A 57671-nucleotide genomic window follows, 5' to 3' on the forward strand; every position below is an offset into this window, starting at 1 on the left:
CGATCAGTGCCTTGTTCATGGCGGGCGTCTTCCCCGGCCTCTTGCTGGGATTCTCGCTGATCGTTCTTTGCCTGGCCATCGCCTATCGGGAGAAACATCCGCAGGGTCAAATAGTGCCCGCCAGGGATGCGATCCGGATTACAATCGATGCCGCCTGGGGGCTGATTACGCTGGTCATTATCCTCGGCGGCATTCTGGGCGGCATCTTCACCGCAATCGAAGCTGGAGCCGTCGCCTGCATCTGGGCGTTCTTCGTGACCATGTTCGTCTATCGCGACTATCGCTGGCGCGACCTGCCCGTGCTCCTGCACCGCACGCTGCGCACGGTGGCGATGGTCTTGACCCTGATCGCCTGCGCGTCCAGCGTCGGCTACATCATGGCGCTGACCCAGATGCCGGCCAAGATGACAGCGTTCTTTCTGTCGATCTCTGACAACAAATACGTCATCCTGCTTTTGATCAACGTTCTGCTTCTAGTGCTCGGCACGCTCGTCGATATGGCGCCGTCGATCTTGATCGCAACACCTATCCTGCTGCCGGTGATGAAGAATTTCGGCGTCGATCCGGTCCACTTCGGCATGATCATGCTGCTCAATCTCGGCATCGGCCTGTGCCATCCACCGGTCGGCTCGATCCTCTTTGTCGGCTGCGCGGTCGGCAAGGTCACGATCGAACAGGTCATGCGCAAGATCTGGCCGTTCTACGCCGTGATGTTCTTTGTCCTGATGTGCGTGACCTATCTGCCGGAAATCTCGCTGTGGCTCCCTCGGCAGCTCCACGTTCTGCACTGAGCGCGACACGCATCTTGCGGAACTGCGGCAAACGCGTCAGCATTGCCACCAGAAGCGCGCTCGCGCCAGCTCCGTCAAGAAAGGGCACAAGCCGTGAGGATCGTCGACCTGAGCCGAGAACTCTATCACCGCACCCCGAGCTATCCCGGCCACCCGCCAATCATGCACGGAACATGGAAGACCCATGAAGAAGCCTTCGTGGAATCCAGAAACGTCTACGGATTGGCATCGATGTTCATTTCGATGCCTGATCACGGGGGTACCCACATCGACGCTCCCCGGCATTTCGGCCCGAGCGGAATACCGATCAATGAATATCCGCTCGAGAAGTGTATTGTTCCCGGCATCTGTCTTGATCTTCGCCACATTGCGCCACGCGCCGAAATCACCCCTTCCGATCTCGAAGCCGCGGTGAAGACGGCCGGCGCACCGGTGCCGAAGGGCGGCACCGTCCTGCTTTGCACCGGCCACCACGCGCGGACGTTTCCGCGCAAGGAGTACTCCACCGACAATTCCGGAGTGAATGTCGCGGCGACCGAATGGCTCGCACGACAGGGCATCGTACATTTCGGCATCGATTCGATGCGCCCGGGCCCCGACAGTGATGTGAACCTGCTTGTTCACAAGATCTGCCTCGACCTCGACATCACCCATATCGAGAGCCTGTGCAATCTAGAGGCATTGCTAGGCCAGGGGCAGTTTACCTTCATCGGCCTGCCGATGAAGTGGCGCGAGGGAACCGCGTCGCCGATCCGGGCGGTCGCAGTATTCGGCTTGTAACGTCGCGATGTGTCGGGAGGAACCTGATGACAGGCAGGCGGTCGGCCTATCCCTCACGCCGCGCAGTCCTGAGCGCTGGGGGCGCGCTCGCCGCTGCGGTCGCGACTGCTGGCTTGGCATCGCAAGCTGACGCAGCGGACTATCCGGAACGTCCGGTCAAGATCATCGTGCCTTTCGCTCCGGGCGGACCGACCGACATCATGGCCCGCATTCTCGGCACCCACCTCGGAGAAGCCCTGAAGGGCACCATCGTGATCGAGAACCGCCCCGGCGGCGGCGGCAATATCGGGATTGGCATCGCGGCCCATGCCGAGCCGGATGGCCATACGCTGCTGATCACGTCGAGCGCCTATGTCGTCAATCCCGGCCTGTACGCCAAAATCCCCTACGACCCTTTCAAGGACTTTGCAGCAATTGCCGAGCTTGGCACCTCACCCAATGTGATCCTGGTCAATGCAAAGCTGGGAATCAATTCGGTCGCCGACCTGATCGCACGCGCAAAGGCCCATCCGGACGAGTTGAACTATGCCAGCCCCGGCCTCGGGACGACGCCGCACCTTTCGGGTGAGTTGTTCAAGATCGTCGGCAACGTAGAGATGACGCATGTTCCGTTCTCCGGCGCCGGTCCGGCAATCCAGGCGCTCCTGAGCGAAACAACCCAGGTGGCCTTTGCAGCACTCCCGCCCGCGCACCCGCACATCGAGTCCGGAGCGTTGAAGGCGCTCGCTGTCACTGGCCCCCACCGATGGTTCGACCTGCCCGATGTGCCCACGATGATCGAGTTGGGCTACGCCGACTTCATCACCGACACGTTCCAGGGATTTCTCGCGCCCGCGAACACGCCAATGTCCATCGTCGAGCGGCTGTCGACCAAGTCGATCGAGATTCTGAAGACACCAGGGATTGCCGAGCAGCTGCGCAACGACGGCTTCGAAGTGCTTGCAAACGGCCCCGATGGCATGCGTAAACGCATCGCCGATGAAGTGCCGAAATGGCGTGATGTCATCATGAAGGCGGGGATCAAGCCGGTCTGATCAGATCAAGATTGCGCGACATGCGCAGCGTGTCGTCTTGCGACCGCCTCCCGGCATGCCTACGCTGCTTCCCACAACAAACAAGAAAAGGGAGGCGATCGTCATGACCACAAGGCGGAATTTCCTGAAAACGGGAGCAGCGGCGGCCGCTGGCATCGTATTCTGCGGCTGCGGGCTGGTGCACAACGCAAATGCGCAACAATCGCGCCAGAAATTGCCAGTCACAGTCAACGGCAAACGCGTCAAGACCATCGACATTCATGCGCATTGTCACTTCCGCGAAGCTGGTGTCTTGCTCGGCGCTGACGCCGACAAGCTGCAGCTGCCGCCAGTCAACGGCGCAGCCGAAGCCTTCATCGAAATCGACAAGCGCCTCGCTGCGATGGACGCCCAAGCTGTCGATATGGAGGTGCTCTCAATCAACCCGTTCTGGTACGATCGGAACCGCGACCTTGCCGGACAGATCGTCAAGATCCAGAACGAGAAGCTCGCCGAACTCTGCGCCTCAAAGCCTGACAGGTTCGCTGCCTTTGCGTCGCTGACGCTGCAGGCACCGGATCTCGCCGTCCTGGAGCTTGAGACCGCGGTCAAGAAGCAGGGACTGAAGGGCGCGGCGATCGGGGGCGTTGTCGACGGCGTCGAATTCTCCGATTCGAAGTTTCATCCGGTATGGGCCAAGGCCGAGGAACTCGGCGTTCCCCTGTTCATTCATCCGCAAGGCGTACCGGAACTCAACAAGCGACTCTCGGGCAATGGCTGGCTCGGCAACACGATCGGCAATCCGCTCGAGACCACGATCGCGCTCTCCCATCTGATCTTCGCCGGCACGTTCGACCGGTTCCCGGGGCTAAAAGTCATTGCGGCACATAGCGGCGGCTATCTGGCCTCGTACGCCGATCGTTCGGATCATGCCTGCCTGGTCGGGCCAAAGGGATGCAACCCCGACATCAAGCTGAAGAAGGCGCCGACCGAGTATCTCAAACAGATTTACTTCGACTCGCTGATCTTCACGCCCGAGGCAATCCGGCACCTCGCCGCCCAGGTCGGGGCCGAGCAGATCGTGCTGGGGAGCGATTATCCCTATCCATGGCAACTGGCGCCGGTCGACCACATCTTTGCTTGCTCATCGCTGAGCGATGACGACAAGGCCAATATTCTTGGCAATACGGCCGCAAAACTGCTCGGCATTGCGGCGTAAGGAGACGGCGCTGGATTCTTCAACGACCTCAATTGCCGTCGTCGCGCAACCGGCGCGGCGGCGGTATCCTCGATCAGTAGGCTCTCACCGCGCGGATTCCGTTGCTCGGCTGGGCCATTTGCGCCGGCCGTGCAGCGTCAGGCACCGGATCGGTGCCGCCGAAGTCAGATCCGACAAACTCCGCCTGTGCGGCGTCCGATATCCATTTGACCGCCACCGGGTGACTGACCAACATCCCGATCAATGCAATGATGACGAGCACGGGCAGAGCGACAAGCTTGATGCTGAAGCTCTGGTAGTTGCTCTGCTCGTCTTGCGGTTGCTTGTCGAAAGAGCCGTGCATGGATACCTCCACATTGCGGATGAGATCCCCGAACGTCGCTTACCGCATTGCACAGCAAACCAATGTGAATGGCTTCACAGGCTTGTCCGGTTCACCGATTTGTGAGGTACCTGGCTGACCATGCAGCCCAAGCGGCTATACGCCGTCGTTCGACCCGGCGTCGACCAACTCCTGAAGCGCATCGGGCTTCAGCACGACGATCGCACCATGTTCAAGCCTGACCCAGCCGCGTGCCGCCCATACGCGCAACTGCTTGTTGATGCTCTCGCGCGTCATGCCAACCATCTCGCTGATCTCCTGCTGGGTAATCGAGATGGTACGGCCCTGTGGCGCGCTCTTGTGCTTGTCGCTCAGGCGCAGCAGCGCGCTGGCAAGACGGCCGGGCAAGTCCTGCAGGATGACCTGCTCGACCTGATCGCTGGTCCATCGCAATCTCGCACAGAGCAGTTCGATGAACTTCATCGCCAGCGTCGGCTGACTGCGCACAAACGGAATGAATTCGCGCCGGTCAATGACGAACAGCTCGCAATTACTGTTGGCAGTGGCATCGGCCGTCCGCGACAAGCCATCGAGCAGTGCGATCTCTCCAAATATCTCTCCCGCCTCGATCAGGTTCAGGATCGCGTTGCGACCGTCCGGCGAGGAGATACTGATCTTGACCGTGCCGGAGATGACCGCAATCAGGCTCGTGCCTGGGTCTCCCTTGGAGAAGATCGTCGTTCCACGCTTTAGCGTAATATGCTTGGCATAGCGGCAGAGCTGGTCGAAAGCCTCGGGCTCCAGATCGGCGAAATAGGGGTGCTTGCGAAGCACTGACAGTTTGCTGCTCGAAAACAGCGGCGCGCCGACGGTTCTTTCTATGGGCGCACCGGTCATCGTCATCCAGAAAATTGTGTTGCGTAAGATCGCCCCGCGACCACGGTGGACACCGACAGAGCCATCGATCAATGAGAGCAGCTGGGATTATAGCTCCGCCGCTGGCCTACAGCAACAAAAGCTCCGATGCCGTCACCATTCGGTACCGGACGTACGCGAAATACAATTTTAAATAAATGAACTCTAATTATAAAACTTTGAGTGATGTATCGCCTGAAGAACCAATCTACACGTGATCGTAGCTTAATGCCATGGCCACACGCTGTGGTCGCAGGACGATCGGTTGAAGTCCCCTTTCTCCGATCAAACCGCTGCATTTGGCGACCTGATCGCCTACCGGAAGTACGGAGGGTTCCCCGCAAGAGCTCCCGCCAGCCGCAAATCCCGGCAACCCGAAAGCAGCACTCCCCTCCCTGGCTTAGCAACGCTTAACCAAGAACAAAGCCTTGCATGCAGTGCTCCCGGGCGACCAGGTGCAGGAAACCCACTATTCATCAACTTCCGCCAGTCTTTCCCCAAAAAGGGGAGTGCGAAGAGAATGCCGCAGATTTGGATGACCTATCACGAGATCGCCGACATGATTGGCTGCGACGTGGAGACCGCGCGCGCCGCAACCATCCAGCGTGCGCTGGACCGGAAGAAGAGCCGCGATGGAATGACTCGCGCAAAGCTCGATCCCGAGCTGATGGGAGTGTTTATCGCTGTGATCCGGAATGCGGACCCGGACCTGGATCTAGCGGTCCGCGAGCTTCGTAACATGCATCAGGCGATGCTGCGCAACGAGGTGAACAGCCCCGGACGTAGCGCCGCGGGTTGATCGCACCCGATCATCTCATAGCAATTTGCCGTCCGGACCGAAGAACGGATGCGGACCGTCGAACTGGCCGATCGGAACGTGGTGCGTGACAACCCGCCCGAGGCTCTCGCCTGGAAACCAGGCGTGGACGTGGAACGCCGGCGGTTCGACCTTGAAGGACGGTCCTCGGAGTTGCGCCAGGTCCAGATCGACGGCGTGGTTCGGCGCGGGGCATATCGTGACGGGAACTCCGGCAAAGGTCGTCAGCATGGCGCGATGAACGTGCCCGCACGCGATGAGCCTCGCGCGCGGGTGACTTCTGACTATTTCGGCCATTTGATCTGCGTTGAACAGATCCTGTTGATCCATGTGCCAGATACCACCCTTGAACGGCGGGTGGTGCAGGAAGAGCAGCGCCGGCCGATCTGCTGCCGCCGCCAGCGTCGCGTCGAGCCATTGCAGCGTGGACGTTTCGAGGATGCCATGGGGTTTCCTGGGCACGCTCGAATCCAGCAGCAGGAGATCAAGTCCGTGCACCTCGATTTTCTGGTCGAGTGGGCCGGTTGCCTGGACATAAGGCTCAGCCGGGAAAGCGGCACGCATCAACTCACGCGAGTCGTGATTACCCGGAATTCCGGCAAAGGGAAGCTTGAGCGGCGCGAGCAATTGCTTGAGGTAGTCGTATTCCTCGGCTGTCGGCGTATCGACGAGGTCACCCGATATCACCACGAAATCTGGCGCTGGCTCGAATGCGTTCAGCGCCGCCACGCACCGTTCGAGCGCCTTGGCAGTATCGACGCGGCCATAGGCCAGTGCTCCCGGGGGTTTGATGTGGAGATCGGATATCTGAGCGATCAGGACGGGCTTCGACAACATCGATTTTCTCAATCTTCGGACGGAAGCAGACGAATGGCTTCGGGCGCGATCGAAAGTCCAATCCGGTCGCCCGCCTTCACCTGAATTGTGTTGGGAGCGTCCACATTGAGCGGCTTGCTCGATGCACCACTCACGACCAGCCGCTGTCGATCACCGATGAAGCTGACGGAATCGATGATACCGGCGAGCGATCCGGCTCCAGGCTCTACCACGCGGATGGTTTCGGGGCGGGTCATGACGGTCGCGTTCGCGGTCGTCGATTCGACTCCAATCGACAATCGCCCACCCGGCAGGACCAACTCTCCTTTGTCCACGGGAGCTTCAATAATGTTTGCCGCTCCAACGAACTCCGCCACGAAACGATCCTTCGGCTCGAAGTAGATCTCGCGCGGCGTTCCGATCTGGGCGATCGCGCCCTTCCGCATCACCACGATGCGGTCGCCCAATTCCATGGCCTCGGCCTGGTCATGCGTGACATAGATCGTCGTGATTCCGAGCGCGCGCAGCAGCCGATTGAGTTCGCCCCGCAGTCGATCCCGCAAGGCCGCGTCGAGGGCGGTCAACGGCTCATCGAGCAACAATATGCCCGGCCGGATTGCGACAGCACGCGCCAATGCGACGCGCTGGCGCTGGCCGCCGGAAAGCTGATCGATACGGCGATTCTCCAATCCCGTGATATTGGTCAGAGCGACCAGTTCGGCAACGCGCGCGGCGCGTTCCTCCCTGGCGATACCACGGATCTTCAAGCCATAGCCGATATTGTCCGCCACCGTCATGTTGGGAAACAGGGCATAGGACTGGAACACCATCCCGACATTGCGTCGCTCGATCGCGACGGCTGTCACGTCCTTGCCGTCGAACAAAACCCTGCCGCCGGGATCCGGTAGCTCGAGGCCTGCGATGATGCGTAGCATTGTGGTCTTGCCGCAGCCAGACGGCCCCAGCAGTACCAGGGTCTCGCCACGCGCAATATCGAGGGTGGCTGGATCAAGGGCGCGCGTGCCGTCGGCAAAGGTTTTGCCGCAAGCCTCGATCCGCACTGCCGCACCATGCCCAGCCGTGCTCATCGCTTGTGATCCCTGTCGGCCAGCAGTTGCATCGCGACCAGGAGCGGAATGATCATCACAAAGAAGATCAGGGTATAGGCGGATGCTACTTCCAGCCGCATCGAGGCGTAACTGTCAGCAAGCCCAATTGGCAGCGTCTTCGTGAGTGGCGTATGCAGCATCCATGTGAGGTTGAACTCGCCCAGCGACAGCGTGATCACCATCAAGGCGCCGGCGAGGATTCCCGGTACGGCGTTCGGGACGATCACATCGCAAAACCGCCGCCATGGCGCTGCGCCAAGCGAACCTGCCCCCTCATCGAGGGTCTTGATGTCCACGGTCGCAAAGACAGCCATGACCGACCGGACCATGAACGGCATGGTGAAGATTACGTGTCCGACCAGAATGAAGAGCCAGGAGCGGCGGAAGTTGCCGAAGCTCCCATAGGTCAATAGCAGCGCCAGCGCGATTGCAAGGCCCGGGATCGCGAGCGGGAGCGTGATGATCTCCTCGACGATCCGCGCAAGCCGGCCGCCCCGCACATGCAGCGCATAGGCTGCAGGAACACCGACGATCAGCGTGACTGCAAGCGTCGCAAACGCAATCACAAACGAGAGCAGGATCGTACCGGCATAAAGCTCCCAGACCTGCGCGACCCATTGCAAGGTTACGCCGGACTGAATGCCCCGGAAATAGTTGACGGTGACGCCGGCGGAAATCGAAAGCATCGCCGGCACCACCAGAAATGCCGCGACGAGCAAAGTAAAGAGGAGCTGTCCGGTGAAGATCAGGCGATCGCGCATGCTTCACCCGGCCGCGGCGACTGCGCTGCCGCTGAACGAGCGGGCGAGCGCAAGGATCAGCCAGGTGATCAAGCCGAGCCCAACCGACAATGCGGCCGATGTCGCGAAATTCGCTGACAGCGTGAACTCGGTGTAGATCAGCATCGGCAGCACATCGATGTTCGTCGCCAGCGTGAAGGCGGTTCCGAACGCGCCCATTGCCGTTGCGAAGGCAATCGCGCCGGACGCGACAAACGCCGGCGCAAGCGCCGGCAGCACGACATCGCGCTGGACCGCCCACGGGCTGGCACCAAGCGAACGTGCAGCCTCTTCGAGGCCGACGTCCAGCTTCTGCACCGCCGCCATGATGGTGAGGATCACACGCGGAATCGAGAAGTAGAGATAGCCGAGGAAAAGCCCATAGATCGAATACGCCAGGACGATCTTCTCACCGAACAGGCGGCCCGACAGATCGCCGAGCAGCCCTTGCCGACCGGCCAGCAGAATGATCATGAAGCCGACAACTACCCCGGGAAAGGCCAACGGAAAGGTCAGCATCGCGATCAAGACAGCCCGCCCGGGAAAGCGGTGCCGCTGCAGGAACATTCCCGCAATCGTCGCCACCATCAGCGTGACAACCGTGGTTGCCGCCGCCAGGATAACCGTGTTGATCAGCGTGGCGCGATAGCGCGGTTCAACAAGGATGGCGAGGTAACCGGCGAGCCCATGCTCGCCTTCCGCACCGACGACGACCAGTCGTGCCATCGGCAGCAGGAAGAATGCCGTCGTCACGACCGCAAGCGGCAGCAAACAGACCCAAACGAAGGATTTTTGCGACATCGTGAGAATGGTGCCCCGAGTGCCACCATATTGCCTCAGCGGACCTCGGCGAGATAGCGGTCGACAAAGGCTTTTTGCACGTTTTCCATCTCGCCCCAGTCCACGCTCTTGGCACGGGCATAGTCGCTATCGGGCAGGAATTTGCCCTTTACGGCGGCCGGCAACTCGATGGGGCGGGCCGGACGCAGGTAGGCATTGGTCCAGATCGCCTGCCCCTTGTCGGACAGCAGATAATCTATCACCTTCTTGGCCTTCTCCTTGTCGGGTGCGTTCTTCACGAGGCCGACGACATAGGGAAACACCACCGAACCCTCGCAGGGAATGACGAACTCGAAGTTGCCCTTCTCCGAATATTTCGCGCGATAGGCGTTGAAATCATAGTCGAACAGGATCGGCATTTCGCCCGAGACCACCCGGGCATAGGACGTCTGCTTGGGCACGATCGGGTCGTTCTTGCGCAGTTCCTTGAAGAAGTTGATCGCGGGATCGAAGTTGGTCGGCGAGCCGCCCAGTGCGAGATTCACCGCAACGGCCCCGACGTAGCCAACCGCCGCCGACGACGGGTCGAGATAGCCGACCATTCCCTTGTAGTCCGGCTTCAACAGGTCCTTCCAGCAGGCCGGCACCGGCTTGCCGCCAAGCGCATCCTTGTTCACGAACAGGCCGAGCGTGCCGGAATGGATCGTGGTCCAGTAGCCGTCAGGGTCCTTGAGACCTGCGGGGACCTGGTCCCAGTGGGCGGGCTTGTAGGGCTCGAGCGCATCCTGCGCCTTGGCCTTCATCCCGAAGGTAACGCCGAAATAGCCGATATCGCCGACCGGATTGCTCTTCTCCGCCAGGATTTGCGCGAGCGCCTGGCCGGAATTCTTGTTGTCATGCGGAATGTCGTAGTTGAGGTCGGCCTTGATCGCCTTGAGCATCGAAGCCCAGTCGGCCCATTCAGGCGGGCAATTGTAGCAGATGACATCGGCCGCCCTGGCCGACTGCCACGGCGCAATCAGCGTCAGCGCCAGCAAGGCAAGGACAAGGCGGGCGGTCTTCATGGGAGGCTCCGGTTCGACGGGGATGCATGGAGGACTTCAACATCAACCGTCGGACCAAGTATAGGCCGCGTATGAAGGTTTTGCGACGCATATGCTGCTGTGCAGCAAGTGACAGGGATTGGCTGCCACGATCGGAGGCTCGCAGCAGCGAACCGTTTTGCGTTAGGCTGGAAGCCGAAACGAGGAAGCGCGGATGTACCAGCCAACCGGCGTCACGACCTCGCCCGATCTTCATATTCCGGATCAGATGCAGGCTTGGGTTCTCGGCGACCCGGACAAACTTATTCTTCGCGAAAAGCCGACACCGGTCCCGTCACGCGCCGAGGTGTTGGTCCGCATTGACGCGGTCGCGATCTGCGCGACCGATCTGGAGATCATTCATTCCGGCTCACCAGCGAGCATTCAGGGTGGCCTCCCCTTCAACAAGAATTTCACGCCGGGCCACGAGTATATGGGCACGGTCGCGGCACTCGGCCCTGCCGTTGACGAGTTCAGGATCGGTGAACGGGTCAGCGTTGAAATTCACGCCGGCTGCGGCCAGTGCAAACGCTGCCGCCAGGGCATGTACACGTCATGCCTCAACTATGGGAAACCGGAAAAGGGACACCGGGCCAACGGCTTCACGACCGACGGTGGGTTCGCTGGGTATGCCGTCAATCACATCAACACGCTCGCGCGCGTGCCCGACACCATGAGCGACGCTGAGGCAACGCTCGTGGTGACAGCAGGTACGTCCATGTATGGACTGACGGAGTTGGGGGGATTGGTCGCGGGCGAGAGCGTCGTCGTAATCGGCCCCGGCCCGATCGGACTGCTCGCGGTAGCGGTGGCCAAGGCGCTTGGGGCAAGCCCGGTGATCTTGACCGGAACGCGCAACAGGCGACTCGCCATCGGGCAAGAACTGGGGGCCGATCGTGTCGTCAACATCAACGATGAAGACGCGGTTCAAATTGTGAAGCAACTCACCGGGGGGATCGGCGCAGACTACGTCGTCGAATGCGCCGGGACGGAAGCGACGCTCAACCAGGCCATTCATATGACCAACCGCGGCGGCAAGATCTGCCTTGCCGCCTTTCCGCACGAGGCCGCAACGTTGGACATTGCGCATCTGGTGAGGAACAACATCTACGCCTACGGCATCCGTGGCGAGGGCCGCAGCGCGACCCACCGAGCAATGACATTGATGGCGGAGAAGCGCTTCGACGCGACGAAGATCCACACGCATACGTTCCCGCTGGCCGATCTGCCGACGGCGCTCAGATATGCGCGGGATCGTGTGGATGACGCGATCAAGGTCGTCGTTACCAATCGAAACGCGGACGTAATCGCGAGTGCAGCAGAATAGGAGTACTCCGATAGGCTGCGGTGACGCCGTTCCGAAAGACCCCTTCACACCGAGCAGTACCGCTCCTTGATCTCGTTGTCAGCGAGTAGCTCCTGGGCTGATGCCTGATGCACGACGGACCCTTGATCCAGCACATAGGCGCGGTCGGCGATGTCAAGCGCGAGTTCGACATTCTGCTCGACCAGCAGTACCGTCGTCCCCTGCGCCTTCATGTTGCGAAACAGCGCGAACATCTCGTCGACAAGCACCGGCATGATGCCCTCGGACGGCTCGTCAAGCATGATCAGGTCGGGCTTTGCGATCATCGCACGCGCGATCGCCAGCATTTGTTGCTCACCGCCGGACATCGTGACGGCCTCCTGATCCAGGCGCTCAGCCAATCGTGGGAATATCCCAGCGATCTCCTCGATCAGCTCAGCTTCCCGCCTCTTCTCCAGCGACGCAACCAGGCCGAGCCGCAAGTTCTCCCGCACCGACAATCCCTGCACGATCCGCCGCTCTTCAGGTACATAGGCAAGCCCCAGCGCGAAACGCGTATGCGCCGGCTTATTCAGCAGCTCCTTGCCTTTGAAGATCACCGAACCGCTGATGCGATCCATCAGCCCCATGATCGACTTCAACGTGGTCGTCTTGCCGGCCCCATTGCGACCGATCAGGCAGACGATTTCACCCCTGGCAACCTCCAGACTGATGTCTTGCAGCGCGTGGCTCGCGCCATACCAGGCATTGAGCTTGCTGATCTGCAGCATCCGGTCAGTGCTCCCGCTGGCCGAGATAGACGCGCTTTACAGCCTCATTTTGCCGGACCTCCTGGGGTGTCCCCTCGGCAAGCAGCTCTCCGTGATGCAGCACGAGGATACGGTCGCTGATCCCCAGCACCAGCTTCATTTTGTGTTCGACCAGGATGACCGTACGTTCCCTTGCGAGTTTCACGATCAGATCCATCATGGCCCGGGTTTCCTCCGGGCTCATGCCTGCCGTCGGTTCATCCAGCAGCAGCAGGCGAGGTTGACTGGCCAGCGCCATGCCAATCTCCAGCGCTCGTTGCTCGCCATGCGCCAGCGTCTTGGCTGCGCGCTCGCGGGATTCCCACAACCCGACGAGGGCCAGCAATTCATCTGCCCGTTCGACCAGTTCGCTCAGGCGGGCGCGTGGACGCCAGATGTCGTATCTCGAAACCAGTGCCTGCAGGCCGATCCGGATGTTCTCGCGGGTCGTGAGCTGCGGAAACACGCTGGTAATCTGAAACGACTTCGCAATCCCCATATGAGCAAAGCGATGCTGCGGTAGGCCAGTGACGTCCCTGCCCTCGAATTCAACACGGCCTCTCGAAGGCGGGAAAGCTCCGCAGAGCAGATTGAAATAGGTGCTCTTTCCAGCGCCGTTTGGACCTATGATGGAAGTGATCGCGCCCTTGGAGAACTCGGCCGAGATATTGTTGAGCGCGACAAATTTCCCGAACGTCTTGCCGACGCCCTTGGTGCGCAGGATGATCTCCCTCGATTGCGCTTCCACGGCAGTCATCGCCTGCCCCGTGCAATCAACGTACCCCAGATGCCGGCGGGGAAGAACAGCACGCAGGCAACGAAAATGGCACCGACGATCAGTTGCCAGTGAACGGTCCAGACCGAGACCAGGTTCTCCAGGACGAGGAACACCGCCGCGCCGACCATCGGCCCGAAGAATGTCCCCATGCCGCCCAGCAATGCGATCATCACCACCAGACCCGACGTCTCATAGTGCAGGATCTCGATCGGCACGATCGAAAGATGAAGCGCCTGCAACGCGCCCGCGAGACCGCAGAATCCACCTGACAGAACGAAGGTCAGCAATCGGGTCAGGGTGACGTCGTAGCCCGATGCGCGCGCGCGCATCTCGTTTTCTCGCACCGCCTCAATGACCGCACCAAATGGAGAGGCGAGGATACGCGACATCACGAAAAACGCGGCAATCACGAAAGCTGCAATGACGTAGTACCGGGTCATCGGGTTGATGAAGTCGACCCGCAAGCCGAACAGATCGATCGCCCGGACGTTAATGCCGCGAAGGCCGTTTTCGCCACCGGTCAAGTCAACGGCCTGATAGAATAGATAGTAGACGCATTGCGACAGCGCCATCGTCACCATGGCGAAGTAGATGCCGCGGGTGCGGATCGCAAGCACACCAATCAACAACGCCATCGACAGGCCGCCGAGAACCCCGGTCGCGATTGCCGCGTACCATGGCCAGCCGAAATGCACGATTGCGACGCCACAAAGATAGGCCCCAGTTCCGAACAGCGCGGCATGACCAAATGACAGCAGCCCCAGATATCCGAACACAAGGTTGAATCCCAGGGCATACAGTCCGTAGATCAGGATATTCACCGCCAAGGCCGTGAACGGCATCACCAGAGGGAAGATCAGGATCACCGCGGCCGCGATGCTGGCACGATGTCTCGTCGCGAACTCGTACCAGCCGACCGTCGTGGCTCGAGGTTGCTTGATGGACCCGGTCGCTTCGGTCATACCCGGTTCAACTCATCAATCCTGCACGACCGAAGAAGCCTTGGGGCCGGATGATCAGAACGATCGCCATCAAGGCGAAGATCGAGACCTTGGCCATTTCAGGCGCGAACAGCGACGTCATGCTGACGACCACGCCCACCAAAAGACCTGCCAGCACCGCACCGCCGATCGAGCCCATCCCCCCGACCACAGTGACAACGAAGGCTTCGGCCAAGATAGTGCCGCCCATCTCGGGAATGACGCCTTGAAGTGGGGCTGCCAATAGGCCCGCGAAGCCTGCAATTGCGGTTCCGATTCCGAATACGATCAGCCAGACCCGCGATACATCGACCCCGAGGACACGGACGATTTGCGGATCACGCGCACCGGCACGGATGATGAGCCCGAAGCTGGTTTTTTCCAGGAACAGCCAGAGCGCCAGCAAGACGACAGCCGTCGCACCGATCACGAACAAGCGATAGAGGGGGAAATATCCGACGCCAATATCGACGGCCCCCTGCAGAACCTCGGGAGTGTCGAACGGATATCCGGTCTTGCCAAAGGCAATGCGCACACATTCAACCATCACGTAGCTCAGCCCGAAGGTCAACAGCAGCGGATAGTCGATGCCGCGGCCGTAAAGCGGCCGGATCAGGATGCGCTCGACTGCAAGGCCGAACAGCCCGACCAGGAGCGGCACCGCCACCAAGCAGAGCCAGAAATTGCCGCCGAGCGAGATCAGGTAGAGACCGACATAGGCGCCGACCATATAAAATGCCCCATGGGCGAAGTTGACGACGGTCAACATCCCGAAGATCAGCGAGAGCCCAATCGCAAACAGCACGTAAATCGCACCGAGCGCCAGCCCGGCGAATAATTGCAGCGCAATCAGATCAAAGCTCAGGCCCGCCATCCGCCCCCCCCCAACTTGCGCGCACCGACCGCGGCGCGCGCCACCTCGCAAGCTCAGCTCTTGTGGCCTAACGCTTCGCAGGTACGCAGGCTCTTCTCGCTGGGTTCTTCGGTCGAAATAACCTCGAACACATCGGAGTCGTTCTTCATGTCCGTAGACTTCGACTTGATGACAAGCACCGACTGCACCGACTGGTGATCGCATTTGCGATAATACTGCGGTCCCTTGTAATAGTCGTACTTCAAGGCCTCCAATGCTGCGATTACCTTGTCGGTCTCGACGGTGCCGGCACTCTTGACCGCCTCCAGCATGGTCCGGACACCACCATAGCCGAGCGCACCGTAGTCAGTTGGCAGTTTGCCATCATACATTTTGCGGAACGCGTCGTTGAACGCCTTGGTCGAGGCGAACTTATCCTCGATACCCCAGTAGAACGAGCAACCTCCGACGACGCCCTCGAAGGCCTGTGCGCCCGCCGCGACGCGACTGGCATGCGAGAGTAGCGGCGCAATGATCTGGATCGACTTCTTGACGCCGAAGTCAGTCGCCTGCTTGAGCACGATTTGCTGATCCCGACCGAAATTGCTGATGCACAGAATGTCGGGCTTCAGCGCTTGAAGGCGCGGCAGCAGGGTCGAGAAATCAGTCGTTCCCAACGGATGGCGGATGTCGCCGAGGTTTTCGATATTGAACTCCTTGCCAACCTCGAGGAAGCCGCGCACCATCTCGTGGCCATAGGCATAATCCGCGGTCAAGAACGCAACCTTCTTGCCGAACTTGGAGAAGGCGTAGCGGCCGACCGCGCCTGCCGTCATGTGCGGATTGAGGGCCTCGTGGAATGTGTACTTGCTGAAGTCGGTCGCCTCGTTGATGGCGTCGGACTGGCTGATCGAATTGAATATGATGCCGCGCTCTTTGGTGACATTGTTGATCGCGAGCTGGACCGCCGCGGATAGACTGCCGACGACAAAATTGACCTTTTCCTTCTCGACTAGCTCCAGTGTCCGTGTCGCGGCCTCACCCGGATTCAGCTTGTCGTCGCGCACGACAAGCTCGGCCTTGCGGCCATTGAGACCCCCCGCATCGTTGAACTGAGCTATCGCGAGCTGCGCAGCACGGACCTGGTCCTGTGCCTCAGCGCCATAAGGACCGGTCAGGGGAACCGGGAAGCCGATCTTGATCGGCGTTTCCTGAGCCTGAGCCAGGTTGATACGAAAGGAAGAAGCTGCGAGGGCGGCGCCAGCGCTCGCTGTTGTCAGCAGCCGACGCCGCGATATCGACCCGGCCCTGATGACCTTCTTTGTCATGACGATTCCTCCCCAGAATTGTTTTCTTGCTTGATTGTACTTGTTTTTACCCGTCGCGTCCCCGCTTCAGATTCGCCCCAGAGCAGTCAGGATAACCTGAGGCGTCAATGGAATCTCGGTAATTATGGCACCGAAGGGCCGGAGCGCGTCATTAACTGCATTGGCCACCGCAGCCGCCGCACCGGCCGTGCCGGCCTCCCCCGCCCCTTTGGCTCCCAACTCCGTTTCCAGTGTCGGCGTCACGACGTGACCGATCTCAATATCGGGCATCTCGCCCGACATCGGAACCAAGTAATCAGCCATATTGGCGTTGGTCAGTTGACCGCGCTCGTCATAGATACACTTCTCGAACAGCGCCGCGCCAAGCCCCTGCACTACTCCACCCCGGATCTGCTCGTCGACCAATTGCGGGTTGATGATGGTGCCGCAATCTTCGACCACCCAGTGCTTCAGCAGCTTGACGAACCCGGTCTGGGTGTCGACCTCAAGCCATGAGGCCTGAACGCCGTTGGTGAAGGCAAAGGGATACTGGCGCGGGACAAAATGCCGGGTCGCCATCAATTCAGGCTGGATGCCCGGCGGCAGTGTATCCGGTCGGAAATAAACGATCCGCGCCAGCTCGCTCAGCTCGATCCGCTGCGCGCCATCGCTCGTGTTGACAATGCTGTCGCTGACGATATCGAGCTCGGCGGGCTTGGATTGCAGGATCGCCGCAGCGACATCCAGGATATTCCCGCGCAGGACTTTGGCCGCCTGGAGCGCGGCTTCGCCGCCAATGCCAGCACCACGAGATGCCCATGTGCCGCCGCCATAGGGCGTGTTGTCCGTGTCCCCGAGTATGACGCGGACACGTTCCATTGAAACGCCAAGCACACTGCCTACGATCTGAGCGGTAAGCGATTCCGACCCTTGCCCCTGCTCCGTGATGCTGGTCTGGCAGATCACCGAGCCCTGCGCGTCCAACCGAACCGCTACGCCGTCCTGTGACGAAATCTTCGCTCCGCCGACGCCATAAAATGCGGCGCTCGGATTGGTCACTTCTATGAAGCTCGCGACGCCGATACCCCGATGAATGTTCCTGACCCGCGAAGCCGCCTGCTCGGCGCGCAGAGCGTCATAGTTCATCATCTGGAGCAGCTTCGCCAATGAGGCGTGATGCGACAGCCGCTCGAACCGCATGCCGGAGGGCGATGCGCAAGGATAAGCATCGTCCGCGATCAGGTTGCGGCGGCGGATTTCGGCCGGATCCATGCCGATCTTGGCCGCGGCCAGGTCGACCAAGCCTTCAGTCACCGAACAGGCGATCGGATGTCCGACCGCTCGGTACTGGCACATCACGTTCTTGTTCTGGAAAACAACCCGGGTCCTTGCCCGATAGTTCTGGGTGACATATGGCCCACCGACCAGATTGACCACCTGATTTGCCTCGATCGCACTGGTCCGGGGATACATCGAATAAGGACCGATCCCCGTCAAATCGTCGATCTCGAAAGCTGTGATCGTGCCGTCCCGCTTGACCGCAATCCGGCCCTTGCAGCGGTGATCGCGGGCGTGAATGTCGGTGTTGAAGCTTTCGACGCGGTCGGCGACGAATTTGACAGGTCGTCGCAACAGCTTGGACAGCGCATAGGTCGCCATCTCATCAGCATAAATGTGGACCTTGATACCGAAGGATCCGCCGACATCCTTGCAGACCACGCGAACCTGGGCTTCCTTCAATCCCAGATGCAGAGCTGCAATGTTCTGCACCATATGGGGCGCCTGAGTGCCCTGATAGATCGTGAGTCGGGCCTCCGCGGCATTCCAGTCGGCAACAACCGCTCGCGGTTCAAGCGTCACGCCGGTGTGACGTCCGAAGACAAATTCGGCTTCGACCACTGTATCGGATTCGAAAAATGCTCGATCGACATCGCCCGCATTGTGGGTTCGCTCAAAAGCAAGGTTGTCGCCGAGCGATCCGTGAATGACTGGCGTCGTTGGATCGAGCGCGGTGCGCATATCCGTTACCGCCTCGAGCTCCTCGTAGTCGACCGCGATTTGCTCCATTGCGTCTTCAGCGATCGCACGGCTGGTGGCTACCACCGCCGCAATGGCCTCGCCCTGCCAGCAAACCCGGTCAATCGCGATCGCACTCTGCGGCGCCGACTTCAATCCCTTCAAGTGCGCGAGCACGCCGACCCAAGGCGTGATGACGGCCTCCAGCTCACGACCGGTAACTACGGCGATCACACCCGGCATACGCCTCGCCCCGTCGGCATCGATCGCCGCGATCCTGGCATGAGCATACGGCGAGCGCAGAAAGACCACATGGGCCATGCGCGGCAGCTCGAGATCGCTGACATATTGTCCGCGCCCCTGCAGCAGCCGGTCGAGGTTCGGCCGCGGCACCGTTTTGCCGATATAGGAATTCGGACGATCAAGCACCGAGAGCCCATCTGCGGCCGGACGGGTCGGGGTCATGACGATCGCCCGGCGCGCGCCTTAGCCGTCGCCTCCACGGCGTCGATGATGGCCTGATAGCCAGTGCACCGACAGTAGTTGCCGGAAAGATGCTCCCGGATCGCCTCGCGATCAGGCGTAGGCGATTGTTTCAGCAAATCCTGCGCCGTCATCAGCATTCCGGGCGTGCAATAACCGCACTGCAATGCGTTGCGCTCGCGAAATGCCGCCTGAAGATCGGCAATCTCGCCGCTGTCGGAAAGGCCTTCGATTGTCTCGACGGACGCGCCCTGCGTTTGCACCGCCAGCGTCAGACACGAACGAACGATCTCGCCGCTGATGCGGACCGTGCAAGCGCCGCAGACCCCGTGCTCGCAACCGACATGCGTTCCGGTGAGCTTCAGATTTTCACGGAGGAAATCGGCGAGATTGAGCCGCGGCAGTACAAAGGCATCGACGGGTTCGCCGTTCACCAGGAGCGAGACCGACATCGGTGCAATCACCCGGCGGCTCCCGTGTCCAGTTCGGGGCGCGCAAGCAGCGCCGCCACGCAGCGCAACAGCAAGACCTTCGCAAGGTGTCGACGCATGGCCGGAGACCCCTGCTGATCCTCGTGGGGATCGAGCTCTTCAACGAGCGCAGCCGCGGCCTCGGCCAGTGAAGCAGGGGTAACGAACACGTCGATCAGCTTGCCGGCAACCGCGGCGAGCAGCGGCCGATCGCCGACCGCAAAGAAGCCAAGCCGAAGATTTGCGAACGTGCCATCCTTGACGACCGCCTGAGCTGCAAGACCGACGATGGCGTAGTCACCGTGCCGCCGGGCAAACTCCTGAAAGAAGCAGGTCGAGCCAGCAGGCGCAATCGGCAACTCAACCGCAACAAGCAGTTCGTCCGGCGATAACGCCGTTTCGTATATGCCCTTGAAAAATTCGGTTGCAGCGATCCGGCGCTCGCCACCCGGACCTCGGACGACAATGGTTGCGTCAAGCGTGACCATACAGGCCGGCAGCTCTGACGCCGGATCGGCATGGGCCAGGCTTCCGCCAATCGTGCCACGATTGCGAATTGCGGGATGTGCGACATGGACAATGGCATCCCGCAACAACGGCGCGTAGGTCGCAACGTCCGCCGACCTCTGCAGGTCAACGTGGCGGGTCAATGCGCCAATGACGAGCACATTTCCTTTCACCACGATGCCGCGCAATTCGGCGAGGTCGCAGATATCGATCACGACGTCTGGCGATAGGAGCCGGAGATTCATTGCCGGCATCAGGCTCTGACCGCCCGACAGCACCTTCGCCTTGTCGCCATGTACGGCAAGCAATTCCAGCGCATTCACGACGCTGGTCGCGCGGGCGTAGGCGAAAGCCGCAGCTTTCATATGGGCGTGGCCTCCCCGGACCAATCTCCGCTTTTCCGGATTAGAAGGCGCGCCTTTCTAAAGGTCAAGCTTGTTTATCGAGTGATTATTTGCTTGGCCGGGGCTTGTCATCGGGTCGCGAAGGACGCACGTTCCTCGCCGACAGAAAAGTCTGCCCGCGGGGAGCAGCAGATCATGAAGCTCGGGTTCTTTACGATGCCGATCCATCCTATCGACAAGGATTGGCGGCAGTCGCTCCGGGAGGATCGTGAAGCGTTCCTGCTCGCCGACGAGCTCGGCTTCAGCGAGGCCTATGTCGGCGAGCACGTCACCGACAAGGCCGAAAACATCACCTCCAGCATTGCTTTCATCGCCTGGATTGCAGCTGCCACCCGGCAGATCAAGCTTGGAACCGGCACGATCAACATGCCGAACACGCATCCAGCTGCGGTCGCCGCCTCTGTCGCGATGCTTGACCATATGCTCGATGGCCGTTTCATCCTTGGCATCAGCCCCGGCGGATTGCTCTCTGACGCAGAGATCTTCGGCAATCTCGACGCGGATCGTAACGCGATGTTCCTCGAGGCAATCAATCAGGTGCTTGATATCTGGGCCGGTAAGCCGCCCTATGACCTGCAGGGCAAATATTGGAACATCTCGGTCAGGAAGACCTTGATCGAAGACATCGGGCAAGGATTTATAGCCCGCCCCTTGCAAATCCCGCACCCGCCAATCGTCGTGACCGCAGTCGCCCCGTTCTCAAAGGGCGTCACGGAAGCAGCAGCACGGGGCTGGGACCCGATCTCGGCAAACTTCCTGATGCCAACCTGGGTGAAGAGCCACTGGCCGAAATATGTCGAAGGCTGCGAGCGCGTGAATCGTACGGTTGACGCCGCCAATTGGCGGGTCGCCAAAAGCGTGTTCGTTGCCAAGGACGAGGCGACGGCGAAGGCTTACGCTACAGCCCCTGACGGACCTTACGCGTACTACTATCACCAGCTGTTCACGAAGCTGAAACGCAGCGGTCGACTCGAGCTGTTCAAGACACGGCGGGAACAGCCAGACTCGGAGATCACGCTGGAGTCGATCTGTGACAAGCTCATCATCTACGGCACGGCCGAAAGCGTGGCCGACCAGTTGCTGTCGTTCCAGGAGGAAGTCGGCACTTTCGGAACACTGCTTTATGCAGGCAAAGACTGGAAGGATCGCGAACTCGGCCGTCAATCGATGATCCTGATGGCCGAGAAGGTTTTGCCGCGGGTCAATGCCGCCGCTGTCGGATCATCGGCGTGATCAAGGAGTTCCTGACGTGGCCCTCACTGATCGCATTCCCTATCTAGCTCAGGTCGATCGACCGAAACTCACATTACCTGCCGGCAAGAAGCTCGCGGTATGGGTCATCCTCAACGTCGAGGAGTGGCGTATCGAGAATGCCATGCCACGTACCGTTCTTAGCCCACCGATGGGCCAGCCGCTGTTACCCGACGTCCCAAACTGGTCATGGCATGAATACGGGATGCGCGCCGGCTTCTGGCGACAATTCAAGGCGCTTACCGATCGGAAGATACCCGTGACGCTGGCCATAAATGCCAATGTCTGCAGTTCCTATCCGCGCGTGGCCGCCGCGGCGCTGGAGGCAGGTTTCGAATTCATGGGACACGGGTTCATTCAGGGACCGATGCACAAGGTCGAAAACCAGGCCGATGCGATCAAGCGCTCAGTCGACACGATCGCGAAATTTACGGGAAAGCCGCCGCGATCGTGGGAAAGCCCGGGCCTAACGGAGACGGAAGAAACCCTCGACCTCTTGCGTCTCAACGGGATCGAATATTTGGCAGACTGGGTGATCGATGACCTTCCGCAAGACATCGCAACACCGCATGGAACCATAACGACGATTCCTTATTCCGTCGAAACCAATGACATCGTCATTCACGCTCTGCAGCACCTTCCGTCGGAAGAGTTCCTGAAGCGTTGCACCGATCAGTTCGACCGGCTCTATCTTGAAGGAGCGGAAAACGCCCGGATCATGGCAATCTCGGTACACCCCTACATCACGGGGGTACCCCATCGGATCAAGTATCTGGAGGCCCTGCTCGATTATGTCATCGGCCATGACGGCGTAGCACTGATGACGGCGAGTGAGATTGGAGATTGGTATCGTGGCGAGATGACGAAGTAACGCGACTCAACCAATGACCTTGATCGGCGCCGGCGAGCGATCGGTCGAGCTTTCGGCTATCCTTTCAAATCCCGCCAGAAAGATGTTCAGCGCATCGCTTATCATCTGCGTCTTATCCTCGAGAACAGGCGCTTCATAGATGTACTTCCGCACGCCGTAGTAAAAGATGCCGCCGTGAAACACCCAGGCCAGTTCCAGCTCGGCCGCACTTGGTCTGGTCTGCACCACAAGCCCCGCCTCGTGGCGGCATTCCTTTACGATGCGGGTCAGGATCTTGTCCTTGACCATGCCGACGTACCAACGATTGATGTCGAGGCCTTTTAGACCCGAATAGAGATAGATTCGAAGCCATTTGCGGGTGAAGATCGTGTCCGTATAGGCTTGATAAAACTCCTGCAGCCGCTCGCGGAGCGGACGGGACCGATCCGATAGCGAGGTTTCCCAACCGGTCTCGAGCGGTCCGAGATATACCTTACGGTAGACCTCCTTAATGAGGTCGTCCTTGCTCGGAAAGTATCGGTAAAGCAGCGGCTGGGTCACACCGAGTTTGCGCGCAAGTGCTCTGGTGCCGCCGCCAAACCCTTCTTCCGCGAAAAGTTCGGTCGCCTTGGTCACAAATTCGTTGCGGCGGTCATCGGCCGATAGTCGCCGTTGCTTGGCCACTGTCCGTTTCGCCGGCGTTCTTCGGTTCATGATGCCTTGTCACCATCACCAGCAAGAAATCGGCCAAAACCACCTTGCGCGAACAACAGAGGCTCTTGCCGGTTGTAGGCGTAGGCTTCCACTGCACCGAGGAAAATAACGTGGTCACCACCATAATAGCGGTTGGCGGCCCGGCACTGAAAGCTGGCGACCACGTCGGCAAGCACGGGAGCATTTCCGAGGCCAGGTGCCCAGCTCACACCGGCGAACTTGTCTCCGGACGACCTTGCGAATTGCGATGCCAATACATGCTGCGAAGCACCAAGGACGTTCACCGTGAAATGGCTGGCATTCTGGAAAACCGTGAGCCCTTGCGAAAACATGCCGAGGCTCCACAGCACGAGTGGCGGATTGAGAGACACCGACGCAAAGGAGTTGCACGTCACTCCGTATGGCTTTCCTTCGGCCGACATCGCCGTGACAATGGTGACACCGGTCGCAAACGTACCAAGCGCGTTTCGGAAATCACGGGGATCAATCGACGAATTATCGCTTGCGAGCTCGTTGGCCGGATCTGCGGGATGTTTAGGTGCGTCAGACATCCACCGGCCTCAGAGCGTCAGATTCTCGGATGGCAGCCCTAGCGCGACCCGCCCGTAGTTGGTCCCCGCCGCGTCGAAGTTGAATGCGAGGTGCGAATTCACCGCATGTGCGTCACGGAACTGCCGTTGCAGGGCTCCAGAGGTAAACAGGCTGCGGGCTCCGCTCGCCGTAAACAGAAGAGACACTGCATCGGTACACAGGTTGACCGAGAAGGCACCGTCACGCCGCAGTTTCGTCTTCGCCGCGATATTCGGAACATGACCATGCCGGACATCGGCCAATACCTCGATGCAGTTGGTTCGCATGATGAGGCGCGCCGCATCTATCTTGGCTGATGCTTCGGCGATCTTGATCTGTGTGGTCTGCATGTCACCGAGCTTGGCCCTGTTATACGTCGAAGCACGATGTCGTGCGATCTCGACGTAGTCGTCCAAACAGGCTTGCGCATTACCAAGCCCGACCCCCGACAATACGTATGGAAACAGCGAAAATACCGGAAGCGCGTAGAGCGCGTTCGGGTTGACGGCGCTTCCCGGCGTTGGACCGCCCGTCAGATCGCTGACAGCGATCGTCATATGCTGGGGGACAAATACATCCGTCACTTGAACGTCGTTCGATCCCGTTCCCCCCAATCCTGTCGCGTTCCAGGTGTCGTTGATCCTGTAGTCGCGCCTGTTTAGCAGGAACAGTCGATACTCGATGCCGTCAGCTTCATCGTCAGTTTCAATGATGCTGGCGAGCATGTTCCATTCGCACGACTCCACGCCGGACGAGAACGGCCAATGACCATTCAGCAGGTACCCACCCTCGGCCCTTCTGGCTCGGCCGGCTGGAAATACGAACGATGATGCTATCAGGGTGCCTGGATTCTCATTCCAGACCGTGTCCTGCGCTTCAGGCGCGAACATGCCGAGCATCCAGTGATGGCTGGCCAGATTGGCAAAATTCCACGCGACCGAAGCATCGCCTTGACCGAGGGCGTCAGCACAGTCGACCAAGGCAACATAGTCGAATTCGCTTCCGCCGACGCGCGTAGGCTGCAGTATCCGAAACAGCCCCCTGTCATGAAGGTCGCGCTCGGTTTCCGGTGGCAATCGCCTCAGTTCCTCGGTCTTGCGCGCCCGTTCACGCAACAGGGGAATAAGTTCCTTTGCCCGTGCGACCATGACCGCACTGCCGTCAGACTCTGAACCTGCCAGCGTGATAGCATCAAGCTTGCGGCTGTCCCCAGCCATTTGACGTTTCCTTGGTTCATCCCTTCGGGCGATCGGCATCTGGCCCGACCTACCAGGCAGTCTATCGACGGTTCACCGAGGATCAAGGCACCCTCGCATATGCTTTCCGCACAATATCGTACCTCAGGAGCTGAGGTCCGCCAGCTGCACGACGAACTTAGCCAAGCGTCAGTGAGTGGAAAATGAGCTTTGAAAATGCAAAAATGCCCGGCGGCCATCGGGCCACCGGGCGCTTTTGCGTCCTGATCATCCAGAACTTCCGGATCTAGGCATGCCAAGCAGCGGCGACTGTATTTTGCAGAGTTGTATCATTCGGAACGCTGCCAACGCCCGGTGTCGTCGGGTCGAACCCAGGGTTATTGGCTGAATAGGTCGCCATTGCCTGCACGAGTTGAGAAACCTGGCTGTCAATTTTCAGGCCGCCCGCAGAAATCTCCTGCAACTGGTTGTTGCCGCTTGCGAACCAGCCGCTCACATCTACCTGTGTATTTGTTCCCAACAGATCAATCTTCAAATCATTCCCGGATTGCTCGAACCAGAGATTCTGATCCGCTATCCCTCCCGTGAAATCGAGTTCGTTTGTCGATCCAGCAACCTGATTTGCGTAAATCGTAGTTTGGCCGGTGTTGGGAGAAGCAACAAACGTGTTATCGCCTGCTCCACCGACCGCCGAGGCAACCCCGCCGTTGCTCACGAAAACATCGCTTCCACTTGTGCCAACGAAGGTACTGTTCGAATTGAGGCTTTGCTCAACCGCGACAGGAGCTCCCGGTGCGAGGTTGGTCGCGGTGATCCCGTTCGACAAATCGACGGTGCCGCCGACTTCATCGAAATTCAGCAACCCCCACGGCGCGGAGGCATTCAATGTAACCCCACTCGCGTTGAACGATCCGAGATCCGCAAATCGATAGAACGCCAGCAGGTCTTGCGCATAAGTTCCCGAAACATTCAGATTGGTCAGAGAAATATTCCCGCTCGGTTGATACGGTCCGACGTCGACGGTGTTTGCACTGGTCTGAACACCGCGCATCTGGATTGCCTTTTGCGCACCCGCACCGGGATTTTCGATAGTCACACCGTTGACGGTGAAATTCCCGTTGTAGCCGTAGAGCAGAATGTCGCCCCGACCATTGGCTCCGCTGGTCTGGGTCGCATTCCCTGAAAATACGGAATTCAGGATCGAAATCGATCCGACCGTATCGGTGTTGGTCGGCGTCGAACCGTTTCCGCTTTCGATATAGGCAAAGCCGTTCAATTCAGCGTTGGCGACGGACGCATTGTCCAGCGTCACGGAGCCGGCAGAATTCGTCGAGTTTGCCGACACCAATACGCCGTATTGCTTGCCAGACGCATCGACGGCGATACCGTCGATCGTCAGCGCGCCATCGAGCGTACCTGATTCCGTAATGCTCCCATGCAGGGTCGTGCCACCGAAACCCTCGAGGCTTACAGCCTTCCCGGTAATCGCGACATCCTCGGTATAACTTCCCGGAGCAATCAGAATCGTATCACCGTTCGAAGCGGCATTCACCGCGGCCTGGATCGTGGTGTATTGACTGCCGCCCCCTACGAGCAAGAATCGATGACCGGTCCCATCGACGACAGCCTCTACGCGCGAAAGGGTCTCGGTTGGGCCCGTCGTGCTGACCTGCCAGTCCGCACCTGTAGCGCTATAGGCAAAATTCGAAGCCTGCAGCGTTCCGGTCATATCGACGACGTCAACACCCGAACCGCCGTATTGCACGATGCCCGCACCTGAGCCGACGTTTCCGGCCAGATCGCTTGCCGTCACGGTGAACGTGTGCAGCGTGTCCGCCAGCGAAGCCGTGGTGAAGCTCCACAATCCGGAGGCGTCTGTTGTTGCTGTGCCGAGGAGCGCCGTTCCGTCAAACACCTGCACGACGCTGCTGGCCTCCGACGTTCCGTTCAGATCAAGGGTCGTGCTTTGACCCTGGGCTATTCCGGAGATCACCGGCTGGGGAGCCGTGGTATCAACATCAATAGTGGCCGCCGGCGCGCTCGTCGTCGTGCCTCCGCCGGTGTCCGTTGCGACCGCGGAGAGCTGATACGTACCTTCCGCGAGATCGGTCGAGAACGTCCAGCCCGTCCCGGAGACGGTCGCATCGCCGATATTTTGGGTGCCGTTGAAAATCGCGACCGTTGATCCGCTCGCCACCGTTCCCGTTAAGGCGACGTGACCGTCGCTGGTCACATCGTCGGTTTGCGAGGGGCCCGTGTCGTTCGCCAGCACCTCCGTCGTGATGACCGTCTGCGGCGTGTTCTCCAGCGTGTCCACGACCGCCGCACTGCTGCCTGTGTTGCCATAGCTGTCGGTCACAGCAGCTACGATCGAGTTCGCGCCCTGGTTCGGCAGCGTCACGGTCGCGGTGAAGCCGCCATCTGCCTGGACTGTCGCGGTGCCAAGTGCCGTGCCGTTATCCGTCAAGGTGACCGTCTGCCCAACCACCAGCGCGGCACCGCCCGAAACAGCCGTGCCCGTGATGGTCTGTGCTGCGATATTGCTACTCTCCGGCAGGCTGGTGATGGTGACCGTCGGGTCAATATCGTCCAGCGTATCGACCTTCGGTATCACTTCGCTGGTGCCGGTGACGCCATTGCTGTCGGTCACGCTCGCAACGATTGCATTGTCCCCCTCGTTCGGCAGTGTAATCGTCGTCGTAAAGGTCCCATCCGATTGGACCGTCGTGGTTCCCAACATCGCGCCGTTGTCTGTCAAGGTAACAGTCTGACCGACCACGATACCGGAGCCCCAGGAAGCAACGACACCCGCGATCGTCTGCGCCGCGACATTGCTACCTTCAGCCGCGCTTGTGATCGTCACGACCGGCTGAGCGATCAAGTACTGTATCCCCCTCAATGAGCTTTCGTTTAATGTCGGTCGGTTGGCCAGAATGTTCGCGATTGTATCCCCAACGGTTATTGAACCGCGATATTGGGCCGCCTCCAACTCCGACAGACTATTTACAACGTTCGCGGCGGTGTCGACGATCGCGATCGAGTTGACTTGCTGATCCGCCGTCAATGCCGAAAGATTCGACGCAATATTGGCAGCGGTGTCGGACACATCGACAGATACGCCGGAATTCTCGGCCACATTAACCGCATTGGTGTCGTTCAGCGCTTGCGCGGCGGTTAGTGTCAGGTCATTGTAGTCAGTTACCTGGATCGAGGAGAGGCCTGTAAGGCCGTTCAAGGCGTCGAAGTTCGCCGAAATATCTGCCGCCGTGTCCAAAACGTCGATTGCCGTGACCTGGCTGTCGCCACTCAACGCTGCGCTATTAGCGATGACATTCGCCGCCGTATCCGCGACTGTCACCGCCGTCACCTGTGGGTCGGTTGCCAGAGCGCCCTGATTGCTCAGGATATCGACCGCGGTGTCAACGATGCTGATCGACCCGATCCGGGAGTCGGCCTGTAGCGCCGTGGCGTTGGTCAACACATTCGCCACCGTATCCGATATGGCAACCCCAAATTCAGCGTTGGTTATCTTGCCCAAGGCGCTCGTATCATTGAGCGCCTGCGCCACCGTCAGCGCCAGTGTCGGCGTTCCGGTGTCGCTCAGCGTGATAGACACGACAGCGCCATCGACGTTAAGTGCATCCATACCGGATGAAACATCCGCCGCCGTATCATCGACTGCGATTTGATAGTTTGAGCTGCCAATCAATCCGAGCGCCGTCCGGTCAACGAGGGCCTGGTAAGCTGTCAGGTTCAGCGTCGCAACGCCGCCATCTGTTAGCGCGATCGAGCCGATTGATGACATCTCGTTCAATTGATCGATATTCGCAGCAATGTTCGCCGCGGTATCGACAACATCGATCGTGAAGCTCCCGGAAGTGTTCACCGTGTCGAGCGCCGCGGCGACCGACAGTGTGAGCGCCGCCGTGCTGGCGATCTTCATGTTGATCCCCGTGCCGCTCGTTACCTGGCTCAAGGCGGCAATATTGGCGGCGATGTTTGTCGCAGTATCCACAACCACTATCGAACGCAGCTTAGAATCAGAACGCAGCGTCGCCTCATTCGCCAAGATATTCGCGACGTTATCGACGACGTTGACAGAGCGAACCTGCGTGTCGGCTGCAAGACTGCTCTCATCGGCCGCTACGTTAGCGGCCGCATCCGAAACGGTGACCGAGATCACCTTGCCATCTGCGGCTAGCGCAGCGGCGTTATCCAGGACATTAGCCGCTGTGTCGGTTACTTCCACAAAAGCCACGTCAGTGTCGTCGGACAGCGCGGCTTCGTCGGCAAGAACATCGGCCACGTCATCCGTCACGATGATCGAGTATGCGCCCGCGATCTTGCCAAGTTCGGCCGTGTCATCGAGCGCTTGGCTCGCGGACAGGACCAGGCTCGAACCGGCAGAATCGGTCAGCGCAATCGATCTAAGCGAGGCGATTGCACCAAGAGCGTCGAAATTCGCCGAAACGTTAGCTTCCGTATCCGTGACGGCGATGCTCGTTATGTTGCCGTCGGCGGTCAATGCCGACGCATCCTCGACGACGTCCGCCGCATCACCCAAAATTTCGACTGCGTAGTCCTGATTTGTGATCTTGGAGAGCACCTGAGAATCGACAAGAGCCTGCCCGGCAGTGAGATCGAATGTCGGTGTTCCGCTGTCGGTCAAGCTGATCGAGCCAATCGCTCCATCGGCGTTCAGGACGTCCATATTGGCTGCGACGTTGGCGGCCGTGTCTGATATCGCGATCTTGAAATTGGTATTGACGATGTTGCTGATCACGTGCCCGTCATTGAGCGCTTGCGCGACGGACAGCGTCAGCGTCGGAACGCCGCTATCCGTCAGGGCGACCGCGCTGAGTTCGCCATCGGCGTTCAGGGCGTCAATATCGGCAGAGACATTGGCCGCGGTGTCGGACACGAAGACTGAACTGACTTTTGTATCGGCCGCAATAGCCGCCGCTTGAGCGAGGACCGTCGCGGCAGAATCGACCACGATGGCGGAAGCAACGTGCGAATTAGCCGCGAAGGCGGCATTGTTGGACAAAATGTTGGCCGCGGTGTCGAAGATATCGATTTGGTAGCCAGCATTCGTTATTTCGCCGAGCGCGGTCGTATCGCCAAGCAGCTGGGCTGCTGAGAGCATGAGAGACGGCGTTCCGCTATCCGTCAATGTAATCGAGTTGATCTTGTTGTCGGCGTTCAGAGCGTCAATCGTGAAGGAAACGTCGGCTGCCGTATCCGACAGGGAAATCGAATAGGCCGGGTTGGCGATCTTGGCCAGAGCCGCCGTGTCGCCGAGCGTCTGCGCTGCATCCAAACTCAGCGCCGGCGTTCCGCTGTCGGTCAGGTCGATCGAGGCAAGCTTGGAATCGCTAGCCAGCGCATCGATATTTGCTGCAACGTTCGCAGCCGTATCTGATACGTCGATCGCGGCATTCGAATTGCTGATATCCGCAAGGACCGCCGCGTCATTGACAAACTGCGCCGCGGTCACAGTCAGCGTTGGTGTTCCCGCGTCCGTCAGCGCAATCGAGCCAAGGCGCGCATCCCCCACCAGCGCATCAAGCTGCGCTGCCACATCGGCGGCCGTATCGGAAATATCGACTGCATAGCTGGAATTTTCGATCTCACCGAGCGTGGTGGAATCGCCCAACGCCTGGCTGACGGTCAGCGTCAGCGTGGGCGTCCCGCTGTCGGTCAGATTGATCGCGTTGATGCTGATGTCGGCGTTCAGCGCGTCCAGTTCCGCGGACACATCGGCGGCGGTGTCGGATACGAGAATCGCGTCGCCCTGCAAGGAGCCGGTATCCGCCAAGACATTCACCGCGGAGTCGACCACAATGATGGACTTGATTTGCGGATTCCCGGCGAGCGCCGCGGCATTCGCCATGATGTCGGCGCCGGTATCCTCGACCACGATCGATGTAACCTGGCTATTTGCCGCCAAGGCCGCCGCGTTTGCGATCACGTTAGCCGCAGTATCGACGATCGTTATTCCTGCGACCTGCGCGTCGGTGCCCAGAGCCGACGCCTCGCCGAGAACGTTCGCCGCCGTATCCTCGATTTGGATCGTGTAAGCGGCATTCGAAATCTCCGCCAATGTCGAGGTATCGTTGAGCGCCTGGCTCACGGAAAGATCGAGCGTGGGCGTGCCGCTGTCAATCAGCGTGATCGACGATATGCTCGCATCGGCCTTGAGCAGATCGATGGCAGCCGATACGTCCGCGGCGGTATCGGAGATGGCGATCGTGTAGTTGGCATTGGTGATCTTTCCCAAAGCCGCTGTGTCGAGGAGTGCTTGGCCGGCCGACAGCGTCAAGCTCGACGTGCCGCCGTCGCTCAATGTGATTGCACCGACCTCGTTGTTCGCGTTCAACGCGTCGAGATTCGCCGATACGTCCGCAGCGGTGTCGTCGACATCGATGGCATAGGTCGCGTTCGTAATTTCACTCAAGGCTGCGGTATCGTACGCCACCTGCGAAGCGCTGAGTTGCAAGGCCGGCGTCCCGCTGTCAGTCAGCGTGATCGCGGTAACATTTGGATCATTGCTCAGTTCGTCGATGACGGTCGAGATATTAGCCGCCGTATCCGCGACCTGAAAGCCGTTATCTTGGAAATCCAAATGCGATTGGTCCGATACGAACTGGCTGACCGACACAGTCGAGCCGCTTCCGCTGTTACCGCCTCCGCCGTCATTATTCTCGGTCGCCTTGACGAAGTCGTCATTCATGGCCGCCGTGACGGAGGCATGATTCGAGGCCGCCACGAGGTAGTCGTTGATGTTGAGAGCCGGCGCAGTTGGACCGGTCAGTACGCTTGGATCGATTATAGGTCCACCAACATAGGTGTTGGAGAACTCGTCACCGCTCGGAAATACCTGGTCTACGGCCGTGGTCGTAACTTCGTCCGGCGTGGCGCCGGCGGCCAGACTGACGCCAAACTCGCCGTCCGCGAAATTTATGAGATTCAAGCTGCCTGACCCACCAGGCGCGTCTAGTCCCAAAATTGGGGCAGCATTATTACCGTTGGAATAATTATAACTTAAGCCATTGGCGGCAAGCCCGTTGAGCAGACTAGTTGTTGTAACGATCGTAAACCCGTCATTTCCGAGATCTTGCGTGGCGGCGGCACTTTCGAGGCTGGAACTAATTCCTGGAGATGAAACCACAGATCCATTGTATTCCAGCTTGTCGGAGGAGCTCGCATTCAGAAGGACGATCGTCGGCCCGCTGTTATCGCTCCCATAAGTGCTTCCCACGTAGGATTGCAGCGCCGACATATCGAGCGAGGTGATATTGCTCGCCGTCACACCGTTCATGGTGAGCAATAGTACGTTTGCGTTGCTGCCGGCGGTCGTATTGATGTCGAACGTATCGTTTCCCGACCCGCCCCAGACCACCGTGAAGGCCGCCTGATCAGCCCCGTTGAAAGTAAACGTGTCGCCGCCTTGGCTATTGCCGATAACGAGATCGGTTCCCGTGTTCGATGTGTAATTGTATGTGTCATTAACGCCGTCACCGCCGGCGAGAACCTGATTGTTGCCGGTTCCAAAAGTGATGGTCTCAGAATCGAGGCTCGTGACGATGATGTCGTTGCCGTTGCCAGTCGTGACATTCGTCCCACCTACGATCAGATCATTGCCGTTGGCGCTACCGGTAATCGTGCCTTGTGCGTCGCCGCCAATCAGCAGCGCGCCTCCAGGGTTGCCATCATTGGCCTGAAGCGCTCCTGCTCCCGAAAGGGAGGCATTGGTCCCGGACGCCGCTTGGATTGTGGTTATTTCATTCAACTGTGTCGTCAGACCAGCATTGCCGTTCGAGGCCCACAGGGGAAGCGGATCATAGGCTCCGACGTTACCCTCGGCGTTGACAAGAACGGCATTGACTAAATCGCCGAGACCAACAATCTTCGTCGTCCCCGCGCTTGAACTGCCCTGGTTCGACTGTGCAAATGTCTGGGTCCATCCCGACTTAAGATCGATGGAGAGGACATTATTGTTGTCGGAAAAAATTCCAACCGCCGCGGACGACTCGGTATTGGCAGACTTTGCAAGGTCACCGGCATGCTGGACCAAGATTTCGGCCAACGCTTTGGTTACAGCGTTGCCACTCATGACGCCGGAAAACCCGGAACGACTGACTATTTCCCCAAGTTTATCCGCGTCTGCGAAAAGCGCCCGTATGCCGGTATCGCCGAACGGCATGCTACCGCTGTCGAGTGCAGAATACGCGATAGCGGAAAGCATCTGAGAACTTGACTCTCCGGCACCAGTAACACCCTGTTTGAAGCCAACCGCTGTTCCCAAGCTGCTGCTGAAATATGCATCGTAGAGCGCGGATCCAATGCTGTTCCAACTGGTGAGCTGCTTCCCCTGCGCATAAAGCAGAAGCGTCAAAAGCGACTGACTGTGCAAATTGATGGCGTTAGGCTGGAAACCGGCATAAGAGTTAACGCGATTGACCGTAGGGACCTGAAAAGCGCGAAGCAGTAGACCATCCAACAATTCGCCGTTCGTCGCGTAAGCGCTCAGTTTCGAAAAATCTGGCGCATATGGTTGGTTCCCAGCACCGTACAGAAAGGGCGCCCACGTACCGAAATAGGTTTTATGCACCGCATCGCCATATGCGTTGTTCACGCCATCAGTGAATGTCATGTTATCGAACAGAACGCCCGCGAGGCCGTAGATTGCGCCGACGAATCCCGCGAGCCCGCCCCCCAAGGAATGACCTGTGACTGTGATATCAGCGGATTGCCAGTCGCTCGCATCGGCGCCTCCCGGCGCAAGGGAGGGATCCTCCTGAATCGCAATTCGTTGGAAGAAAATAATGGCATCGTAGGCCTGTGAGGAAAGGGCAAAACCTCCGCCAACGCCATACCCGAATATGACGTCGTTCGCGAAGCTCGATAATGTGGTGAGATTGGTCCCACGATAGGAAATGACAATCTGATCATTCCAATCATAAGCGGAAGCGTAGAACGCGACAGACTGCGCATTGGCTGGCAACAGGCCGCTAGTGTCGACCACCACGGCATCACCGAGCCCGGTGCCGGGTACTATAAGCTGGGCATCGTACCCCCGATTGTAGGCGTCTAACGCGAGGAGCGCATACATCACGAGTTTGTCGGTCATGGAAATCTCCTTCGGAAGTCGTCGAAACTAAGCAGTTCCACTGTGGAGGCTTCAGACAACGGTCTGATGCCCTGCGGTGACGGGATCAGGCGGGGCGAAGACTTGGCACGGACCAGCCACGGCAGCCGAGCTTCGATCCCCGTTGTTGGCGGATCATCGGTGATTTCAACAAATGCACGCTGGAGCGTTACGCCAGGTCCGAAACTCCCAGCCAAGTCAGATGCACTCACCTGCACCACGCTGCTCGGATCGGACAGATCCCGAAATCGCACGAGCACGGGCAGATCCGCGAATGGCAACTCAGCGCGGGGTTTGCGTCGATTCAACTCCTCAAGATAAGCCGTGTAATCATCCTTCGCCCATATTCCTTCGCCGACCTCTCCGTGAAATTTCGTCTGCGGAAATGGCACTCGGGCTGCATTGTACATACCCGATCCACCGCTCCGTAGAGCTCGTTCATCCGCGAGTGTAGCGAACAGAACGCCACGCGCTCCCAGATCGACAACAACGGCCTCACCTTGCTCACCCGTCGTGCTCAGCGAAGAAAATCCTATTGCGCGGTTCAAGCGTCCGGGGGCGAGGATTGTCAATTGACTCACGCTCGAACCGGATCGTTCACCTTCCGGGGTTTCAACCACAAGCGTCAGCCGTGACCTAAGTGTGGTCGTCTCGCCACGAAATCCCCACCAGCCAAACGCAATCATCGCGACCACGCCCACGAGTATCGCCAAACATCCTTGGGCGCCCCTGTTCAACGAACTTCTCCCGCATCCCGCCCGGCAATATTCTCGAGCGCTTCTACGCACGGCATCATCGGCGTCATTCCGCGCTTCCAATATTGGCTTGCTCTGCCAGCAATGTCTGGAGCGTCGTGACGTCCATAACGGGGTCCGCGCCGCGCATTGTTATCTTCAGGAGCCGTTCCTTGAACGGACCCGCAGCGAGCCATTGCAGCGCGGTCCGCACGCCTTCCGCATTACCGATCGCATCGATCAACCAAGCGGTTTCGCCACACTTCCATTCGTCCGGCCGTAGACGTGTGCGCGGACCGGTGCCTTGCTCAGTCAAGCGCCGATCGACCTCTTCCGACACGAACGCCCACGTCACCACGGCGATCGGCGCGCGAAAGCCGCGCTCCTTGTCCGCGGCCTCCGCGATATAGAACTGCCCGGCGAATACCGGCGGCAGCACCATCCATTCAATGTCGGCCAAAGAATAGTGCTTGTGCACGGACGAACGCGACAAGACCACGACCATGTCTCCGATACTCGCCGCGAAAAGCTTGGACGCCGCCGCGCCGAGATAGGTCTTGTCGAGCGACTTGAGAAACTGCTCGCCCAGCTCCTTTGGATTCGGGTCCACGCCGGTCATATCAAGAGAGCCCGTTGCTTCAGTTTGCACGGTGCACGACTCACCAATTCAGTAAAGCAGCCCAACGCTCGTCCCCCATTTCTACAAAATTCATCCAAAGTGGCCTGGCACCCATCAAACGTTCCCAACCAGTCGAATTCGATTCTCCCATTGCGGAGGTGGTAACATCTTCACCTCTCCCTCAAGCTTTCCTGCTTGTACCGCAGCAGTGGTGACATCAAATATTCGATCAGCCTTCGTGTGCCGGTCTTTATCTCGACGGCGACGGCCATGCCCGGTGCCAGATTGACCATCTTGTCCTCGATCTGCATTCGGGTCCCTTCGAGTGAGATCCGTGCTGAATAGAGAAGCTCCTGCCCGTCGGGTTCGTTGGAGTCGGAGAACGCTCCGCCGGATTTTTGCTCGCCGGGCTTGGCATTCGGCTTGTCGCGGACGATGGCGTCCTGCGACACGCTCACCACCTTTCCCTGCAGCAGGCCGTAACGGGTGAAGTTGAAGGTATCGATCTTGACTTCGGCCGGCTGACCGGCGCTGACAAATCCGATATCGCGATTGGAAATCATCGCTTCGACCTCAAGACGGCTGTCAACCGGCACAATGGTCATCAACTGCTGCGCTGGCGTGACAACGCCGCCGACGGTGTGAATCGCCAGCTGCTGCACGGTGCCGTCGATGGGCGAGCGCAAAATCTGCTCGGCGGTCTTCTGATCGGCCTTGATGAGATCCTGACTGAGTTCCTCGACCTTCTTTTCTGCGTCAGATAGGTCGTTGAGGACCTGATGCTCATAGGCGGCCTTTGTCTGTTCGATCTGTTGCTCCAGCGCCTGACGTGCCGCGGTGATTTCCGCAAATTTCCTTTGCTGCACGACCCGCTCGCTCTGTTGATCGACAAGTCGGGTCTGCGCGTCGAGATAAGCGATGCGGTTGCCATACTGGATTTCCATCGCCTTGCGCCTCACGGCGGCTTGCTCCTCGACCATCGGCATCGACGCATCGATCTTTGCGATGGCAGCAGTCACTGAATCGGACTCCGCTCGTTTCTGTTCGATCTGCCGGCTAATGGCGGCGAGTTTTGCCAGTTGCTCCCCGGCCTGGGCTCGCATCGACGACCTCGTCCGCGCCACATCCGCATCCGAAGCGCCGGCCGACGTCACCAGATCGTGCGGAATGACCGGGGACTCAAAGTTGTCGCGTAGTGTTGCGAGGCGAGCGACATCGAGCTGACTGGCAATCAGATCCTGGACGATATGCTTGCGTTCTGCCTGGGTGACAGTCCGGTCGAGTTCGATCAGAACCTCGCCGGCGGTCACCCGATCGCCGTCCTGGACATGGATTGCAGCGATAATTCCGGTCTCAAGCGGTTGAATCGTCTTGGTGCGCCCTGTCGGCACGATCTTGCCTTGAGCGGTCGCGATGATGTCGACACGGCCGAAAATGGACCACACCACCGCAACCGCGAAAAACAGAATGATCGTCGCGCCGGTCATCCGGCCGACCGGAGACGCCGGCGTCTCAAGGATCTCCAGCGCGGCCGGCAGAAACTGACGCGCGGTATCAGCACGTTGGCGCCGAAATGCGACAATTTCCGCGGTCGCTTGCCCCCTGGATTCAGCCGACGACATGGAGCCCTGCCTGAATCTGGTGCAGCGTCGCGTAGCGCCCGGCCTTCGTCATCAACTCCTCGTGCGTGCCGTCCTCCACAAGGCGGCCGCCTTCGATAGTGATGATGCGATCGGCGTGTCGCACCGCCGAGAGCCGGTGCGCGATAATAAAGACTGTGCGTCCGGCAGAGATGCGGCGCATGTTGCGCTGAATGATGCTCTCGCTCTCATAGTCGAGCGCGCTGGTTGCCTCGTCGAAGATCAATATCCTGGGGTTCATGACGAGCGCACGCGCAATCGCGATGCGTTGGCGCTGGCCGCCCGACAAGCTCGCTCCCCTCTCACCAACCATGGTATTGTACCCGTCAGGCAGCCCGAGGATGAATTCATGGGCTCCGGCGAGTTCAGCGGCGGCGATCACCCGCTCCATCGGCATACCAAGTTCGGCCAGGGCAATGTTCTCCCGGATCGATCGGTTGAACAGCACGTTCTCCTGCAGGACCGAACCAACTTGTCGGCGCAGCCACGCGACATCCGCCACCGTCAGATCGATGCCGTCGATCAGGACTCGACCGGCCTCGGGGACATAAAGGCGTTGGAGCAGCTTTGTGAGGGTCGATTTCCCGGAGCCCGATGGGCCGACGATACCGATGACTTGGCCCGCCGATACCTTGAGTGAAACGTCGTGCAGCGCGAGAGAACCATCGATCCGGTAGCGAAAGTCGATGTGCTCAAAGGTTACGTCGCCGCGGATCGACGGCAGCGCCGCACGAGACGCATCGAACGCCGGCTCCGGCGTCGCGTTCAAGATATCGCCCAAACGCGCGATCGACACCCGCGCCTGATGAAAATCCTGCCAAAGCTGTGCCAGCCGCAAGACCGGTTGGGCGACACGCCCAGCCAGCATATTGAAGGCGATGAGCTCGCCGACCGTTAGTTGACCTTCGATGACCAGATGGGCGCCGAAATAGAGAGTGAGCGCCGTGACAATCTTGCTGATGAACTGGACGAACTGGCTGGTCCAGTTGCCGAGCGACAGCACATCGAAGCTAGAACCGACATATCCAGCAAGTTGCTCCTCCCAGCGCCGCTGCATTTGCGGCTCGATCGCCATCGCTTTCAAGGTCTGGATCGCGCTGACGCTCTCGACCAAGAAGGCTTGGTTTTCAGCGCCGCGGTCGAACTTCCGTTCGAGCCGCCGCCGGAATACAGGGGTTACGCCGACCGACAGTGCGACATAGAACGGAAACGACCCCACGACGATCCAGGCCAGCAACGGAGAATAGTAAAACATCACCGCGAGGAAGACGACGGTGAACGCCAGGTCGACCACGAGCGTCAGCGCCGAGCTGGTCAGAAAATTGCGAATGTTTTCAAGCTCCCGCACCCGAGCAACCGAATCGCCCGCCCGACGCGCCTCGAAATAGGCAATCGGCAGGGCAATCAGATGCTTGAACAGCCGGGCGCCAAGCTCGACATCGATGCGATTGGTGGTGTGCGCGAATACGTAAGTACGCAGCGCACCGAGAACCGTCTCGAAAATGGAAACGGTAATGAGCCCGATGACAAGGACATCAAGGGTCGTAAACCCACGATGGGTCAGGACCTTGTCGGTGACGACCTGAAAGAACAGGGGCGTGACGAGCGCAAACAGCTGGAGAAAGAAGGACGCAACAAGGACCTCTCCAAGCAGTCGGCGATACTTGTACATCGCCTGAAGGAACCAGGTGATGTCGAAACGCCGCGCCAGATCGACGAGAGAGGCCCGGCGGGCCATCAGAACGACGCAACCGTTCCAATTTGCTTCAAAGTCTGTACGACTGATCGCCTGCGGGCGCTTCGCAACCGGATCCTGAACGAGAACGTCCTTCTCAGTCACTTTGCCAACAATGACAAAGCTTTCGTCGGCGCGCTGCACGATCGCCGGCAGCGGCAGACGCATCAAGCCCGTCCACGTCTCCTTGACCGCACGAGCCCTTAGCTTCAAGTCCTTGGCACAACGCAGCATCTCGGCCACACCGATTGCTCGGCCAGCGAACTGATGCGCAATCTGTGCGGGATCAACTGGAACTTGATGGAAACGGAGAAGAAGCGCCAGACACTGCAGCCCCGTATCTGGAACTATGGCTTCCATATTCCCATTCCACCTCAAGTCGCGAGACTGACTATTACACGTTCACTTCTGGTTGGCAAAACAGAAAGTAGATGAGAGCGAACAGACACGGATTGAAACGGGGAACTCTCACATCGCTTCGCGACGTCCGAACGTATGCCGTGCGCTTTGTCTACCGAACCGACTACACACGCTACTCGGCAGCTGTGCGAGACGGCTAAGTCGCAATGGATTCCTCATCGGAACAAGATCGACGACATTGCCGATTGCCCAAGCCGCTGGAGCTTGAACCACTTGCGACAACATTTCCAAATATTTCTAACGTGGGTGCGGGGATTCCATGTCTGGCCGTCCGCTTCAGGCCAACTTCGGTCGCTCGCCGAACAGTTGTTATGGAAGAAGGCGGCCAATGGCCGATGCTTCGCAGCTACTCAACGATGTCAGAGTTGCTACCAAGAACGGGCATGATCACTCCTGCTGCGTCCAATGTTCGTAGCGGGGCATCATCTGAATCTTTTCCAGCGCCGGCACGCGGATCTTGAGATTCGCGAGAAGCTGATCCGTGCCAGGAAAGGACACGGTCGCCATCGCCGGCCACGTACAACGCGGAGTTCGCGGCCAACAAATTGCGGTGACAGTCCTGGACTGCACCCCGTACGTGAGACACGCTAATTTCTGTGACAGGGGTGCTTTGCATTTTGGTTTAGGAGTTTGGGCTAGCGCAAGGTTGGTTTCGAATTCACGCGGCGGGCGATAACCGAGGGCGGAGTGAAGGCGCTCGGTATTGTAGATGGTGTCGATGAAGACGCCAATGGAACGCCTTGCGTGCTCGATATTCTTGAAGCGGCGACCGTCGACTTCTTCGGTTTTGAGGGTCTTCATGAAGCTCTCGGCTTTGGCATTGTCGTAAGGGTTGCCGGGTCTGCTCATGCTGACGGTGATATCGTGGCCGGCGAGGCGCTGGCGATAATCGATTGAGGCATATTGCACGCCGCGATCGGAATGATGAATGAGGCTGGCAGGTCTTAGCTTGGGATCGGCAAGCGCGCGATCCAGCACCTCCACCGCAAGCGAGGCATCGAGATGGGATGCCAGGGCCCAGCCCACCACCTTGCGGGAGAAGCCGTCGAGAATGACGGCAAGATAGGCGAAGGCCTCGCGCAAGCGAACGTAAGTGATATCCGCCACCCAGATCTGGTCCGGCCCCGAAGGCACTAGGCCGCGCAACAGATTAGGCACGATGAGAGAGCCGTGCCGGCTGTCCGAGGTGGGCGGTGCGAAAGGCTTGCGGCGCATGGCGATGAGGTTGTCCTCGCGCATAAGCCGCTGAACCCGCTTGGCATTTATAACCATGCCCGAACGTCTGAGCTCGGCTGTGATGCGCCGGTAGCCACAAAATTTGTGGCGCAAGCTGAGCCGCTGAATATGGCTGGTCAGCTCCACGTCGGCTTCGCGCGGGGCACCGCCTCGAGGCGGCGGCAATAACTCGCCCGGGAAACGCCTGCGAGCTTGCAGAGATGTTGAACGTCGACTTCGCCGGCATCCGATGCAGTCATGACTTCGATGACTTCCGTGAGGCGGGCGCGGTTGAGCCTTGCCGATCCGCTGCGTCCAAGGCGCGTAAGGCTTTTTGAAAAACTCGATATCGAGCGCCGCTGTCCGATCTTGCGTTCAAGTTCGCCAATCTTCGCCCGCGCCTGGGCCAGTTTGCCGCGGCTGCCCGTCGCCGCCGGTTCGGCTAATGGGCGTAACTTGCGAGGCCGGGGTTTGGGGCCGCGCTTGCGATTCAATCCCTCAGGCCCGTGGGCCTTCCACGCCTTGATCCAGTCATGCAGAAGCTTGCGCGATATCCCAAGCTTGCGGGCCACAGGCAGAACGCCTTCGCCACGTTCGGATCGGACACGGCCGAGCGGAATACGATTGTCGGAAAATCCGTCTGCCCACGATCGTGACGCGGCCGCGGAATGAGCTGAATGATCTCTGCGCTCACGCAACGACCTCCCAAAGGGCAATGGCTAGCAGCCCCGCGAGCGCGAGCGATATCAGATAGGCGGTCATTCAAGGCCTCGTTGATCGGCCGGCAACGCGCGGCGCGGACCGTGGAATTTAATGTGCGGCAGATCGCGCAACTGCTGCGATCTTTGGGGCGCGAACCTTATCCCTGATGACAGGGGCCGCGTGCGGCGCCGGCTTTCGCCGCGCCGCGGGCCGGCGCTTTCGCGCGCACCGGCCAAACTATACCAGATTCAAGGGGTTCGGACGGCGGCGCGCTTCCGACGCACAGGCGAAGGCGTAGGGAGGTGTGGCGTCGTGACGTGCGGCCGCCGTCCGATTGGTAAAATCGGCAACAAAAAAGCCCGCCGCGGATTTCTCCGTGCAGGCTTCAACAATTTCGCGATGATAGGATTATGCTGGTGAGTTGCCCGACGTGTCAAACTTTCTTATAAACTAAATGAAATCGGTAAAATGCGATGCGCCGGCTTCGACGGAGAGAAACTGCCTTCATCGAAAGTCTGCGCAGAACGCGGAATCGCAACCCTTGTTTCGGCCGGCCGCCCGTATGCTTGTTGCGATGATGTCAGTGTGCAGCTGAGTTGCCCGACGCGTCAAGCGGGCGGCCAGTGCGGCGCCTGGATCGGCATCAGGACAGTTTTGGCTGGCGTTGGTCGGACTGGCCTGCGCGGTATACGCATCGCAGGGAGGCGTCGATGTATTTCGTTGCTGCCGTGCTCGCGGTCTTGTCGGGCCTGTTCTATGCTGCGGGCCATCATCAGGTCGGTTCGCTCGGCGCCACCATGTGCACGTATGGCGGCTTGTTCTGCGACAGTCCGTTCCTGGTGTTGGTCGCCGCCGGGCTAGCCGCGGCCTGGGGCATGTTTGTCAGCATGCGCTGACTGACCATCTCTCGCTCGACAATCGCGATGATGGCTTTATGCCGCTGAGTTGCTCGACGGGTCGAATTCTGTTTTGCGGCTTTCCCGGCTTCCGGGACAAAAGCTCCATGACCGCAACTTAGCGCGCTCGCGTGTGGCTCCCGCGCGGGCCGGCCTGAACACGCATTTGACCAACAGGATGCCGTGACGATGCACGGCTCCTACTGCGGTGGGCTCGGGTTCGCCGGACCAACCGGCTTTGGGCCAGGCGGGACAGGCTCAAGGGGCGACGTGGGTGCAGTCTGCTTCACCGTTGCACCGACAGCGCGCGCGGCCTCGCCGGTCGTCGAGTAGTTGGCGGTCTCGGCCGCCCGCACCTTTGGCTTGTTCCACGGACCATGGTCGACGATCAACATGCCCGAGACACCGAGGATCGCGACTACCGCGGCCACCACAAGTGGCGTGCCACCCTGCCGTTTTCTGTCCTTCATCGTGCTAGCATTCATCATGGCGGAGGCCTGCGCTGTAATTGTGTTCGCTGAATCAAGCCCCGACTTGCTCAGAAGTTTCCGGTTCCCCCCCACTGAAAGCGAGGTATGTCCACGGAACTAATCCTCAGCTACGGCATTTCCAGAGTGTGGCCGTCACCCCGCCGTCCAAAACGGCGCCTGTTGCGGATAGCGAAGGTCGTCGGACCCGCTGTTCAACCGTAAGCGCAGCACGGATAGCCAAGGTGACGGCCACCTTCGTCTTTCGGTGAACCGGCGGGACATCATATGACTTTGGAAATACCCGAATCCCCGCTGCAACCCAGCCTCGGCGAGCGCGCCATAGATGCGGCGACCGATGTGTCGCGTACGATCACCGAAGTGTCGGACGGACTTCGAACCGCCGTCGATCGGCTCAGCGGCGTAATTGCCGCCTCTCGCCGGCCGGGCGGAGCCCTTGCCACGGTAAGCGCGGTCACGCGCGAAGCACCGCTCGCCAGCCTGTTCGTTGCATTCCTGCTCGGCTTTGCTGCTGCACGCCGACGTTAAACGCAAAGGCGCCGAAAGCTCTGCCCTAGAATTTTCCCTTGGTCGCGTCCTTGGTGGCCGTCATCACGCTTCCGGTGATCTGACGCATATGTTCGCCGGCATTGGTGAACTGGCTGCGCAGGAATTCCGACTGGATCCGCATCGCCTCCTGCAGATCGGTCGCATGCACCAGCTTTCGCGCATGCTCGAACGCCGCCTTCATGTTCTGTTCGGTAAAGGACAGCGCCTGTTTGGACATCTCGGTTCCGGTGCCGGGCATCGCCGTCATCGACTTGCTGGCGGCATCGAAGAACATGCCGAAGGCCCTCTCGGCCTGGTCGATGGTCTTTTCCGCGAGGTCGCGGAGTTCGGCAGGAACTTCAAGCTTTGGCTCGATCATGTTTGCCCCCCTGATATTTGCTTTCGGCAACGTTAGCATAGATTGCGCTCGCGTCAGCGCCGGATCGCCAACAACCGTGGCCACCGCTCGCCCCCGCCCGTCGAGGAAAATTTACCCAAATGGGAGCCTGCAGACCCCGCTACCGCCCGGATTCCAATCATGTCAGCACTGTGGCATAGTGATTCGGGCTTCAGTTGGTGGCGTTTGCGTCTCTGTTGGGGACATGGGGATACGATGCTGCACACTTTCCGTCCGACGCCGACCTGCACCCGGTTCAAGACCAGCATAGAAATGCCGTGCATGAAGTGCGGTGCACAGATGCGGCTCGCGGTGATCGAGCCGCGCGACCAGGTTTATGACGTGCTGACCTATCAGTGCGCGCCCTGCAATTCCGGCGAGAGCTTCCTGAAGGCTCGCTAGATCGCCGTATGCGGCCCCAGCTAGCCGCTCAGCACCGCGGCACCCGCGGGCGTCAGCACCGGCTCATCGTCACTTAATTCGATCAGACCAAGCGCGGCGAGAACCTGCAAATCCTCGTCGCTGGGCGGTGACAATTTGAGCCGGCCGGCCTGGATGTCCCGCAGCGTCCAGCGCAATCCAATAGCTCTCTCGAGGGAAAATTCAGCGAATGGGTTATCTGCCATCCGTTTCGACTATTGCGGCATTTCGCTCAGACTTTGTCGTTGCCGCGGCGTCTTCATGAACATCACAGAATGATCCGGCGAGCGCGAGCGAGGCTCGCGATGGCCGCGATCCCCCTGCCGAGCGATTTACACGGGCCGCGTAGCTACTCAGTAGCGGTACGGCTCGATGTCCAGAAGCGGAAAAGCGCTGAACACGCTCGGCAGATTGGTCGGCATCGCCGGGTGCAGATAGGACTTGTCCAGCTCGGCAAAGCTGGTGACGCCGAGCAGCCCGAGGCAACGGATCACCTCGTCCTCCAGCAATTCAAGCATGCGCACAATGCCAGCCTCGCCCGCGGCGGCAAGCGCCCAGCAGTGCAGCCGGCCGATGCCGACCAGATCAGCTCCCGAAATGATCGCCTTGACGATGTCGGTGCCACGGTAGAACGAGCCGTCGACCATGATCTTGGCGCGGCCGGCGACGGCCTGAACGATCTCGGGCAATACGTGCATCGAACCACGGCCGTGGTCGAGCTGCCGCCCGCCATGGTTCGACACATAAATCCAGTCGACCCCATGATCGACGGCGATCTTCGCATCTTCCGCGGTGGCGATCCCCTTGATGACGAGTGGAATCTTGAACTTGTCCTTGATCAACTTCACGGTCCGCCATTCCAGACCCTTCTGGAAATCACCGCCGGTGGCGCGGATGCGGCTTTCGCGGACGTAGCGCTTGGCAATGTCGCGCTCGCGCCGGCTGTAATGGGCGGTGTCGACGGTGAGGCAGAACGCAGCATAGCCGTTGGCGATGGTACGGCTGACCACATCCTCGACGAAGGCGTCGTCGCCGCGCACATAGAGCTGATAGATACGCAGCGCGTCAGGCGCGGCCTTCGCGGTATCTTCCAGCCCCGGTTCCGAGACCGAACTCAGCATATGCGCCGCACCGAACCGGCCCGCGCCACGCGCGACAGCGCCACCGGCGCCGGGATCGAAGATCTCGAGCGCACCGACCGGGGCGATCATCACGGGAATCCGCAGTTTACGCCCGAACACTTCGACCGAAGGATCGACACGAGCCACGTTGCGCAGCACCCGCGGCCGGAAAGCAATTTCGTCCAGCGCGATTCTGTTGCGGCGCATCGTGGTCTCGGTCTCGGAGGCGCCGACGATATAGTCCCAGGCATTCTGGTTCAGCCTGGCGCGGGCCTTCCGCACGAATTCGTGCAGATTCTGGTACTCCTCGCCGCTGGCGCCGAGTTCGACATTGCGCGCCGGTTGAATGGGGGTCCCGTCATTCATGGTGTTTCTCTCCCGATTTGGCCGGCACATTAGCCGCAGACAAACCGGAAAAGCTACCGCCTCGAACCGATGAATCCGCCTTCGATGGTCTGCTATTCGCTGGCGGGATAGATCGGCATCCGTGCCAGGATTTCGCAACCCGTGCCGTGCGGCGGACCCCGCTCTACCTGCCCGAAAACCGGTTTCGGTATTCTGTCGGGGAGACACCGAGGTGCCGCAGGAAAGCTCGACGCATCCGCTCATCATCCCCGAAGCCTGCGCGCTTCGCCACCTCGACCACGCCGCCGATCTGGCGGCTCTCGAGCAGCAACCGCGCCGTTTCCACGCGTAGCGCCTCGACGCCGCTCGCGGGCGTCATTCCGGTGCGACTGACATAGGTGCGGGCGAACGTGCGCGGCGTCATCCCGGCCTTTTCCGCGAGCGTCTCTACCTTGAGGTCGCTCGCAATGTTCTCGATGATCCACGCATGCAGCGCACTGAAGCGCCCCTCGACATCAGATGCCTGCGCCGCAAGGACCGTCGAAAACTGGCTCTGGCCGCCCGGCCGCTTCAGGAACACGACAAGCCTGCGCGCGACATCGAGCGCGGTGGTGTGGCCGAAATCCTCCTCGATCATGGCAAGCGCCAGGTCGATGCCCGCGCTGACACCGGCTGACGACCAGACCCGCCCGTCCTTGACGAAGATCGCGTTGGGCTCGACGCGGATCTTGGGGAAGCTGTCTTGCAGTCGCGGACAATAGCGCCAGTGGGTCGCGGCACGCTTGCCGTCGAGAATGCCGGTCCAGGCAAGCGCAAACGCTCCGAGGCATACTGACGCGACACGGCGCGCCTTCGGCAACGCCTGCGTCATCCATTTCATCAGCTTGTCGTCGTGGCGGATCTTCCAGATGCCCGGCCCGCCGGGGATTACCAGCGTGTCGACCTCAACGGGCGCAACACTATCAATCGAGGCGGTGTCGATCATCATGCCGACATCGGTCGGCACCAGCCCACCCGCGGTCGAGAGATACGACAGCGAATAGCCTGGCCCGGACAGCTCGATCGCCTCCAGTTCCGCGAACACCTGCGCAGGACCTGAGATGTCGAGCAAGGTCACGCCCGGAAAGGCGACGATGGCGATCCGTCGCGTGGGGATCTTGTCCAGAGGCTCGAGTCGGGCCGGTTTGGCAGGTTTCGAGGGCATATTGTCCTTTAAGCCATTCGAGGCTCCCCTGTATAGCTCGCGGTGGAATACTGGAGTTCTGCCATGTCGCGACATCTGGGCAGCCGATATCGGGCGATCAACTCGCCTTGGACAGATTACGCGATCTATAGCTTCCCCGACGCTTCCCAGATTCAGGCCGCCGACCGTCAGCCCCTGATGGACGCCATGAACGGCATCATTGCCGTTAACTGGCAAGCCACCGAACCGCACTGGACGGCCGCCTCTTCGCCGTTCGACGGGAAATACAGCCTCGTCCTGGTATATGACAGCTCGGGTCTCGTGGCCTTTTCGGTCTACCGCGTGCTGCAAATGTCGGCCGGACTTGCGATTTATCGCAGCGGCACCGAGGTGCTGCCGGCCCATCAGGGCCGCGGCCTTTACGGCTTCTTCACCTCCGAAGTCCTGAAATGCTCGGGCGCTGCCGAAAGAGCCGAAGGCGGCGTGCTCTACGGTTGGCGGACTCGCAATCCGATCGTTTGGGCCGCCAACGCCAAGATATGTGAAAAGGTGACGCCGTCGCTGCTCGACGACACACAGGACCCTGGATTGCAGGCGGCCTGTGTCGAAATGTGCGCGTCGCTCTATCCGGACAAACCGCTCGAGGTACCCGACATGATCATGCGCGGCGCCTACGGCCACATTAAGCACCATCGGCAGGCCTATCACGGCGCCGCTTCGCTTGTCGATGCGGCGATGTCGCGCAAGATCCCGAATTCAGCAGATGCCCTTTTCTCGGTTGGCTACGCGAGGGTGTGATGTCGACGTTTGGACAACAAGCGGTATATGCCCCCACGTCACGTCTGACCGATCGTGCCTACCTGGCATGGACGGCGGTGGCCATCGCATACGCGATCGCGTTCCTGCAGCGCGTATCACCGCAATCGGTGAGCCTGAGCTTCATGCACGATTTCAACACCGACGCTGCCGGTGTTGCGATGCTCGCCTCCAGCTATTTCTGGGGCTACACCTTGATGCAGATCCCGGCGGGTCTCCTGGTCGACCGCTACGGCGTCAAACGCGTCGTGCTGGCCAGCATGATCGCATCGTCGCTCGGCAGCGCAGCATTCGCGCTGGCGCCGAATCTGCTCGACGTTTTTGCGGCTCGTCTGGTGGTCGCCTGCGGCGACGCACTGGTCTTCACCGCGCTCTTGAAGCTCGTCGCGCAAAGCTTTTCTGACGAGCGGTTCGGCGTGATGTCGGGTATTTCGCAGGTCTCCGGCTACGTCGGAGGCGTGATCGCGACCACGCCGCTCGCAGCCGCGGTCTCGGGCTTTGGCTGGCGAGCGTGCTTCCTGTTCATTGCCTGCATCGGCCTCGCCAACCTCGCTTTTGCCAAGCTCGCGCTCAAGCCCGATCCGGTCTCGCATAGCAGCAAGACGCTGAAGGGCGTCGCCATGGCTGCACGGCAATCATTGGCACACGTCGCGAACTGGGGTTGCGCGATGACGTTTGCGTCGCACTTCGCAGTGGTCACGACGCTATCCGGCGTGTGGGGTATTCCGATGGTGGCGCATCTCTTCCACATTTCACCGACGACCGCAGGCACGCCCCTGCTCGCGTTCATGATCGGCAACGCGATTGGCTCGATCTTCCTCGGGCACGTCGCCGACCGCGCCGCCGCGGCGCTCGACAGCGCGCTGGTCCGCATCTGTCTGCTGCGCATGGTTCTGATCGCGCTGCTGCTGCCCCCGGTCGCGCACGCCCTCGGCTTCGTCTACGTCACCGTCGTGTTCACGGCGTTGGGTCTCGTCGCCGGAGGCACCGTTCCGCTGGTGCTGAAATGCGTCAAGAAACTTTACACCGCTGACCTGATCGGAGTTGGCGCTTCGGTAAACACCACCGCCGCCGGAATCTTCGCCGGCGCTTCGCAACCCGTCATCGGCTTCGCCATGCTCGCTGCCAGCCAGGTCTCGGGGACCGACGCCGTGCACAACTCGGCTGTGATCGGCGATGCCGGCTACAGCGTCTTGATTGCCATTCTGCTGCTCATGTCGTTGCCGGGCATTGCCGGACCGTTGCTGATGAGGAGCAAGTTGATTGCTCGCTAGTCTCATTGAGAGTGAAGGGGGTATTATGGAGCGCTTGTTTTTAAGAAGAGACGAAGTGGCGTCGAACTATCCGGTGAGCAGCTGGCAAAGCGTGATGTTCTCCGAATTCGAAGCACAGATGAGCAGCGAGGCAAGGCCGTTTCCTTGTGTATTCGGAGTGGCGGGACATCGCCAGGATCAGCTGCGCTACCTGTTCCTTGATCCGTACGATGTTGCGGTCCTCGGCGAACAGCTCGCGCAATATGTGTCGCAGTCGCGCTCGTTTGGTCCCAATACCTCGTTGATCGTGTTCACGCGGCCTCGGCCGGTGCAAACCCTCGATGCCTATTATCGCAAGCTGTGGCTGACGCTCGACCAGCTCGCGCACCTGGACAAGAACCCATGGCCGGCTGAAATTCCCGAACAGATCGACCATCCGATGTGGGAGTTCTCGTTCGCGGGCGAGCCGATCTTCGTGGTGTGCACGACGCCTGCGCATGTGATGCGGCAGAGCCGCAGATCCAGTGCTTTCATGCTCACCTTCCAGCCACGTTGGGTGTTCGAGAAGATCCTCGGGACGGAGAAGGCGGCCAACGCCGCTTTCGCCGAGGTCCGCAAGCGTCTCATCCCCTACGACAGCGCGAGCCCCTCGCCGCTGCTTGGCCGCTATGGCGCGGCCGACGGGCGCGAGTATCTGCAGTACTTCCTGGACGACGACAATAACACCGGCGGAGGCTGCCCCTTCGCCAAGCTCGCGCAGAACAAGACACCATCCATCGAGAACAAGGAGCAGGCAGCATGACCCGGATCATCGCAGGCACGAAGACCGAATTCGCCATCGATCCCGCGATTCTGAACCTGCTTCCCGCGCAGGGATCCGTCGAATTGCAGCACGACGCTGCCGGCAAGGTGCATCACTTCCACACCCATCCGGTAGACGAAATTCTGATGATCCTCAGCGGCCGTCTGAATTTCATCTGGGATAGCGGGGAGCGCATCGTCAGCGCCGGCGACACCATCCTGTTGCCAGCCGGCACGCGCCATCAATCGGAGGCGCTCGAAGGTGGCGCAGTCTACGTGATCGCGACGCAGCCGCCTGCCAAGCCAATCAGCAATTGATAACCAGGGGGAACCCGAAGCCCTTCATGACAATGAGGGATCATCCGGCGGTTGAGCCGCCAAACGTTCGACCAGTTCGATCACTTCGCCGCGCTGGTCGGGCGCAAGCCGAAGGAAGGCCTTCAACAGTCGCAGGCTTTCCATTGTTTCGCTCGACGGAGCTCCGAGCTTCTTCTGCAGCTCTGCAACATAAGTGGGATTTTTCATCTCGCACCGTAAGTGAGGATCACGAATGGCATACCCAGGTAAACGTGAAGGCTTGGCTCAGAAGGTCGATACTGCAGCCCAGGAGGCCGAACGTCTCGGCCTGACGACCGCAACCTTGATACTCCGAATGGCACGCCTCGAAATCGATCGGGCGGAGCCCGAGGAAGTTGAAAGTATGCCAAGGAACAACCTGCGCAGCAAGCCGAACTAAGTGCTGAAACGGGCCTATTTCGGCTCAGATACCGTTGGCACGCGCCGCCCGACCCGTAACGTCGGAGCGGCGCGCGCGCGAATTGACGGCGGATGATTTTCCGCTCGATAGTGGCTGCCCTGCGATGAACGGCGGTCCGCCCGGCAGCGCTAGCCGGTCGTTGCAGCCTTACCGAAAGCGCCCGCCTCGGCCAACGCCGCGATACGCCGGTCGTCGTAGCCGAGCATCTTGCGCAACACGTCTCCGGTGTGCTGGCCAAGCAACGGAGCGGCAACGGGATCGACCGTCGGCGTAAAACTCATATTGACCGGCGACTCGATGTTTGGAACCGAGCCGGCGGTGGGATGAGGGATCTTGCTGAGTCGATCGCGATCGCGCACCTCGGGTGCATTGAATCCCTCTTCGACCGTGCGCAGATAACCGACCGGAATATTGGCCTTCTTCATCTTCGCCATCCAGTACTCGAGTGTGTCGCTCGCAAATACAGAGGCAATAATGGAGCGCAGCTTCTCCTTGTTGGCACTCCGTGCCTTGCGGTGAGCGAATTCGGGGTCGGTGACGAGATCGGGCCGCTCCAGCACGTCGATCACAAGTCGGCGATACAGGCGATCATTGGCGCAAGCCATGTAGAGCGGTCCATCGGACGCCCGGTAGACGCCCACGGTCGGCGACCCGTTTGGCGAGTTGCCGAAACGGCCCGGATTGTTGCCATTGATCAGATAGGCCATGCCATAAAATCCGGTCATCGCCACCGCCGTGTCGATCAGCGCGACCTCGACCTGCTGACCGCGGCCAAGCCGATCACGCGCAATCAACGCCAGCAGGATGGCGTTACACGCCGACATGCCCGTTGCCATATCGACAATCGGTGGACCGGTGCGCACCGGCTCGCCATCCGGAAAGCCGTTGAGCGACATGAAACCGCTTTCGGCTTGCGTGATCGGGTCGAAACCGGGACGCAATGCAAAATCGCCTCTGCGGCCGTAGGCCGAGATCGAACAATAGATCAGTCGCGGGTTGCTCGGCGCGACCGCCGCGTAGTCGAGGCCGAATTTCCTCATCACGCCGCCGGAGAAATTCTCGACAACCACATCGGCTTTCGCGATCAACTCGCGCGCCACGTCGAGCGCAGCCGGATTGTTGAAATCGAGCGCTATGCCGCGCTTGTTTCGATTCAAGCTCAGGAACGCGGCGCTTTCGCCGCCAATTTCGGCGTGCTCGTAGGCACGCGTGTCATCACCGCCGTCCGGATTTTCGATCTTGATGACGTCGGCCCCGAAATCGGCGAGGGTTTGCGTACAGGCCGGGCCTGCGACGACACGCGTAAAATCGACCACCAAGAGACCATCGAGCGCCGTCGGGACGCCCTCTCCACGCGGCGTGCGCTCCGGCAATTCTGGTCTGGCGCTCATGACGGGAGCTTCCTCTGCTTATTTTGTCAGGCGAAATTCGACGGTCGCCGTTCTGGGCGGCGCAGTCGCCTTTTAGCGGATGCGCATCACCAAGACCAAATCCGGATTTTGCAGGGCCGGACTTCCGCCTGACATGGCTGTCACCGGCCAAACGGGTCCCCACTGCCAGCGGATCGATGGGATCCGGCGCAGCCACGCCGTTCAGTTGCACGGAAACACGTCGGATCCCAGCTTGACCGGATATCGGACGGCGAGGAAACAAGATCATCGCGTGGCGACGCCTTGTCGCCACGCGACCTCGTTGGTGGAGAATCGTCGGCTACTCGGCGATCATCTCGCCGGAGCCGCCGAACTCAGCCGGAAAATCCTTCAGCTTCGGCAAACCATCGCGTATCGGCAGGACCGCCTCGGCATAGTTGACGTGGACACCAGGGGTGAAGGTCAGAGTCGGGATCGTTGCCGTGAAGACGTCGACAAGCCCGAGCGTCGGATGGTTGGTCATCAGATGACCACCGCATTTGGTGCAATATTTGCGCTGGCTCATCTCTGTCTTCTCGAATGCCGCGATATGCTGCGCGCCCTTTGTCACCTCCACCGCTTCGGGCTTCCAAAGGCTGAACGCATTTACGGGACCCCCGGACCAGGAACGGCACGAACGGCAATGGCAGTAGCCCATCGCTTCCGGATCCCCCGTGACCTGCAGTTCGACGGCGCCGCAAAAGCAATTTCCAGTGTGCTTCATCAGTCAGTTCTCCATGGGTGAATTGATCAGATCAGCTCTCACAGCAGATCCTCCATTCAATCGATCGTAGAATGGAGTGCGCCCTTTATTGCTTAGGTGATTTTCGGGCTATCACACTGTGCTCAACTGCAGACGGGATCCTCAGCACGAGTGGGAGGTTACATGAGAGCCCGCGCCGCTGTCGACCGTCTTGGGCAGGATACGGACGGACAGCAAACCAATGGCTTGCACGATAGTGATCAGAAGTGTGAGGCAGGCCACAGAGTTACAGGTGCAATACTGCAACACATTCGCCGCGCCGGACTAAATGACGGCGCGGCGAATGGACGTGTGAACTCATTGCTTCATTGTCAGCGCCGGTGGTCCTTCACCGGAACCGGATGCGACGTGGCAAATCCATACAGAAGCGCCAGTCGGTCCAAGCATTCTCTGAAACGCCGCGCAAAATAGTCCTGCCAACGCTGCGTGTGCAGTCCGCGCCTCTGCCCAACCTGTTCCATGGTCATGCCGAGAATCAGGACGTCGCGCACGAGCATCGAGCCGTCGGCGCCAAGCTCATGCTCGGCACGGTTCAACCTCAGGGCCGACTGACGCTGTCCCTCCGTGATCGGCTCACGCCGCTGACCTCCGTCTACATAGTCGCGTGTGGTATCCACCGCGCGCGGGCCCCGCTCAGCCCTCTCCCAATCGCCCTGGAAAGCACGGCCGCCTCGATACTGCGCATCGTCGATCTGGCGGTGAGCATGCAGCCGCCCAAGCGGATCGTTTCGGATCGAGCGCAGCGCGATGATTGTCTCACCCAGCTCAAGCCCGAGGGGATCGTCGACCTCGACGGTCGCCACCTCGGCGTTATAGGGCAGATCCTGGGACCGGCGGTCATGCGCCTGGACTGGATCATATGGTTTTCGGCGTCTGGCTCGCGGCACGGACATTCTCCTTGATGCCTGATGGAGGGCGCGCGGACAGGTGCTTCCGCACGATTGCGATCGGGAACCGAAGTCCAATGGTCAGGAGGTGAATCGCCTCAGATCGCGCCGATAGCGCGAAGCCAGTCGATGCTCAGCACCGGCCTCGCCAGCAGCTTCGGGTTGCGGCTCAGCTCGAAATGGGGCGTGCAATAGCTCGACCCAGGCTGGCACGGATGCCCACAATAGGTGACCACCTCGCCCTCGCTGTCGCCGCCATAGGGATACCGGCAGTCCGCGGGCCCGAGTTCGACCAGCGAAAGATGGCGCGGCACAACCTCGGCGCAGCGAAGCTTGGGCAATTCCACGGTTTCCGAGAAGGCTTTCGGCCAGCAAAACACGTCAGCCATCGGCCCGGCACGAACCTCCCGAAGGGATTGAAGGCTGGGGCGCTCCGGCGAGGACGGTTGGGGCCGGTCCGCTCCCCCCGGTAGGGACGGCGCGGGCCGATCGAGGCCCCCCAGCCCCATCCGCTGGCCCCGGCTCAGGGCCGCGTATCTCGTATAGGCCGTATTGAACTTTGCGTTGATCGTGTGAGCAATCTTCGAATAGGACATGCCACGGACCCGAAGATCCCGCAGCGCCGCCGAATGTTCCGGCAGCCAGTTCGTCATTTCCATTCCAGATTTCCTGCTTTTCTGTCATTCCGCCGGCGCCGCCCTTTGCTTACGATATTCCGAAGGAAAAGTCAAGCTTGATTTCCGATTATCGTAACTGCTATGAAGGAGTCAGATTCGAGGAGGATGAATCATGCTTGACGTGGCTATGATCGAACGGGCCCTGGAAAAGACGGGCAAATCCAAGGGCGGACTTGCCCAGGCGATGGGGGTACGGGCCGGGGCGGTATCCGAAATCCTGTCGGGAATACGGTTGATTAAGGCGTCGGAGATCGCCCCAATCATGGAATACCTGGAGCTGAACTCGGTGCCCATCATGGGCCGGGTCGGTGCCGGCGCCTCGATCGAGCCGGACCTCGAGCAGGTGCCGCCCGAAGGCCTTGGTGACGTCGAACTTCCGTTTGCCATGTCGGAGGAGACCATCGCCTTCGAGGTCTCGGGCGATTCGATGCTGCCGAAATACGAGAATGGCGACGTCATTATCGTGTTTCGCGAGCAGCGCTATCCGCTGTCGAGCTTTTACGGTGAGGAAGCTGTGGTGCGGCTGAAGAGCGGCGAGCGCTATCTGAAGACAGTCGAGCGTGGCAGTTCTTCAGGCCTGGTCAATCTCAAGAGTTTCAACGCCAAGCCGATCAATGGCGTAAAGCTCGAATGGATCGGCGAGATTTACGTTACGCTGCCGCGCGGTCAGATCGAAAGGTTGCGCGGCAAGACGGCGTCGAAGAACCGCAAGGCCGCCCGGACAGGCGGGCGGTCTTCCGAGAAATAGCAATCCCACCTGGACGGGCGGGCTGATTCGGGCGAGATGAACCCGAATCGGTCACGTCAGGGGGTATTTTCCGATTATCTGAAATTATTCTTGACATAATTCGGAATATCAGTAACAATGGCCACTGACCGTCCACATCGAACTTTCGAACATGCAGTATTTCGTCGTAATGATCGACTATGGCCGCCGCGGCCGTGAAGCGATCGTCGATCCCGAGATGACACGGCGCGAGGTCGTCGCGCGGGTCGCGTCCGGAGAGTATACCAATATCAGCTTCATCCACGAGGTTGCGGAGTCTTCGGTTGAGGACATCACGGGCGACATCCTCTCCGAGGCCACCGGCCTGCCAGAAGTCGGCTCGGCCGGCGCCGACTTGCAGGCCGCCGACTTCGATCACGCCCGCGATCTGCGCAAACACGAGCCTGTCTGAAGGCAGGCGCGATCACGCGGTGATTTCGAAAATGTGATCCTCACCACGGTTGGGCCATTACGTCCGAATTGGAAGCAGACTAGATATGACCCACGCAAAGTCCATTCGGACTGAGCGGAAGTTCGCGCTAGATTAGCGATTCGTTTCTCGGACCGACAGACTCCTGCTTTCAAATGAACCCGACAACACACGCCGAAATCGTGGCACGCGGTGGCGATCTGCGGATCGCACTGCTGCTTGGCATCGCGAACTGGTTTTTGTTCCTGGACCACATCCCCCACGACGCGGTCAGCGCGCTGACCCTGCGCAACTTCGGCTTTAGCGGCGCGACCGACCTGTTCGTGTTCGTCGGCGGTTACGCGGCGACGCTCATCTACGCCAGAATGACACTGGAACGCGGGTTCCTGGTGGCGGCCACCCGCATCTTCAAGCGCGTGTGGCAGCTCTACGCGGCCTATATCGTGCTGTTCGTGGTCTATGTTGACCTGATCAGCTACGTCGCGAGCCGAACCGCAGCACCCGAGATATTCAGCGAGTTCAACATCACGGGATTTATCGATCACCCGATCCGGACGCTGATCTACGGCCTGTTCCTGCAGGCCAAGCCGCTCAATCTCGACGTCCTGCAACTCTTCATTGGCTTGATGGCGTTCCTGCCCGTCATTCTGTTCGGGTTGCTGCGCGTGCCGAACATGACGCTCGCTGCATCGGTGGCGCTCTATACCGCGGCACGTGTGCTCGACTGGAATCTGGCGTCATATCCGGACGGGCGCTGGTACTTCAACCCCTTCTGCTGGCAGTTGCTGTTCGTGATGGGCAGCTGGTTCGCACTGATGGGCAAGCGATACAAACGCGTGACCCGAGCGATGCAGGCCATTCCAGCGCTACGCGCTGCGGCGTTGTTGTATCTGCTGTTCGCCCTGATGCTGACCTCCAGCAGCAGCATCCCGGCACTTGCCGATATGATCCCGGGCTCGTTGGCCGACGCATTCCTGCCAACCGACAAGGAGAACGTCGCGCCTTACCGTATCCTGCATTTTCTGGCGTTGACTTTCCTGTTCACCCTGTTGCTGCCGCAGGGGTGGAAAGGCCTGCGATCTTACGGGCTACAGCCGATCATCAAGTGCGGCGAGGAGTGGCTGGCTGTGTTCTGCTCAGGCGTGTTCCTCTCCTTTGCTGCGCACTTCGTACTGATTACCGGCCCGAACTCGCTGGCGATGCAGATCGTCGTCAGCGTCGCCGGCATCGTGGCCATGACCGGCGTTGCCTATTACGTCTCCTGGTCGAAGCGTCAGGACTACAAATCAGCCGTCGGTGCAGGGTCCTGATTGGCGCGCCGCCATTTGAGGCAGGTGGTGGGCTAATCGATCTCTAGCGTGCGCTTCAGCCGTATCTCACTGTCACGCAGCATGCCGGTATCGAGTGCATCCCGATTAGCTGCGTTGGAGGCGCAGGCGAAGATGCGGTAGAATTGCGCGCCATCATAGGCGACCAGCAACAGATCGACGCCGGCATTCAACGCCTCCACGACCGCGGTGCAGAAGTCGTGCTGATAAATCGCCCCCATCACCAGATCGTCGGTCACGACGATGCCCTGGTAGTTCCAGGTCTTTCGGATCAGCCCATCGATGACGGCCTTCGAATGCGACGCGGGCCGGCCTGGATCAAGGGCGCCCACGGCGACGTGCCCGACCATCAATCTTGCATCTGATGTCGACAGCACCTCGCGAAAGGGACGCCAGTCGGTCGCTTCCAGTTCACCAATCGGCGTATCGAGGTCGGCGCTGAAATGATGCGTATCGGCACGCACGCGGCCCAGTCCGGGAAAATGCTTCACCGTTGCGCCGACGCCTGATGCCTCGAGGCCGTGGATGTAGGCGGCTGCAATCATGCTGACCTTGGCGGGATCATCGGAGATCGCACGCTGGCTGATCAGCGTGTTGAAATCGAACCGGTTCCGCCGCGCCGCCGGCCGCAAGTCGAGCACCGGTGCAAAATTGAGATTGACACCAAGCGACGCCATCTCCCGTCCGTGGATGCGTCCGAACTCCTCGGCCTTCGCCCGCTGTTCGTCGGGCGCCAGTTCGGCCAGCGAGGCCAGCGACGGCAATGCCGTCAACGGTGGCGCCAGATGAGAGACAATACCTCCCTCCTGATCTGCCGCGACGATCAATGGCGGCAGACCGGCGATCCGCCGTCTGTCCTGCAGCGCTGCGATCTCCGCTTTCAACGCCGCCGCCGTCCTGCCTGCGACATTGTGCCTGGTGACGTAGATGCCGGCAATCAAGCCCTGCTCGGCGAGGCGCGCGACCTCGTCGAATGACGAATAGCCGACGATAAAGTGCCGTCCAAGGGATCGCGCACGCGCAGGCTCGGTCTGAAGAACACTCCGCTTCCGTAGTTCGAACGTGACATGCGAGGTCAGGATTGCAAGTGGCGGCAGGCACCACAACACGACCAGCAGTTTCCCGGCCCAGCGGCCTCGGCGCCAAGCATCGCGGCGGACCAACGTAAACACGACGGCGACACTTGTGATCGCGAGGAGCAGATTTCCCGTCCCGCGCAGCACGACCAGATAGGGGTCGTTGTTATTGACACCTGCAAAGACGAATACGAGCCCGGTGACCCAGACCAGGATAA

55 protein-coding genes (1 of these 55 only partly in view) are annotated in these 57671 nt (G+C 60.0%); 19 read left to right on the plus strand and 36 right to left on the minus strand.

The window, feature by feature from the left end; all coding sequences use genetic code 11:
* The 4 genes from UP09_RS38600 to UP09_RS21585 form a co-directional block, all read left to right on the plus strand.
* Positions 1-791, plus strand: a 791-nt coding sequence (locus tag UP09_RS38600; protein ID WP_044540300.1) for a TRAP transporter large permease, incomplete at its 5' end; no start/stop codon positions are given.
* Between the two features lie 42 nt (positions 792-833).
* Positions 834-1571 (plus strand): cyclase family protein, encoded by a 738-nt coding sequence (locus UP09_RS21575; protein ID WP_082070226.1) that lies wholly within the window; start codon positions 834-836, stop codon positions 1569-1571.
* A gap of 26 nt (positions 1572-1597) precedes the next feature.
* The gene (locus tag UP09_RS21580; protein WP_052833168.1) at positions 1598-2605 is read left to right on the plus strand and encodes a Bug family tripartite tricarboxylate transporter substrate binding protein; all 1008 of its coding nucleotides are present in this window, start codon (positions 1598-1600) and stop codon (positions 2603-2605) included.
* A gap of 103 nt (positions 2606-2708) precedes the next feature.
* A complete protein-coding gene (locus tag UP09_RS21585; RefSeq protein ID WP_044540302.1) occupies positions 2709-3803 on the plus strand; it encodes an amidohydrolase family protein in 1095 nt (364 codons plus the stop codon).
* Between the two features lie 73 nt (positions 3804-3876).
* Here UP09_RS21585 and UP09_RS21590 read toward each other — a convergent pair whose 3' ends face one another.
* Both UP09_RS21590 and UP09_RS21595 read right to left on the minus strand, forming a co-directional pair.
* Complete coding sequence (locus tag UP09_RS21590) at positions 3877-4146, minus strand: hypothetical protein (RefSeq protein WP_044540303.1); 270 nt, start codon at positions 4144-4146, stop codon at positions 3877-3879.
* 135 nt (positions 4147-4281) lie between these two features.
* Positions 4282-5022 (minus strand): Crp/Fnr family transcriptional regulator, encoded by a 741-nt coding sequence (locus UP09_RS21595; RefSeq protein ID WP_044540460.1) that lies wholly within the window; start codon positions 5020-5022, stop codon positions 4282-4284.
* 538 nt (positions 5023-5560) lie between these two features.
* On the opposite strand from UP09_RS21595, the gene UP09_RS21600 reads away from it, so the two are divergent.
* Entirely contained in the window at positions 5561-5839 is a 279-nt protein-coding gene (locus tag UP09_RS21600) for a hypothetical protein (RefSeq protein ID WP_044540304.1), read from the plus strand.
* A gap of 15 nt (positions 5840-5854) precedes the next feature.
* Here the strand turns inward: UP09_RS21600 and UP09_RS21605 are convergent, their stop codons facing one another.
* Genes UP09_RS21605 through UP09_RS21625 form a run of 5 tightly spaced genes read right to left on the minus strand, consistent with a single transcriptional unit; the run spans position 5855 to position 10405 of the window.
* Positions 5855-6694 (minus strand): phosphodiesterase, encoded by an 840-nt coding sequence (locus tag UP09_RS21605; RefSeq protein ID WP_044540305.1) that lies wholly within the window; start codon positions 6692-6694, stop codon positions 5855-5857.
* A gap of 8 nt (positions 6695-6702) precedes the next feature.
* Entirely contained in the window at positions 6703-7761 is a 1059-nt protein-coding gene (locus tag UP09_RS21610; protein WP_044540306.1) for an ABC transporter ATP-binding protein, read from the minus strand.
* Entirely contained in the window at positions 7758-8543 is a 786-nt protein-coding gene (locus tag UP09_RS21615; RefSeq protein WP_044540307.1) for an ABC transporter permease, read from the minus strand. Before UP09_RS21615 ends, UP09_RS21610 begins: the two co-directional genes overlap by 4 nt.
* Before the next feature lie 3 nt (positions 8544-8546).
* Positions 8547-9362, minus strand: a complete 816-nt coding sequence (locus UP09_RS21620) for an ABC transporter permease (protein WP_044540308.1) — start codon at positions 9360-9362, stop codon at positions 8547-8549.
* A gap of 35 nt (positions 9363-9397) precedes the next feature.
* Positions 9398-10405, minus strand: a complete 1008-nt coding sequence (locus UP09_RS21625; protein WP_044540309.1) for an ABC transporter substrate-binding protein — start codon at positions 10403-10405, stop codon at positions 9398-9400.
* Between the two features lie 193 nt (positions 10406-10598).
* Here UP09_RS21625 and UP09_RS21630 point away from each other — a divergent pair, with 193 nt between their 5' ends.
* Positions 10599-11750 (plus strand): zinc-dependent alcohol dehydrogenase, encoded by a 1152-nt coding sequence (locus UP09_RS21630; protein ID WP_044540310.1) that lies wholly within the window; start codon positions 10599-10601, stop codon positions 11748-11750.
* Between the two features lie 44 nt (positions 11751-11794).
* Here UP09_RS21630 and UP09_RS21635 read toward each other — a convergent pair whose 3' ends face one another.
* The 8 genes from UP09_RS21635 to UP09_RS21670 form a co-directional block, all read right to left on the minus strand.
* Positions 11795-12499: an ABC transporter ATP-binding protein gene (locus UP09_RS21635; RefSeq protein ID WP_044540311.1), complete on the minus strand. Its 705-nt coding sequence runs from the start codon at positions 12497-12499 to the stop codon at positions 11795-11797.
* A gap of 4 nt (positions 12500-12503) precedes the next feature.
* Positions 12504-13274 carry an ABC transporter ATP-binding protein gene (locus UP09_RS21640; RefSeq protein WP_044540312.1) on the minus strand — a complete coding sequence of 257 codons (771 nt, stop codon included), beginning with the start codon at positions 13272-13274 and terminating at the stop codon, positions 12504-12506.
* Positions 13271-14257, minus strand: coding sequence for a branched-chain amino acid ABC transporter permease (locus UP09_RS21645; protein WP_052833169.1), 987 nt, complete (start codon positions 14255-14257; stop codon positions 13271-13273). Before UP09_RS21645 ends, UP09_RS21640 begins: the two co-directional genes overlap by 4 nt.
* 7 nt (positions 14258-14264) lie before the next feature.
* A complete protein-coding gene (locus UP09_RS21650) occupies positions 14265-15149 on the minus strand; it encodes a branched-chain amino acid ABC transporter permease (RefSeq protein ID WP_044540313.1) in 885 nt (294 codons plus the stop codon).
* A 53-nt stretch (positions 15150-15202) separates the two neighbouring features.
* Complete coding sequence (locus UP09_RS21655; protein WP_044540314.1) at positions 15203-16456, minus strand: ABC transporter substrate-binding protein; 1254 nt, start codon at positions 16454-16456, stop codon at positions 15203-15205.
* Positions 16457-16522: 66 nt separating this feature from the next.
* Positions 16523-18916 carry a xanthine dehydrogenase family protein molybdopterin-binding subunit gene (locus UP09_RS21660; RefSeq protein WP_044540315.1) on the minus strand — a complete coding sequence of 798 codons (2394 nt, stop codon included), beginning with the start codon at positions 18914-18916 and terminating at the stop codon, positions 16523-16525.
* Positions 18913-19386, minus strand: coding sequence for a (2Fe-2S)-binding protein (locus UP09_RS21665; RefSeq protein ID WP_044540316.1), 474 nt, complete (start codon positions 19384-19386; stop codon positions 18913-18915). Before UP09_RS21665 ends, UP09_RS21660 begins: the two co-directional genes overlap by 4 nt.
* 8 nt (positions 19387-19394) lie before the next feature.
* Positions 19395-20276, minus strand: a complete 882-nt coding sequence (locus UP09_RS21670; protein WP_044540317.1) for an FAD binding domain-containing protein — start codon at positions 20274-20276, stop codon at positions 19395-19397.
* 174 nt (positions 20277-20450) lie between these two features.
* Between UP09_RS21670 and UP09_RS21675 the strand changes: the two genes are divergently transcribed.
* On the plus strand, positions 20451-21548 hold the full coding sequence (locus UP09_RS21675; RefSeq protein ID WP_044540318.1) for an LLM class flavin-dependent oxidoreductase: 1098 nt from the start codon (positions 20451-20453) through the stop codon (positions 21546-21548).
* Positions 21549-21564: 16 nt separating this feature from the next.
* Positions 21565-22437 (plus strand): polysaccharide deacetylase family protein, encoded by an 873-nt coding sequence (locus tag UP09_RS21680; RefSeq protein ID WP_044540462.1) that lies wholly within the window; start codon positions 21565-21567, stop codon positions 22435-22437.
* 6 nt (positions 22438-22443) lie between these two features.
* On the opposite strand, the gene UP09_RS21685 is transcribed toward UP09_RS21680, so the two are convergent.
* The 10 genes from UP09_RS21685 to UP09_RS21725 all read right to left on the minus strand — a co-directional run bounded on the left by UP09_RS21685 (position 22444) and on the right by UP09_RS21725 (position 40982).
* Positions 22444-23100, minus strand: coding sequence for a TetR/AcrR family transcriptional regulator (locus UP09_RS21685; RefSeq protein ID WP_245302108.1), 657 nt, complete (start codon positions 23098-23100; stop codon positions 22444-22446).
* 26 nt (positions 23101-23126) lie between these two features.
* Positions 23127-23681: a flavin reductase family protein gene (locus UP09_RS21690; protein ID WP_044540320.1), complete on the minus strand. Its 555-nt coding sequence runs from the start codon at positions 23679-23681 to the stop codon at positions 23127-23129.
* Between the two features lie 9 nt (positions 23682-23690).
* Positions 23691-24848, minus strand: a complete 1158-nt coding sequence (locus UP09_RS21695) for an acyl-CoA dehydrogenase family protein (protein WP_245302134.1) — start codon at positions 24846-24848, stop codon at positions 23691-23693.
* Between the two features lie 334 nt (positions 24849-25182).
* The gene (locus UP09_RS21700) at positions 25183-34029 is read right to left on the minus strand and encodes an Ig-like domain-containing protein (protein ID WP_156164716.1); all 8847 of its coding nucleotides are present in this window, start codon (positions 34027-34029) and stop codon (positions 25183-25185) included.
* Positions 34026-34748 carry a hypothetical protein gene (locus UP09_RS37725; RefSeq protein ID WP_197082714.1) on the minus strand — a complete coding sequence of 241 codons (723 nt, stop codon included), beginning with the start codon at positions 34746-34748 and terminating at the stop codon, positions 34026-34028. Before UP09_RS37725 ends, UP09_RS21700 begins: the two co-directional genes overlap by 4 nt.
* A 100-nt stretch (positions 34749-34848) precedes the next feature.
* Complete coding sequence (locus tag UP09_RS36400; protein WP_052833170.1) at positions 34849-35400, minus strand: toxin-activating lysine-acyltransferase; 552 nt, start codon at positions 35398-35400, stop codon at positions 34849-34851.
* A 170-nt stretch (positions 35401-35570) separates the two neighbouring features.
* Positions 35571-37022: an HlyD family type I secretion periplasmic adaptor subunit gene (locus tag UP09_RS21710; protein WP_044540322.1), complete on the minus strand. Its 1452-nt coding sequence runs from the start codon at positions 37020-37022 to the stop codon at positions 35571-35573.
* Positions 37009-39135 (minus strand): type I secretion system permease/ATPase, encoded by a 2127-nt coding sequence (locus UP09_RS21715; RefSeq protein ID WP_044540323.1) that lies wholly within the window; start codon positions 39133-39135, stop codon positions 37009-37011. The genes UP09_RS21710 and UP09_RS21715 overlap by 14 nt, the downstream gene beginning before the upstream one ends.
* Before the next feature lie 447 nt (positions 39136-39582).
* The gene (locus UP09_RS21720; RefSeq protein ID WP_197082715.1) at positions 39583-40557 is read right to left on the minus strand and encodes an IS3 family transposase; all 975 of its coding nucleotides are present in this window, start codon (positions 40555-40557) and stop codon (positions 39583-39585) included.
* Positions 40548-40982 (minus strand): helix-turn-helix domain-containing protein, encoded by a 435-nt coding sequence (locus UP09_RS21725; protein WP_245302109.1) that lies wholly within the window; start codon positions 40980-40982, stop codon positions 40548-40550. Before UP09_RS21725 ends, UP09_RS21720 begins: the two co-directional genes overlap by 10 nt.
* Positions 40983-41822: 840 nt before the next feature.
* On the opposite strand from UP09_RS21725, the gene UP09_RS21730 reads away from it, so the two are divergent.
* A complete protein-coding gene (locus UP09_RS21730; RefSeq protein ID WP_044540324.1) occupies positions 41823-42008 on the plus strand; it encodes a hypothetical protein in 186 nt (61 codons plus the stop codon).
* A gap of 200 nt (positions 42009-42208) precedes the next feature.
* On the opposite strand, the gene UP09_RS21735 is transcribed toward UP09_RS21730, so the two are convergent.
* Positions 42209-42478 carry a hypothetical protein gene (locus UP09_RS21735; RefSeq protein ID WP_245302111.1) on the minus strand — a complete coding sequence of 90 codons (270 nt, stop codon included), beginning with the start codon at positions 42476-42478 and terminating at the stop codon, positions 42209-42211.
* A 285-nt stretch (positions 42479-42763) separates the two neighbouring features.
* Between UP09_RS21735 and UP09_RS21740 the strand changes: the two genes are divergently transcribed.
* Positions 42764-43024 (plus strand): hypothetical protein, encoded by a 261-nt coding sequence (locus tag UP09_RS21740; RefSeq protein WP_044540326.1) that lies wholly within the window; start codon positions 42764-42766, stop codon positions 43022-43024.
* A 25-nt stretch (positions 43025-43049) separates the two neighbouring features.
* Here UP09_RS21740 and UP09_RS21745 read toward each other — a convergent pair whose 3' ends face one another.
* Positions 43050-43403, minus strand: coding sequence for a phasin (locus UP09_RS21745; RefSeq protein ID WP_044540327.1), 354 nt, complete (start codon positions 43401-43403; stop codon positions 43050-43052).
* A gap of 234 nt (positions 43404-43637) precedes the next feature.
* Here UP09_RS21745 and UP09_RS21750 point away from each other — a divergent pair, with 234 nt between their 5' ends.
* Positions 43638-43823, plus strand: coding sequence for a hypothetical protein (locus UP09_RS21750; RefSeq protein WP_044540328.1), 186 nt, complete (start codon positions 43638-43640; stop codon positions 43821-43823).
* A 20-nt stretch (positions 43824-43843) separates the two neighbouring features.
* Here UP09_RS21750 and UP09_RS21755 read toward each other — a convergent pair whose 3' ends face one another.
* From UP09_RS21755 to UP09_RS21765, 3 genes are all read right to left on the minus strand, one after another.
* Positions 43844-43999, minus strand: coding sequence for a hypothetical protein (locus UP09_RS21755; protein WP_349643919.1), 156 nt, complete (start codon positions 43997-43999; stop codon positions 43844-43846).
* A gap of 195 nt (positions 44000-44194) precedes the next feature.
* Complete coding sequence (locus tag UP09_RS21760; protein ID WP_044540330.1) at positions 44195-45328, minus strand: alpha-hydroxy acid oxidase; 1134 nt, start codon at positions 45326-45328, stop codon at positions 44195-44197.
* A 163-nt stretch (positions 45329-45491) separates the two neighbouring features.
* Positions 45492-46511, minus strand: coding sequence for a GlxA family transcriptional regulator (locus UP09_RS21765; protein ID WP_044540331.1), 1020 nt, complete (start codon positions 46509-46511; stop codon positions 45492-45494).
* A gap of 42 nt (positions 46512-46553) precedes the next feature.
* Here UP09_RS21765 and UP09_RS21770 point away from each other — a divergent pair, with 42 nt between their 5' ends.
* The 4 genes from UP09_RS21770 (at position 46554) to UP09_RS21785 (ending at position 49678) form a co-directional block, all read left to right on the plus strand.
* Positions 46554-47288, plus strand: a complete 735-nt coding sequence (locus UP09_RS21770) for a hypothetical protein (RefSeq protein ID WP_245302113.1) — start codon at positions 46554-46556, stop codon at positions 47286-47288.
* 77 nt (positions 47289-47365) lie between these two features.
* A complete protein-coding gene (locus UP09_RS21775) occupies positions 47366-48580 on the plus strand; it encodes an MFS transporter (RefSeq protein WP_245302115.1) in 1215 nt (404 codons plus the stop codon).
* A 55-nt stretch (positions 48581-48635) separates the two neighbouring features.
* On the plus strand, positions 48636-49361 hold the full coding sequence (locus UP09_RS21780; protein WP_245302117.1) for a YqcI/YcgG family protein: 726 nt from the start codon (positions 48636-48638) through the stop codon (positions 49359-49361).
* The gene (locus UP09_RS21785) at positions 49358-49678 is read left to right on the plus strand and encodes a cupin domain-containing protein (protein WP_044540335.1); all 321 of its coding nucleotides are present in this window, start codon (positions 49358-49360) and stop codon (positions 49676-49678) included. The genes UP09_RS21780 and UP09_RS21785 overlap by 4 nt, the downstream gene beginning before the upstream one ends.
* Before the next feature lie 24 nt (positions 49679-49702).
* Here the strand turns inward: UP09_RS21785 and UP09_RS21790 are convergent, their stop codons facing one another.
* Entirely contained in the window at positions 49703-49885 is a 183-nt protein-coding gene (locus tag UP09_RS21790) for a hypothetical protein (protein WP_044540336.1), read from the minus strand.
* A gap of 25 nt (positions 49886-49910) precedes the next feature.
* Here UP09_RS21790 and UP09_RS21795 point away from each other — a divergent pair, with 25 nt between their 5' ends.
* Positions 49911-50096: a hypothetical protein gene (locus UP09_RS21795; RefSeq protein WP_016847356.1), complete on the plus strand. Its 186-nt coding sequence runs from the start codon at positions 49911-49913 to the stop codon at positions 50094-50096.
* Positions 50097-50245: 149 nt separating this feature from the next.
* On the opposite strand, the gene UP09_RS21800 is transcribed toward UP09_RS21795, so the two are convergent.
* The 4 genes from UP09_RS21800 to UP09_RS36615 form a co-directional block, all read right to left on the minus strand.
* A complete protein-coding gene (locus tag UP09_RS21800) occupies positions 50246-51508 on the minus strand; it encodes a CaiB/BaiF CoA transferase family protein (protein WP_044540337.1) in 1263 nt (420 codons plus the stop codon).
* Between the two features lie 319 nt (positions 51509-51827).
* Positions 51828-52250, minus strand: a complete 423-nt coding sequence (locus UP09_RS21805) for a GFA family protein (protein WP_044540338.1) — start codon at positions 52248-52250, stop codon at positions 51828-51830.
* A gap of 350 nt (positions 52251-52600) precedes the next feature.
* Complete coding sequence (locus UP09_RS21810) at positions 52601-53176, minus strand: hypothetical protein (RefSeq protein WP_044540465.1); 576 nt, start codon at positions 53174-53176, stop codon at positions 52601-52603.
* A 98-nt stretch (positions 53177-53274) separates the two neighbouring features.
* Complete coding sequence (locus UP09_RS36615) at positions 53275-53835, minus strand: GcrA family cell cycle regulator (RefSeq protein ID WP_044540339.1); 561 nt, start codon at positions 53833-53835, stop codon at positions 53275-53277.
* Positions 53836-53965: 130 nt separating this feature from the next.
* Between UP09_RS36615 and UP09_RS21820 the strand changes: the two genes are divergently transcribed.
* From UP09_RS21820 to UP09_RS21830, 3 genes are all read left to right on the plus strand, one after another.
* A complete protein-coding gene (locus tag UP09_RS21820) occupies positions 53966-54601 on the plus strand; it encodes a S24 family peptidase (protein ID WP_044540340.1) in 636 nt (211 codons plus the stop codon).
* Between the two features lie 151 nt (positions 54602-54752).
* On the plus strand, positions 54753-55031 hold the full coding sequence (locus UP09_RS21825; protein ID WP_044540341.1) for a hypothetical protein: 279 nt from the start codon (positions 54753-54755) through the stop codon (positions 55029-55031).
* A gap of 173 nt (positions 55032-55204) precedes the next feature.
* Entirely contained in the window at positions 55205-56359 is a 1155-nt protein-coding gene (locus UP09_RS21830; protein WP_044540342.1) for an OpgC domain-containing protein, read from the plus strand.
* Positions 56360-56391: 32 nt separating this feature from the next.
* On the opposite strand, the gene UP09_RS21835 is transcribed toward UP09_RS21830, so the two are convergent.
* On the minus strand, positions 56392-57671 hold the 3' portion of the coding sequence (locus UP09_RS21835) for a glycoside hydrolase family 3 N-terminal domain-containing protein (protein WP_044540343.1). The gene runs 25 nt beyond the window's last position; only the last 1280 of its 1305 coding nucleotides appear in the window; its start codon lies off the right edge, out of view — the gene reads right to left on this strand; the stop codon is at positions 56392-56394.

The organism is Bradyrhizobium sp. LTSP885 (assembly GCF_000938305.1).
Classification (GTDB): Bacteria; Pseudomonadota; Alphaproteobacteria; order Rhizobiales; family Xanthobacteraceae; genus Bradyrhizobium.

Coding starts and splice junctions, on each gene's coding strand:
- UP09_RS21785 (WP_044540335.1), top strand. CDS start 49,358: ATGACCCGGATCATCGCAGGCACGAAGACCGAATTCGCCATCGATCCC.
- UP09_RS21745 (WP_044540327.1), bottom strand. CDS start 43,403: ATGATCGAGCCAAAGCTTGAAGTTCCTGCCGAACTCCGCGACCTCGCG.
- UP09_RS21590 (WP_044540303.1), bottom strand. CDS start 4,146: ATGCACGGCTCTTTCGACAAGCAACCGCAAGACGAGCAGAGCAACTAC.
- UP09_RS21670 (WP_044540317.1), bottom strand. CDS start 20,276: ATGAAAGCTGCGGCTTTCGCCTACGCCCGCGCGACCAGCGTCGTGAAT.
- UP09_RS21735 (WP_245302111.1), bottom strand. CDS start 42,478: ATGAAGGACAGAAAACGGCAGGGTGGCACGCCACTTGTGGTGGCCGCG.
- UP09_RS21595 (WP_044540460.1), bottom strand. CDS start 5,022: ATGACCGGTGCGCCCATAGAAAGAACCGTCGGCGCGCCGCTGTTTTCG.
- UP09_RS21830 (WP_044540342.1), top strand. CDS start 55,205: ATGAACCCGACAACACACGCCGAAATCGTGGCACGCGGTGGCGATCTG.
- UP09_RS21800 (WP_044540337.1), bottom strand. CDS start 51,508: ATGAGCGCCAGACCAGAATTGCCGGAGCGCACGCCGCGTGGAGAGGGC.
- UP09_RS21600 (WP_044540304.1), top strand. CDS start 5,561: ATGCCGCAGATTTGGATGACCTATCACGAGATCGCCGACATGATTGGC.
- UP09_RS21615 (WP_044540307.1), bottom strand. CDS start 8,543: ATGCGCGATCGCCTGATCTTCACCGGACAGCTCCTCTTTACTTTGCTC.
- UP09_RS21640 (WP_044540312.1), bottom strand. CDS start 13,274: ATGACTGCCGTGGAAGCGCAATCGAGGGAGATCATCCTGCGCACCAAG.
- UP09_RS21620 (WP_044540308.1), bottom strand. CDS start 9,362: ATGTCGCAAAAATCCTTCGTTTGGGTCTGTTTGCTGCCGCTTGCGGTC.
- UP09_RS21710 (WP_044540322.1), bottom strand. CDS start 37,022: ATGTCGTCGGCTGAATCCAGGGGGCAAGCGACCGCGGAAATTGTCGCA.
- UP09_RS21660 (WP_044540315.1), bottom strand. CDS start 18,916: ATGACCCCGACCCGTCCGGCCGCAGATGGGCTCTCGGTGCTTGATCGT.
- UP09_RS21730 (WP_044540324.1), top strand. CDS start 41,823: ATGTATTTCGTTGCTGCCGTGCTCGCGGTCTTGTCGGGCCTGTTCTAT.
- UP09_RS21645 (WP_052833169.1), bottom strand. CDS start 14,257: ATGACCGAAGCGACCGGGTCCATCAAGCAACCTCGAGCCACGACGGTC.
- UP09_RS21690 (WP_044540320.1), bottom strand. CDS start 23,681: ATGTCTGACGCACCTAAACATCCCGCAGATCCGGCCAACGAGCTCGCA.
- UP09_RS21825 (WP_044540341.1), top strand. CDS start 54,753: ATGCAGTATTTCGTCGTAATGATCGACTATGGCCGCCGCGGCCGTGAA.
- UP09_RS21610 (WP_044540306.1), bottom strand. CDS start 7,761: ATGAGCACGGCTGGGCATGGTGCGGCAGTGCGGATCGAGGCTTGCGGC.
- UP09_RS21635 (WP_044540311.1), bottom strand. CDS start 12,499: ATGCTGCAGATCAGCAAGCTCAATGCCTGGTATGGCGCGAGCCACGCG.
- UP09_RS21750 (WP_044540328.1), top strand. CDS start 43,638: ATGCTGCACACTTTCCGTCCGACGCCGACCTGCACCCGGTTCAAGACC.
- UP09_RS21655 (WP_044540314.1), bottom strand. CDS start 16,456: ATGACAAAGAAGGTCATCAGGGCCGGGTCGATATCGCGGCGTCGGCTG.
- UP09_RS21695 (WP_245302134.1), bottom strand. CDS start 24,848: ATGGTCGCACGGGCAAAGGAACTTATTCCCCTGTTGCGTGAACGGGCG.
- UP09_RS21675 (WP_044540318.1), top strand. CDS start 20,451: ATGAAGCTCGGGTTCTTTACGATGCCGATCCATCCTATCGACAAGGAT.
- UP09_RS21805 (WP_044540338.1), bottom strand. CDS start 52,250: ATGAAGCACACTGGAAATTGCTTTTGCGGCGCCGTCGAACTGCAGGTC.
- UP09_RS36400 (WP_052833170.1), bottom strand. CDS start 35,400: ATGACCGGCGTGGACCCGAATCCAAAGGAGCTGGGCGAGCAGTTTCTC.
- UP09_RS21715 (WP_044540323.1), bottom strand. CDS start 39,135: ATGGAAGCCATAGTTCCAGATACGGGGCTGCAGTGTCTGGCGCTTCTT.
- UP09_RS36615 (WP_044540339.1), bottom strand. CDS start 53,835: ATGGAAATGACGAACTGGCTGCCGGAACATTCGGCGGCGCTGCGGGAT.
- UP09_RS21605 (WP_044540305.1), bottom strand. CDS start 6,694: ATGTTGTCGAAGCCCGTCCTGATCGCTCAGATATCCGATCTCCACATC.
- UP09_RS21740 (WP_044540326.1), top strand. CDS start 42,764: ATGACTTTGGAAATACCCGAATCCCCGCTGCAACCCAGCCTCGGCGAG.
- UP09_RS21625 (WP_044540309.1), bottom strand. CDS start 10,405: ATGAAGACCGCCCGCCTTGTCCTTGCCTTGCTGGCGCTGACGCTGATT.
- UP09_RS21760 (WP_044540330.1), bottom strand. CDS start 45,328: ATGAATGACGGGACCCCCATTCAACCGGCGCGCAATGTCGAACTCGGC.
- UP09_RS21795 (WP_016847356.1), top strand. CDS start 49,911: ATGGCATACCCAGGTAAACGTGAAGGCTTGGCTCAGAAGGTCGATACT.
- UP09_RS21580 (WP_052833168.1), top strand. CDS start 1,598: ATGACAGGCAGGCGGTCGGCCTATCCCTCACGCCGCGCAGTCCTGAGC.
- UP09_RS21650 (WP_044540313.1), bottom strand. CDS start 15,149: ATGGCGGGCCTGAGCTTTGATCTGATTGCGCTGCAATTATTCGCCGGG.
- UP09_RS21765 (WP_044540331.1), bottom strand. CDS start 46,511: ATGCCCTCGAAACCTGCCAAACCGGCCCGACTCGAGCCTCTGGACAAG.
- UP09_RS21790 (WP_044540336.1), bottom strand. CDS start 49,885: ATGAAAAATCCCACTTATGTTGCAGAGCTGCAGAAGAAGCTCGGAGCT.
- UP09_RS21820 (WP_044540340.1), top strand. CDS start 53,966: ATGCTTGACGTGGCTATGATCGAACGGGCCCTGGAAAAGACGGGCAAA.
- UP09_RS21665 (WP_044540316.1), bottom strand. CDS start 19,386: ATGTCGGTCTCGCTCCTGGTGAACGGCGAACCCGTCGATGCCTTTGTA.
- UP09_RS21585 (WP_044540302.1), top strand. CDS start 2,709: ATGACCACAAGGCGGAATTTCCTGAAAACGGGAGCAGCGGCGGCCGCT.
- UP09_RS21700 (WP_156164716.1), bottom strand. CDS start 34,029: ATGACCGACAAACTCGTGATGTATGCGCTCCTCGCGTTAGACGCCTAC.
- UP09_RS21630 (WP_044540310.1), top strand. CDS start 10,599: ATGTACCAGCCAACCGGCGTCACGACCTCGCCCGATCTTCATATTCCG.